At 63.3% G+C, this 57,671-nt stretch carries 49 protein-coding genes and 1 other RNA gene (2 of these 50 only partly in view); 19 read left to right on the top strand and 31 right to left on the bottom strand.

Going from position 1 to position 57,671, the window contains the following annotated elements:
* The 12 genes from HV765_RS10405 to HV765_RS10350 all read right to left on the bottom strand — a co-directional run.
* Positions 1–495, bottom strand: partial view of a sulfate/molybdate ABC transporter ATP-binding protein gene (locus HV765_RS10405; RefSeq protein ID WP_175169679.1) — the 5' end (the start) only. It extends 570 nt beyond the left edge of the window; the window shows 495 of its 1,065 coding nt (coding positions 1–495); the start codon lies at positions 493–495; its stop codon lies off the left edge, out of view.
* A gap of 26 nt (positions 496–521) precedes the next feature.
* On the bottom strand, positions 522–1,424 hold the full coding sequence (gene cysW / locus HV765_RS10400) for a sulfate ABC transporter permease subunit CysW (protein ID WP_054423696.1): 903 nt from the start codon (positions 1,422–1,424) through the stop codon (positions 522–524).
* On the bottom strand, positions 1,421–2,311 hold the full coding sequence (gene cysT, locus HV765_RS10395) for a sulfate ABC transporter permease subunit CysT (RefSeq protein ID WP_054423698.1): 891 nt from the start codon (positions 2,309–2,311) through the stop codon (positions 1,421–1,423). The genes cysW and cysT overlap by 4 nt, the downstream gene beginning before the upstream one ends.
* Before the next feature lie 24 nt (positions 2,312–2,335).
* Positions 2,336–3,364 (bottom strand): sulfate ABC transporter substrate-binding protein, encoded by a 1,029-nt coding sequence (locus HV765_RS10390; protein WP_054423699.1) that lies wholly within the window; start codon positions 3,362–3,364, stop codon positions 2,336–2,338.
* Between the two features lie 213 nt (positions 3,365–3,577).
* Positions 3,578–4,219 (bottom strand): peroxiredoxin, encoded by a 642-nt coding sequence (locus HV765_RS10385; protein WP_054423700.1) that lies wholly within the window; start codon positions 4,217–4,219, stop codon positions 3,578–3,580.
* A gap of 92 nt (positions 4,220–4,311) precedes the next feature.
* On the bottom strand, positions 4,312–6,138 hold the full coding sequence (locus tag HV765_RS10380; protein WP_175169678.1) for an acyl-CoA dehydrogenase: 1,827 nt from the start codon (positions 6,136–6,138) through the stop codon (positions 4,312–4,314).
* A 72-nt stretch (positions 6,139–6,210) separates the two neighbouring features.
* Complete coding sequence (gene aspT, locus HV765_RS10375) at positions 6,211–7,911, bottom strand: aspartate-alanine antiporter (RefSeq protein WP_054423702.1); 1,701 nt, start codon at positions 7,909–7,911, stop codon at positions 6,211–6,213.
* Between the two features lie 33 nt (positions 7,912–7,944).
* Positions 7,945–9,768 (bottom strand): bifunctional aspartate transaminase/aspartate 4-decarboxylase, encoded by a 1,824-nt coding sequence (locus tag HV765_RS10370; RefSeq protein ID WP_054423704.1) that lies wholly within the window; start codon positions 9,766–9,768, stop codon positions 7,945–7,947.
* Between the two features lie 112 nt (positions 9,769–9,880).
* On the bottom strand, positions 9,881–11,572 hold the full coding sequence (gene aspT, locus HV765_RS10365; RefSeq protein WP_054423706.1) for an aspartate-alanine antiporter: 1,692 nt from the start codon (positions 11,570–11,572) through the stop codon (positions 9,881–9,883).
* Between the two features lie 194 nt (positions 11,573–11,766).
* On the bottom strand, positions 11,767–12,696 hold the full coding sequence (locus HV765_RS10360; protein WP_175169677.1) for an electron transfer flavoprotein subunit alpha/FixB family protein: 930 nt from the start codon (positions 12,694–12,696) through the stop codon (positions 11,767–11,769).
* A 2-nt stretch (positions 12,697–12,698) separates the two neighbouring features.
* A complete protein-coding gene (locus tag HV765_RS10355) occupies positions 12,699–13,448 on the bottom strand; it encodes an electron transfer flavoprotein subunit beta/FixA family protein (protein ID WP_054423710.1) in 750 nt (249 codons plus the stop codon).
* A gap of 70 nt (positions 13,449–13,518) precedes the next feature.
* Complete coding sequence (locus tag HV765_RS10350; RefSeq protein ID WP_175169676.1) at positions 13,519–14,442, bottom strand: histone deacetylase family protein; 924 nt, start codon at positions 14,440–14,442, stop codon at positions 13,519–13,521.
* 10 nt (positions 14,443–14,452) lie between these two features.
* On the opposite strand from HV765_RS10350, the gene mltB reads away from it, so the two are divergent.
* Complete coding sequence (gene mltB, locus HV765_RS10345; protein ID WP_054423712.1) at positions 14,453–15,607, top strand: lytic murein transglycosylase B; 1,155 nt, start codon at positions 14,453–14,455, stop codon at positions 15,605–15,607.
* 105 nt (positions 15,608–15,712) lie between these two features.
* Here the strand turns inward: mltB and HV765_RS10340 are convergent, their stop codons facing one another.
* Positions 15,713–16,762, bottom strand: a complete 1,050-nt coding sequence (locus HV765_RS10340) for a cyclase family protein (protein ID WP_175169675.1) — start codon at positions 16,760–16,762, stop codon at positions 15,713–15,715.
* Between the two features lie 66 nt (positions 16,763–16,828).
* On the opposite strand from HV765_RS10340, the gene HV765_RS10335 reads away from it, so the two are divergent.
* Both HV765_RS10335 and HV765_RS10330 read left to right on the top strand, forming a co-directional pair.
* On the top strand, positions 16,829–17,605 hold the full coding sequence (locus tag HV765_RS10335; protein ID WP_175169674.1) for an IclR family transcriptional regulator: 777 nt from the start codon (positions 16,829–16,831) through the stop codon (positions 17,603–17,605).
* Positions 17,602–18,582, top strand: a complete 981-nt coding sequence (locus tag HV765_RS10330) for a Bug family tripartite tricarboxylate transporter substrate binding protein (protein ID WP_175169673.1) — start codon at positions 17,602–17,604, stop codon at positions 18,580–18,582. The genes HV765_RS10335 and HV765_RS10330 overlap by 4 nt, the downstream gene beginning before the upstream one ends.
* A gap of 129 nt (positions 18,583–18,711) precedes the next feature.
* On the opposite strand, the gene cysM is transcribed toward HV765_RS10330, so the two are convergent.
* From cysM to gyrA, 15 genes are all read right to left on the bottom strand, one after another.
* Positions 18,712–19,620 carry a cysteine synthase CysM gene (gene cysM / locus HV765_RS10325; RefSeq protein WP_054424663.1) on the bottom strand — a complete coding sequence of 303 codons (909 nt, stop codon included), beginning with the start codon at positions 19,618–19,620 and terminating at the stop codon, positions 18,712–18,714.
* 93 nt (positions 19,621–19,713) lie between these two features.
* Complete coding sequence (locus HV765_RS10320) at positions 19,714–20,274, bottom strand: ComEA family DNA-binding protein (RefSeq protein ID WP_175169672.1); 561 nt, start codon at positions 20,272–20,274, stop codon at positions 19,714–19,716.
* A gap of 218 nt (positions 20,275–20,492) precedes the next feature.
* A complete protein-coding gene (rfaD, locus tag HV765_RS10315) occupies positions 20,493–21,482 on the bottom strand; it encodes an ADP-glyceromanno-heptose 6-epimerase (RefSeq protein WP_054423726.1) in 990 nt (329 codons plus the stop codon).
* Positions 21,479–22,420, bottom strand: a complete 942-nt coding sequence (rfaE1, locus tag HV765_RS10310) for a D-glycero-beta-D-manno-heptose-7-phosphate kinase (RefSeq protein ID WP_175169671.1) — start codon at positions 22,418–22,420, stop codon at positions 21,479–21,481. The genes rfaD and rfaE1 overlap by 4 nt, the downstream gene beginning before the upstream one ends.
* A complete protein-coding gene (lapB, locus tag HV765_RS10305; protein WP_054423732.1) occupies positions 22,417–23,631 on the bottom strand; it encodes a lipopolysaccharide assembly protein LapB in 1,215 nt (404 codons plus the stop codon). The genes rfaE1 and lapB overlap by 4 nt, the downstream gene beginning before the upstream one ends.
* Before the next feature lie 60 nt (positions 23,632–23,691).
* The gene (locus HV765_RS10300) at positions 23,692–24,006 is read right to left on the bottom strand and encodes a LapA family protein (protein ID WP_050447861.1); all 315 of its coding nucleotides are present in this window, start codon (positions 24,004–24,006) and stop codon (positions 23,692–23,694) included.
* Between the two features lie 180 nt (positions 24,007–24,186).
* Complete coding sequence (locus HV765_RS10295) at positions 24,187–24,546, bottom strand: integration host factor subunit beta (protein WP_054423734.1); 360 nt, start codon at positions 24,544–24,546, stop codon at positions 24,187–24,189.
* 3 nt (positions 24,547–24,549) lie between these two features.
* On the bottom strand, positions 24,550–26,262 hold the full coding sequence (gene rpsA, locus HV765_RS10290) for a 30S ribosomal protein S1 (RefSeq protein WP_006393619.1): 1,713 nt from the start codon (positions 26,260–26,262) through the stop codon (positions 24,550–24,552).
* Positions 26,263–26,485: 223 nt separating this feature from the next.
* Positions 26,486–27,172, bottom strand: coding sequence for a (d)CMP kinase (cmk, locus tag HV765_RS10285; RefSeq protein WP_054423736.1), 687 nt, complete (start codon positions 27,170–27,172; stop codon positions 26,486–26,488).
* Positions 27,173–27,184: 12 nt separating this feature from the next.
* Complete coding sequence (aroA, locus tag HV765_RS10280; RefSeq protein ID WP_175169670.1) at positions 27,185–28,507, bottom strand: 3-phosphoshikimate 1-carboxyvinyltransferase; 1,323 nt, start codon at positions 28,505–28,507, stop codon at positions 27,185–27,187.
* 5 nt (positions 28,508–28,512) lie between these two features.
* Complete coding sequence (locus tag HV765_RS10275) at positions 28,513–29,415, bottom strand: prephenate dehydrogenase (protein ID WP_175169669.1); 903 nt, start codon at positions 29,413–29,415, stop codon at positions 28,513–28,515.
* Positions 29,412–30,533, bottom strand: a complete 1,122-nt coding sequence (gene hisC / locus HV765_RS10270; RefSeq protein WP_175169668.1) for a histidinol-phosphate transaminase — start codon at positions 30,531–30,533, stop codon at positions 29,412–29,414. Before hisC ends, HV765_RS10275 begins: the two co-directional genes overlap by 4 nt.
* 11 nt (positions 30,534–30,544) lie before the next feature.
* Positions 30,545–31,630 carry a prephenate dehydratase gene (gene pheA, locus HV765_RS10265; RefSeq protein WP_054423743.1) on the bottom strand — a complete coding sequence of 362 codons (1,086 nt, stop codon included), beginning with the start codon at positions 31,628–31,630 and terminating at the stop codon, positions 30,545–30,547.
* Complete coding sequence (gene serC, locus HV765_RS10260) at positions 31,623–32,753, bottom strand: 3-phosphoserine/phosphohydroxythreonine transaminase (RefSeq protein WP_167390130.1); 1,131 nt, start codon at positions 32,751–32,753, stop codon at positions 31,623–31,625. The genes pheA and serC overlap by 8 nt, the downstream gene beginning before the upstream one ends.
* Entirely contained in the window at positions 32,753–35,422 is a 2,670-nt protein-coding gene (gene gyrA, locus HV765_RS10255; RefSeq protein ID WP_054423747.1) for a DNA gyrase subunit A, read from the bottom strand. Before gyrA ends, serC begins: the two co-directional genes overlap by 1 nt.
* Before the next feature lie 413 nt (positions 35,423–35,835).
* Between gyrA and ompA the strand changes: the two genes are divergently transcribed.
* The 16 genes from ompA to HV765_RS10175 all read left to right on the top strand — a co-directional run bounded on the left by ompA (position 35,836) and on the right by HV765_RS10175 (position 55,647).
* Positions 35,836–36,417, top strand: coding sequence for an outer membrane protein OmpA (ompA, locus tag HV765_RS10250; RefSeq protein WP_006218200.1), 582 nt, complete (start codon positions 35,836–35,838; stop codon positions 36,415–36,417).
* Between the two features lie 152 nt (positions 36,418–36,569).
* A complete protein-coding gene (gene ubiG, locus HV765_RS10245; protein WP_054423749.1) occupies positions 36,570–37,298 on the top strand; it encodes a bifunctional 2-polyprenyl-6-hydroxyphenol methylase/3-demethylubiquinol 3-O-methyltransferase UbiG in 729 nt (242 codons plus the stop codon).
* Entirely contained in the window at positions 37,295–37,969 is a 675-nt protein-coding gene (locus HV765_RS10240) for an HAD-IA family hydrolase (RefSeq protein WP_054423750.1), read from the top strand. The genes ubiG and HV765_RS10240 overlap by 4 nt, the downstream gene beginning before the upstream one ends.
* Before the next feature lie 351 nt (positions 37,970–38,320).
* Positions 38,321–39,499, top strand: coding sequence for an MFS transporter (locus tag HV765_RS10235; protein ID WP_054423753.1), 1,179 nt, complete (start codon positions 38,321–38,323; stop codon positions 39,497–39,499).
* 92 nt (positions 39,500–39,591) lie between these two features.
* Positions 39,592–39,981, top strand: a transfer-messenger RNA (tmRNA) gene (gene ssrA / locus HV765_RS10230).
* A 422-nt stretch (positions 39,982–40,403) separates the two neighbouring features.
* A complete protein-coding gene (gene wecB / locus HV765_RS10225; protein WP_054423754.1) occupies positions 40,404–41,564 on the top strand; it encodes a non-hydrolyzing UDP-N-acetylglucosamine 2-epimerase in 1,161 nt (386 codons plus the stop codon).
* Between the two features lie 34 nt (positions 41,565–41,598).
* Positions 41,599–43,815: a cellulose biosynthesis cyclic di-GMP-binding regulatory protein BcsB gene (locus HV765_RS10220; protein ID WP_175169667.1), complete on the top strand. Its 2,217-nt coding sequence runs from the start codon at positions 41,599–41,601 to the stop codon at positions 43,813–43,815.
* Between the two features lie 12 nt (positions 43,816–43,827).
* Complete coding sequence (locus tag HV765_RS10215; RefSeq protein WP_175169666.1) at positions 43,828–45,525, top strand: glycosyl transferase family protein; 1,698 nt, start codon at positions 43,828–43,830, stop codon at positions 45,523–45,525.
* Positions 45,522–48,341: an NfrA family protein gene (locus tag HV765_RS10210; protein ID WP_175169665.1), complete on the top strand. Its 2,820-nt coding sequence runs from the start codon at positions 45,522–45,524 to the stop codon at positions 48,339–48,341. Before HV765_RS10215 ends, HV765_RS10210 begins: the two co-directional genes overlap by 4 nt.
* Before the next feature lie 31 nt (positions 48,342–48,372).
* Entirely contained in the window at positions 48,373–49,365 is a 993-nt protein-coding gene (locus tag HV765_RS10205; protein WP_175169664.1) for an alginate O-acetyltransferase AlgX-related protein, read from the top strand.
* Positions 49,366–49,369: 4 nt separating this feature from the next.
* Entirely contained in the window at positions 49,370–50,467 is a 1,098-nt protein-coding gene (locus tag HV765_RS10200) for an alginate O-acetyltransferase AlgX-related protein (protein ID WP_254600525.1), read from the top strand.
* Between the two features lie 9 nt (positions 50,468–50,476).
* On the top strand, positions 50,477–52,057 hold the full coding sequence (locus HV765_RS10195; RefSeq protein WP_175169663.1) for an MBOAT family O-acyltransferase: 1,581 nt from the start codon (positions 50,477–50,479) through the stop codon (positions 52,055–52,057).
* Between the two features lie 25 nt (positions 52,058–52,082).
* Positions 52,083–52,322, top strand: coding sequence for an acyl carrier protein (locus HV765_RS10190; RefSeq protein WP_054423768.1), 240 nt, complete (start codon positions 52,083–52,085; stop codon positions 52,320–52,322).
* A gap of 31 nt (positions 52,323–52,353) precedes the next feature.
* Positions 52,354–53,832 carry an AMP-binding protein gene (locus HV765_RS10185; protein ID WP_175169662.1) on the top strand — a complete coding sequence of 493 codons (1,479 nt, stop codon included), beginning with the start codon at positions 52,354–52,356 and terminating at the stop codon, positions 53,830–53,832.
* Positions 53,833–53,835: 3 nt separating this feature from the next.
* Positions 53,836–54,507 carry an alginate O-acetyltransferase AlgF gene (locus HV765_RS10180; protein WP_054423772.1) on the top strand — a complete coding sequence of 224 codons (672 nt, stop codon included), beginning with the start codon at positions 53,836–53,838 and terminating at the stop codon, positions 54,505–54,507.
* Between the two features lie 9 nt (positions 54,508–54,516).
* The gene (locus HV765_RS10175; protein ID WP_175169661.1) at positions 54,517–55,647 is read left to right on the top strand and encodes an acyl-CoA dehydrogenase family protein; all 1,131 of its coding nucleotides are present in this window, start codon (positions 54,517–54,519) and stop codon (positions 55,645–55,647) included.
* Between the two features lie 15 nt (positions 55,648–55,662).
* Here the strand turns inward: HV765_RS10175 and HV765_RS10170 are convergent, their stop codons facing one another.
* From HV765_RS10170 to HV765_RS10160, 3 genes are all read right to left on the bottom strand, one after another.
* Positions 55,663–56,586 carry a DUF4434 domain-containing protein gene (locus tag HV765_RS10170; RefSeq protein WP_254600524.1) on the bottom strand — a complete coding sequence of 308 codons (924 nt, stop codon included), beginning with the start codon at positions 56,584–56,586 and terminating at the stop codon, positions 55,663–55,665.
* An 86-nt stretch (positions 56,587–56,672) separates the two neighbouring features.
* Positions 56,673–57,086: a YidB family protein gene (locus HV765_RS10165; protein ID WP_054423777.1), complete on the bottom strand. Its 414-nt coding sequence runs from the start codon at positions 57,084–57,086 to the stop codon at positions 56,673–56,675.
* A gap of 112 nt (positions 57,087–57,198) precedes the next feature.
* Positions 57,199–57,671, bottom strand: the end of a protein-coding gene (locus HV765_RS10160) for a lytic murein transglycosylase (RefSeq protein WP_175169660.1). Its footprint extends 754 nt past the window's final position; the window shows 473 of its 1,227 coding nt (coding positions 755–1,227); its start codon lies beyond the right edge, outside the window — the gene reads right to left on this strand; it ends in the stop codon at positions 57,199–57,201.

Here is a 57,671-nt window from a genome sequence, read left to right as displayed (position 1 = left end):
GCCGAACGGTTCGTCCAGCAACAGCACGCGCGGCTCAACGGCCAGCGCGCGGGCCAACGCAATGCGTTGACGCTGCCCGCCCGACAGTTGCGCCGGGTAGCGGTCGGCCAGCCAGTCCAATTGCACCAGCGTCAACAGCTCATGCACCTTGCGCTTGATCTGGTCTTCCGGCGGCCGCTGCGAACGATGCTTCACACGCAGGCCGAAGGCCACGTTTTCAAACACCGTCATGTGCTTGAACAGCGCATAGTGCTGGAACACGAAACCCACCTGACGCTGGCGCACGTCCACTGCGGTTGCATCTTCGCCCGCGAACAGCACGCTGCCGGAATCCGGCGCTTCAAGACCCGCGATGATGCGCAGCAGCGTCGTCTTGCCACAGCCCGATGGCCCCAGCAGCGCCACGAGTTCACCGGTTTCGATGTGCAGCGATACGTCATTCAGCGCCCGAAACTGGCCGAACTGCTTGGATAGATTACGAACTTCGATACTCATGCTTGTCTCCGTCTGAACCGGGCGCGTCAGGCGACGGCCGGTTTGAGGGTTGCCGCCGGTTGGCCGGGGTATTCGACCGGCAGGTCGGCCGCCCGCAGGAAGCGCGCGTTGCGCCACTCGACTACGTTCTTCGCCACCAGCGTCACCAGCGCCAGCAAGGCCAGCAGCGATGCCACGGCAAACGCCGCGGAGTACTGGTATTCGTTGTAGAGAATCTCGACGTGCAGCGTCATCGTGTTGGTCAGCCCCCGGACTTGCCCGGACACCACCGACACCGCGCCGAATTCGCCCATGGCGCGCGCGTTGCACAGAATGGCGCCGTACAGCAGGCCCCACTTGATGTTCGGCAGCGTCACGCGCCAGAAGATCTGCCAGCCGCTGGCGCCGAGTGTCAGCGCCGCCTGCTCTTCTTCGCTGCCCTGCGCCTGCATCAGCGGAATCAATTCGCGCGCCACAAACGGGAAGGTGACAAAGAGCGTCGCCAGGATGATGCCCGGCACGGCGTAGACGATCTTGATGTCGTGGTCCTGCAACCAGCCGCCCAGCCAGCCTTGCGTGCCGAACAGCAAAATGAACACCAGCCCGGCCACCACGGGCGACACCGAGAACGGCAGGTCAATCAACGTGATCAGGAACTGCTTGCCGCGAAACTGGAACTTGGTAATGGCCCAGGCCGCCGCCACGCCGAACACCAGGTTCACCGGCAGCGCAATCGCAGCCACCAACAACGTGAGCTTGATGGCGGACCACGCGTCCGGTTCGACGATGGCGTCCAGATACAACTGCCAGCCTTTCTTGAACGCCTCGGCGAAAACAGCGGCCAGCGGCACCAGCAGAAACAGCGTCAAAAACGCCAGCGCGATGAACAGCAGAATGCCGCGCACCCAGCGCGGCTCGGTCAGATGGGCGGGACGATCCGATGCGCTCATGCGAGCCTCCCCAGGTTGCGGCGCGCCTGCCAGCCTTGCAGCAGGTTGATGACCAGCAGCAGCACGAACGACAACACCAGCATCACGGTGGCGATGGCGGCAGCGCCGGCGTAGTCGAACTGTTCAAGCTTGGAAATGATCAGCAGCGGCGTGATCTCGGACACCATGGGCATGTTGCCGGCGATGAACACCACCGAGCCGTACTCGCCCACCGCGCGCGCAAACGCCAGCGCAAAACCCGTCATCAGTGCAGGCGTGATGGTGGGCAGCAAGACGCGGCGGATGGTCTGCCAGCGGCTCGCGCCCAGGCTGGCCGCGGCCTCTTCGATTTCGCGTTCCACGTCTTCCAGCACCGGCTGCACGGTGCGCACCACGAACGGCACGCCGATGAAGATCAGCGCAATCACGATGCCCAGCGGCGTGAACGCGACCTTCAGGCCAAACCATTCAGACAGCGGCCCGCCCAACCAGCCCTTTTGGGAATACAGCGCGGTCAGCGCAATGCCCGCCACCGCCGTCGGCAGTGCGAACGGCAAGTCCACCAGCGCGTCCAGAATCTTCTTGCCGGGAAAGCGATAGCGCACCAGCACCCAGGCGACAACCGTGCCGAACACCAGATTCACCAGCGCCGCAATCAGCGATGCGCCGAACGTCAGCTGATAAGACGCCATCACCCGAGGCGCCGTCACGGCGTCCCAAAACCCTTGCCAGCCCAGTTCCGCGCTCTTGATGGGCAAGGCTGCCAGGGGGATCAACACGAGCACGCTCAGATACAGCACCGCGTAACCCATGGAAATGCCGAATCCGGGCAGCACACCCGGGCTATTGCGCCGAACGGCAAAAGGCGCTTGCGCGCCGTTTGCCGTCGGGTTCGAGGCAGTCGTCATGGCCGTCGTCCGATCGTCGTCTGATTATTTCTTTTGCGGCAGGTAGATCTGGTCGAAGGTGCCGCCATCACTGAAGTGATCTTTCTGCGCCTTGCGCCAGCCGCCGAAGATCTTGTCGTCGATGGTGACGAGCTTGACCTTGGGGAACTTGCTTTCGTACTTGGCGGCGACCGTCTTGTCGATGGGCCGGTAATAGTTCTTCGCAATGATTTCCTGCGCGGCGGGTGTGTACAGGAATTCCAGATAGGCCTGCGCGGCGGCGCGGGTGCCCTTCTTGTCGACGATCTTGTCGACGATGGCCACCGGCGGTTCGGCCAGGATGGACAGCGACGGCACCACGATGTCGAACTTGTCCGGACCCAGCTCTTCCAACGCCAGGAAGGCTTCGTTTTCCCATGCCAGCAATACGTCGCCCACACCGCGTTCGACGAAGGTGGTGGTGGCGCCGCGTGCGCCCGTATCCAGCACCGGCACATGCTTGAGCAGGTCGCCGACATACGCGCGGGCTTTCTCTTCGCTGCCGCCGTTCTTCTCCAGCGCGTAGGCCCAGGCGGCCAGATAGTTCCAGCGCGCGCCGCCCGAGGTCTTCGGGTTCGGGGTGATGACTTGCACGCCGTCTTTCACCAGATCGTCCCAGTCCTTGATGGCCTTGGGGTTGCCCTTGCGTACCAGGAACACGATGGTGGACGTATAGGGCGAGCTGTTTTGCGGCAAACGGGTCTGCCAGTTCTCGGGCACCAGGCCGCGGTCGGCGATGGCGTCGATGTCATAAGCCAGCGCCAGTGTCACCACGTCGGCTTCCAGCCCGTCGATGACCGAGCGCGCCTGGCGGCCGGAACCGCCGTGGGATTGGCGGATCGTCAGGTCGACGTTGGCCTTTTCCTTGTACTGCTTGATGAAGGCGTCATCGATGGCGCGATAGAGCTCGCGCGTCGGGTCGTAGGACACGTTCAGCAAGGTCTGTTTTTGCTGCGCGTGAGCCGGGGCGATCGCCGCCAGCGAAACTGTCACCGCCGCCAACGCGGCCAACCAACCGGCTTTCCTGAAAGACATCCCTTGCTCCCTGTATTTGGCAATGTGGAAGCAAGTGTGCTGGCAGGACATTCTGAACGGAACGAATCATTTTTTGATTGCTCATCGCCTCCAGGCATATAGGACAAGTCTTACGCATAAAAAAAACCACCGCGTTTCCCTATGAGAAAGGCGGTGGTTCGGGCGGCTGAACGCCGCGTTCGGATGGGGAGGTCTACCCCCCAAATTCCGAATTTACTTATTCGGTTGCGGCGTAATGCGCAAGTACGGGCGCACGGCCTTGTAACCCTTGGGGAACTTCTGCTTGATCACGGCTTCGTCTTGCAGGGACGGAACGATGATCACATCGTCGCCATCTTCCCAGTTGACCGGCGTGGCCACGCTGTGGCTGTCGGTCAGTTGCAGCGAATCAATCACGCGCAGGATCTCGTTGAAGTTACGGCCCGTGCTGGCCGGATACGTGATGATCAGGCGCACCTTCTTGTTGGGATCGATGATGAACACCGAACGCACCGTCAGGGTGGCGTTGGCATTCGGGTGGATCATGTCGTAGAGCTCGGAAACCTTGCGGTCCTTGTCGGCCAGGATCGGGAAATTGACCTTGGTCGATTGCGTGTCGTTGATGTCTTCGATCCACTTCGAGTGGGAATCGGTGCCGTCCACCGACAAGGCCAGCACCTTCACGTTGCGCTTGGCGAACTCGTCAGCCAGCTTGGCCGTGTAGCCCAATTCGGTCGTGCACACCGGCGTGAAATCGGCCGGGTGCGAAAACAGCACGCCCCAACTATTGCCCAGATACTCGTGGAAGCGGATGGGGCCGGCCGAGGATTCCTGCTCGAAATCGGGGGCGGTATCGCCCAGACGTAGATGACTCATGGTGTCTCCTATGCAATGCAGTTGAGAGGGGCTCGTGTGAAACGATTCTTCCATCAAACCTTCGGTGGAGGAAATACGCAAGCCATATAACCTTATGCAATATCTGAAGCCGCTCCGCAAGCGTCTGCGATGACGCCAGCGCGCACCGCCGCGGACAGCGCCAATGCGCGCGGCAGGATGTGCGCGGCATAGAACAATCCGGTTGCGATCTTTGACGAATGGAACGGGTCGGTGGACCCCGCGGCAATGTGCTTGCGGCAGCCCAGCACGGCACGCGCCATCTGCCAGCCGCCATGCACCACGCCCGCCAGCATCAGGTACGGCACGCTGCTGGAATAAACGGCCCGGACGTTGGCGGCCGACTGCTCAAGAATAAAGCCCACGCCGGCTTCATAGGCCTGAATGGCGCTGTCCAGGTTGTCGCGCAGCAGGCGCAGCGCATCGCGCTCGTTCGCCGCCGCCCGGGTCGATTCCGCTTCCACCGCACGCAGCGTTTCGCGCATCGCCGCGATGGCCGCGTAGGCGGTGGCGCCGCCGTCACGCTGCGTCTTGCGGCCGACCAGATCATTGGCCTGAATGGCGGTGGTGCCTTCGTAGATGGGAAGAATGCGCGCGTCGCGGTAAAACTGAGCCGCGCCCGTTTCCTCGATGAAGCCCATGCCGCCGTGCACCTGAATGCCCAGCGAGGCCACTTCCACGGCCATTTCGGTGGAATAGCCCTTCACCACCGGCACCATGTATTCGTAAAACGCGCGGTTGCGCGAACGCTGTTCCGGGTCAGGATGGTGCGTGCCCTTGTCGTGCGCCGCGGCCGTCACGTAGGACACCGCGCGCGCCGCTTCCGTCAGCGCCTTCATCGTCAAGAGCATGCGCTGCACATCCGGGTGATGCACGATGGCCACCGGCCCTGGCGACCCTTCCACCGCGCGGCCCTGCACGCGTTCGCGCGCATAGGCAAGCGCATGCTGATACGCGCGTTCAGACACGCCTATGCCCTGCTGGCCCACCGAGTAGCGCGCCGCGTTCATCATGATGAACATATATTCCAGGCCGCGGTTCAGCTCGCCCACCTGATAGCCCACCGCGCCTTCGCCGACATCGCCCTTGCCCGAGCCGTACAGCAGCTCGGCCGTCGGGCTGCCATGAATGCCCAGCTTGTGTTCCAGCGATGCGCACCACACGTCGTTGCGCTTGCCCAGGCTGCCATCGGCATTGACCAGGAACTTCGGCACGATAAAGAGCGAGATGCCCTTCACACCCGCCGGCGCATCCGGCGTGCGCGCCAACACCAGGTGGATGATGTTCTCAGCCAGGTCGTGTTCGCCGAACGTGATGAAGATCTTCTGCCCGAACAGGCGGAACGTGCCGTCGTCCTGGCGCACCGCGCGCGTGGCGACCTGGGCCAGATCCGACCCGGCCTGCGGCTCGGTCAGGTTCATGGTGCCCGTCCATTTGCCGGCGATCAGGTTCGGCACATATTGCTTGCGCTGCGCCTCCGACCCCACCGTCAGCACGGCTTCGATCACGCCGTCCGTCAGCATCGGGCACAAGGAAAACGCCAGACTGGCCGCCTGGATATTTTCGCCCGGCGCTGCCGCCACCAGCTTCGGCAGCCCTTGCCCTCCCCACATCTGCGGGTGCTGCAAGCCCTGCCAGCCGCCTGCCGCATAGTCCTTGAACCCTTGGGCGTAGCCGGGCGTGGTCGTGACCTGCCCATCTTTCCAGACGGGCGGCTGCGTATCGCCTGGCACGTTAAGGGGCGCCACGGCCTGCTCAACGAAGCGGCCGTTCTCGTCCAGGATGGCGTCCACCAGGTCGGGGGTAACCTCTTCAAACCCGGGCAGTTTCAGGATGGCGTCCAGGCCGGCAAGCTCTTTCAGCGCGAAGCGGAAATCCTGTAGCGGGGTGACATAGGGCATTGCGTCTCCGTGGGCAAATGACAGCGAGGCGCCGGGCGCCTCGTGTCTACTGCGATTCTTGATGTGTGCGGTTTAACTCAGATGGTACGCCAATGACACAATGATCGGCCCCAGCACCGGCAGCAACACGTTGGCGATCGCGTAAGTAACGGTGTACCCCAACAGCGGCACGGAGCTGCCGCTGGCATTCAAGATGGCGCTGATTGCGGGTGTGCTGACGTGCTGGCCGGCAATGGCGCCCACCAGCAGGGGCCCTTCAATCTTCAGGATCTTGTGGCCCACCCATAGCGACAGGCAGGCAGGCCCCAGTGACACCAGCAAGCCAATCAACGGCAGCACGGCGCCGTGCTCGCGAATCAGCGACACCGCCTCCGGCCCCGCCGACAACCCCACGCAGGCCACAAATACGGCCAGCCCCAAGTCTTTCAGCAGCTGCACGGCGTGGCCGGGGATATGACCCAATGAAGGCCGCTTGGCGTTGATCCAACCGCAGACCAGGCCACTGACCAGCGCCCCGCCGCCACTGCCCAGGGACACCGGAATGCCCCACATGCGCGCGCTCAGGCTGCCGATCATCAGCCCGGCAAGAATGCCGAAGGCCAGAAACACCAGGTCCGTAATACCGCTGCGGCGCAGTTCGTTACCCAGCGCCGCACCGGCTTCCGACAATTCAGGCTCGGTACCCACCAGCGTGACCAGATCGCCATACTGCACGACGGTGGCCGGCGTCAGCGGCAACACATGGCCGGAACGCATGATGGATTGCACGAAGACGCCGCGCGCCCGGCGCGCGCCGGGCCGCTTGGACAGTTCGGCCACCGTGTGTCCGTTAATGGCCTTCTTGTTAACGATTACCGCCAGCTCGCTCAGCTGAAGGTCATCCACATGGCCTTCAGGCAGCTGGATCTCGGGGCCGACGACCGACCCCGCGCGCAGCGCGAATCGGCGCAAGCCCAGCACCACGACGATATCGCCCGTCTTCAGCGTGTCTTCGGGCGTGGCGTCCACCACTTCGCCATTGCGCAGAATACGGCTGATCACCGTGCGTCCGCCCAATTGCGCTTCAACGTCGCCCACGTGCATGCCGTCGGCGTCCTTGACCACATGGGCGCGCCCGACCAGGCGCGGCAAGGTGGGGAGGTTGGCTTCTTCGCTGTCGCCCGAGGCCACGCCCAGCTTCTCTTCCAACGCTTTGGACGCTTCGCGCAGGTTGATGCGCAACAGCGCGGGCGCGACCTGGCTGGTGAAGAAGACGATGCTGATCAGGCCCACCAGGTACGTCAGCGTGTAGGCCGTGGCGATGTTGGCCTCCATGCGCTGCACTTCGGCGTCGGCCAGCCCCAGATGCTTGAGCGCTTCGGCCGCCGTACCCACCACCGCCGATTCCGTCGCCGCCCCCGCCGCAAGACCCGCTGCCGTGCCGGCATCCAGGCCAAACAACGGCACCGCGGCCAGCACGATGGTCAGCACCAGCAGCGCCTCGATAATCGGCAACGCGATGTAGCGCAGGCTGGAACGGTTCAGGTTGGCGAAAAATTGCGGGCCGCCGGAGTAGCCCATGGCGAAGATGAACAGGGCGAACGCAACCTCTTTCAAGTCGCCGCGCATCTGGCAGCCCGTCTGGCCGATCAGCAGGGCGACGATGAGTGTTCCGCACACCCCGCCCAGCTGAATCGGCCCGACCTTGAGCTTGCCGATCAGGTATCCCAAACCCACCGTCACGAACAACACAGCGATGGGGACGCTATTGAAAAACCCGATTGAGCACGTCATGAGGTCATGTCGCCCTGTGGTTGCCTGCGTCTGCTAGCGTGCGGTCGCCTTCTTGGCCGACTTGGCGGCGGTATCCGCCTTCTTCACTGCCTTTTTCACCGCCGTCTTGGCTACCTTCTTCGCCGCCGTCTTGGCGGCCTTCTTGGCGGCGCCGGCCTTGAGCGTCTGACCCTTGCCTGCCGTCGGGCCCGAACGCACCAGCTCGGACGCCTTCCAGGCTTCGACGTACTCGGTCGCGCACTCGACCATGTACTTGCCGATCTTGGCGTAGTCACCGTCGTCCAGGTTCGCCAGCGAGATACGGATCGACCACGGCGGGCCGCCAAAACCGCCGCCATCCATCAGCACCACGCCTGACTTCTCGGCCAGACGGAACAGGAAGTCCACCGGTTCGTAGTTGCTCGTCATGTACTTGCAGAAGGCGTCGCCATACATGACCTTGGCCCAGACCATGAAGTCCAGTTCCACGTAATACCAGCCGCGCATCGGATCTTCGGGCGGCAGCGGAATGCCCAGCCCGCTCCACAGCGAATCGCGGCGGGCGCGCACGATCTGCATGGTCAGATGCTTGTAGGCGTCCTTCAGGTCCAGCAGGTGGGACAGCGCAAAAAAGCCCATCTGCACCTGCTGCGGCAGAGACAGGCCCGCCGTATGGTTCAGCGCCACGTTGCGGCTGTCGGCCACCATGCGGTCGATGAACTTGAGCTTCTCGGGTTCCATCGTCATGGCGCCGTAGCGCTTGTTCAGACGCTGTTTCCAGGACGCCGGCAATTCAGCGATGCGGCGGTCCATCGTGTTCTTCTCGTGCGTGGCAATAACGCCCAGGCGCCAGCCCGTGCACCCGAAGTTCTTCGAGAAGGAATACACGCAGATGGTGTTGTGCGGCACTTCGGCCATCAGCGAACGGAAGTTCGGCACGAAGGTGCCGTACACGTCATCGGTCACCAGCACCAAGTCAGGATTCTTGCGGATCAGGCGCACGATCTGCTTCATCTCGACCGGGCTGAACGCCACTGACGGCGGGTTGCTGGGGTTCACCGTCACGGCCAGCTTGATCTTCGGATTCTCAAGCTTGGCGATTTCGGACGCCGGATAGTGCCAATCGTGCGTGCCGTCGGCGCGCATGCTGTTGGCATTGATGGCCACAATCTTGAACTGGAAGCGCTCAAGGTGGGCAATTTCGATATAGGGCGTAAACGTCGGCAGGAACAGCGCGATGGTGTCGCCCTGCTTCAGCAGGCCGTTCTGCATCAGCGAGTCAAAGATGTAGCACATGGCGGCGGTGCCGCCTTCAACCGGGAACAGATCGAACTTGCCCTTGGGCGGGCGGCCGTCGCACATTTCCTTGATCAGGTAGTCGTGCACGATCTGTTCGATATGCACCAGCGCGCGCGGCGGCACAGGGTAGTTGTCGCCGATGATGCTGTCGGTCAGTTCATGAATCCATTCATCGGGGTCGAAGTTCTTGATCTTCACGCCGTACTCAAGCACCCCGACCAGAAAGTCGTAGCCGTCTTCACCCTTGTGCTTGGACAGGAATTTGCGCAGGCGGTCCGCGCAGCCCTTCTTGCCCGGCATGCCCGCCAGAATGGCGTCATCGCGCACGCGGCGGGCTTCCTTCATGGCGAACTGGCCCAACAGGAAGAAGGCGTCGCGCGGCTCGGTGGCGATCCAGTTCGGATTGCCGCGGCCAGCGTTCAACATGGTCAAGGCAGCCGTGTGCTGATTGTCCTTGGCCAGCGTAATCAGATAATCCTTCAGCTCAAAGGGAGACAACTGCTCAAGGTCGCGCTGGCGCGAACGGGTGGTTTTCAAGGCCGAGGCCAGGCTGACGGTAAGAGGCGCGGTGGAAGCCATTTTTCAGTACTCCTGTTTGCGTTGTGATTAGCGCTTGCCGGGGTAGTGCGAGCGAGCGTGCCCGCCGCCCCGGTGTGCTGCCCGCAAGCCACGAGGCTTGCGGGGCGTCCCACTAAGTCATGAGCATGACGATGACAATGCCCCAGATAATGAGCAGGGTATTGCCGATCGCATAAGGCACCGTGTAGCCCAGGGCGGGCACCTGGCTTTTCGCCGTTTCGGTGATTTGGCCGATCGCAGCCGTGGTCGTGCGAGCGCCTGCGCAGACGCCCAGCACGATGGCCGGATGGAATTTGAAGACATAGCGGGCGATGAACACGCCCAGAATCATTGGCACACTGGTGGCGATGATGCCGGCCACAAAAAGCTTGGCTCCCAATTGCTGGAAACCCTGGACAAAGCCTGGCCCGGATGTAATGCCGACCACGGCCACAAAGGCTGTCAGCCCGACTGAGGTCAGGAACCAGTGCACGGGCTCCGGCACGCGGCCGAAGGTTGGATGCACAGAACGCAGATAGCCGAAAATCAGGCCGGAAATCAGCGCGCCGCCAGACGTCGACAAGGTGATGGGAATACCACTGACCGTCAGCACCAGCGAGCCGAACAGGCCGCCCAGCAAGATGCCGAAACCCACGAACACCATGTCGGTCTGCTCGGTGGCGCGGTCCACATACCCCAGCCTGCCCACCACGCGTTCAACGTCACGCTTGGCGCCCAGGATGAACAGGCGATCGCCGCGGTCCAGCTTCAAGCCCCAATTGACGGGCATCTCATGGCCGCCACGCACCACCTTGCGCAGGAACACGCCGCGGCCCAGTTGGCGCACGGTCTCGTTTTCCGCGAGTTCCTTGAGCGTCTTGCCGGCCACATTCTTGTTGGTCAGCACCACTTCAACGATCTCGGCGGGCAGGTTGATCACGTCGCGGTCTTCAACCTCGTTGCCGATAATGCCGCCGGCCTGCAAGACCAGCGCGTCATGGCGCCCGGTCACGCCCAGCACATCGCCGGCCTGGAGCACGGTGGTGGAGTCGTTATCGATGATTTGATCGCCGCGCCGAATACGTTCGACGAACACACGCGCATCGACGAACTTCGCTTCCAGTTCGCCAACCGTCTTGCCGATGAGTTCGGCGTGATCCAGCTTGTAGGCGCGCGCGGTGAACTTGCGGTAGCCGGACAGCTCCATGGAGTCGCTGCTGCCGGACATCTTGGCTTCGTATTCCTTGCACTCTTTGACGATGTCCACGCCCATCAGCTTCGGGCCCAGCGAGGCCAGCAGCCACGCGCTGCCCACGGTGCCGAAGATGTAGCAGACCGCGTAGGCGACCGGGATGCTGTCGATCCACTGCTTCTTGGTTGCGGCATCGACGCTCAGGCCGTTGATCGTGTCCGTGGCCACGCCCATCACTGCGGAAATCGTTTGCGCGCCGGCCAGCAGCCCCGCACCGGTGCCGGCATCAAAGCCAAAGCCCACGGCGGTTGCCCACGTGACCAACAAGCAGATAACGCAAATGATGACCGCGAAGATAACCTGGGGAAGGCCATCGCTTTTCATGCCGCGGAAGAATTGTGGTCCGACGCCGTAGCCTAGACCGAAGAGGAAAAGCAGGAAGAACACCTGCTTGAGAATGGGGGCGATCGTGATGTCTAGTTGTCCGACCAGCACACCGACCAGCAAAGTACCTGTTACCGCGCCTAAATTAAAACCAAAAAGCTTTTTGGCTCCGATCCAATACCCTAAACCGAGGGTCAGAAAGATCGCTAATTCAGGGTACTTCCGCAATGTGTCAAAGAACCAATCCATCCCGAATCTCCTTCGTTCTGTACAGGCCGAGCACGTGCGCGAACAATCCCGATGCGCGCGGAACACATTATCAGAATCTTTCAGAAATTCAAAAGAAATACGACAGACGAATTAGACCGTCGCAAAATATCGGAGACGAAAAAAAGCCCGTGGACGTTAATCCACGGGCTCTTCAAACACCTTGAACAGGCGGCTTACAGCGCGCCAGTCAGTTCGGGCACAACCTGGAACAGATCGCCCACCAAGCCATAATCGGCCACGCCGAAAATCGGGGCTTCGGGATCTTTGTTGATGGCCACAATGACCTTCGAATCCTTCATGCCGGCCAAGTGCTGGATGGCGCCCGAGATACCCACGGCCACGTACAGCTGCGGCGCAACAATCTTGCCCGTCTGGCCCACTTGCCAGTCGTTCGGCGCGTAGCCGGCGTCGACCGCAGCGCGCGAAGCGCCCAGCGCCGCGCCCAGCTTGTCAGCCAGCGGGTCCAGGATCTTGAAGTTTTCGGCGCTGCCCAGACCGCGGCCGCCCGACACCACCACGCGCGCACCGGCCAGTTCAGGACGGTCGCTCTTGGCGACTTCGCGGCTCACGAACGTGGACTTGCCCGAATCGGCAACGGCAGCGATTTCTTCCACCGCAGCCGAACCGCCTTGCGCCGCAACGGCGTCAAAGCCCGTCGTGCGCACGGTGATGACCTTCACGGCGTCGGCCGATTGCACGGTGGCAATGGCGTTACCCGCATAGATCGGGCGCTGGAACGTGTCGGCGGATTCCACGCCGATGATGTCCGAAATCTGCGCCACGTCGAGCTTGGCCGCAACGCGCGGCGCCACGTTCTTGCCCGAGGCGGTAGCCGGGAACAGGATGTGGCTGTAGTTCGATGCCACGGCCAGCACTTGGGCGGCGACGTTCTCAGCCAGGCCGTCGGCCAGTTGCGGCGCGTCGGCCAAGAGGACCTTGGCGACACCGGCGGCAGCGGCGGCCTGATCGGCCACGGCGCGCGCGTTGGCGCCAGCGACCAGCACGTGCACATCGCCTCCGATCTTGGCGGCGGCGGCGACGGCGTTCAGGGTTGCGCCCTTCAACTGGGCGTTATCGTGTTCAGCAATAACCAGCGTCGTCATGTTCAGACCACCTTCGCTTCGTTCTTGAGTTTGTCCACCAGGGCAGCAACGTCAGCCACCTTGATGCCAGCCTTGCGGGCGGGCGGCTCGCTGACCTTCAGCGTCTTCAGGCGCGGCGCGGCATCAACACCCAGTTCTTCGGGCGTGACGGTGTCCAACTGCTTCTTCTTGGCCTTCATGATGTTCGGCAGCGTGACGTAACGCGGCTCGTTCAGGCGCAAGTCGGTGGTGACGATAGCCGGCAGCGTGAGCGTCAGCGTTTCCAGGCCGCCATCCACTTCGCGCGTGACCGTGACCTTGCCGTCGGCGAGTTCAACCTTGCTGGCGAACGTGGCTTGCGGCCAGTCCAGCAGCGCGGCCAGCATCTGGCCGGTTTGGTTGGCATCGTCGTCGATGGCTTGCTTGCCCAGGATGACCAGTTGCGGCTGCTCTTTGTCGACCAGCGCCTTCAACAGCTTGGCGACAGCCAGCGGCTGCAGTTCGGCATCGGTCTGGACCAGCACGCCGCGATCGGCGCCAATGGCCATGGCGGTGCGCAGCGTCTCCTGGCATTGCGCAACGCCGCAAGAAACCGCCACGACTTCAGCGACGGCACCCTTCTCTTTCAACCGGGTCGCTTCTTCGACGGCGATTTCGTCAAAGGGGTTCATGGACATCTTCACATTGGCGATATCCACGCCAGTCTGATCCGACTTGACGCGCACCTTGACGTTGTAGTCAACGACGCGCTTGACAGGTACCAACACCTTCATCCCGCAGCCTCCAAATGGAAATAATTACCCGGCATGCGCCGGGATCGCATTGCACAATTTTTTCCTGATTCTACAGCTTAGCCAGCGCTCGTATATGCGCAACCACGCTGCGACCCAGGGCAGATAAGTTGTAACCACCTTCCAGCGTACTAACGATCCGCCCCTGACAGTGGCGTTCGGCCACATCGACGAGCTGTTCCGTTATCCACGCATAGTCGGCTTCCACCAGGCCCATCTGGCCCATGTCGTCCTCGCGGTGCGCGTCAAAGCCTGCTGACACAAGGATCAGTTCCGGCCGGTGCGCGTCGAGCTTCGGCAGCCAGGTGTCGGTGACGATCGTCCTGACGGCGGCCCCGCCCGTATAGGCGGCCACCGGCACGTTGATCATGTTGTCGGCCGGGTGCTCGGCGCCGCTGTTGGGAAAGAAGGGATGCTGGAAGAAGCTGCACATCAGCACGCGCTCATCGCCCGCGAAGACGTCTTCGGTGCCGTTGCCGTGGTGCACATCGAAGTCAACGACGGCCACGCGCGACAGGCCGTGAAACTCCAGCGCATGGCGCGCCGCAATGGCCACGTTGTTCAAGAAGCAGAACCCCATCGCCTGGGAACGGCAGGCGTGGTGCCCGGGCGGACGCACCGCGCAGAATGCCGTGCGGGCCTCGCCGCCCATCACCGCATCCACCGCCGCCACGCCCGCGCCGGCGGCATACAGCGCGGCTTCATAGGTGTGGGGATTCATCAGGGTGTCCGGATCTATCGGGTAATACCCTTGGTCCGGCGTATGTTCTCGCAAACTGTCCAGATACTGGACGGTGTGCACGCGCAGCACGTCATGGCGCGACGCCTGAGGCGCCTGCCGGTCGTCCAGATAGGGCATCAAGCCGCTGGCTAATAGCTGGTCGGAAATGGCGTCCAGCCTCTGTGGGCTTTCGGGATGCCAACTGCCCATTTCATGCAAGCGGCATGCGGGGTGGGTAAGATACATGGTCTCCATAAGGAAGATTATGTTCATCTGTCGGCGATTACTGCAACTCGGAGCGCTTTCCGCCCTGTTGGCGGGCTGCTCCACCACCGCTCCCACTGCCCCGAATTCCCTTGCCACCCAACCGGTGGCCGCCTCTGGCAACACTGCTATCCGCATCGGACCTAGTACGCCGACACCAGGCTCCGAACTGCCGGACGACGCGCCCGCCACGCTGACCGCCACCGGCGCCTTGCGGCCGGAAGTGCGTGCGTTCGTGGAAGAACTGGCCGCCGAACGCAACCTGCCGCTGAACCCCATGGTGAAGGCGCTGGAAAGTTCGCGCTACAACGCCACGGTGTCGCGCCTGATTGCGCCCGCCCCGCCGGGCAAGAAGATCTGGCGCAGCTGGCTGACGTACCGCTCGCGCTTTGTCGAGCCCAAGCGCATCGGCTGGGGCGTGGAGTTCTATAACGAAAACCGCGACCTGCTCAATCAGGCCGCGCAGCGCTTTGGCGTACCCGCGCCCATCATTGCGTCGATCATCGGCGTCGAAACGCTGTATGGCCGCAACATGGGCAACTTCCGGGTGCTGGACGCGCTGGCCACCCTGGCCTTTGACTACCCCGATCCCAACAAGCCCGAACGCGCCACGATGTTCCGCGGCCAGTTGGGCGACTTCCTGACGCTGGTCATGAAAGACAAGCTGGAACTGGAAACGCGCGGCTCGTACGCCGGCGCCATCGGCATGCCGCAATTCATGCCGACCAGCATCATGCATTACGCGGTGGACGGCGACGACAACGGCCATATCGACCTGACGAACAACACGCAGGACGCCATCATGTCGGTGGGCAGCTTCCTGGCCCAGCATGGCTGGCAACGCGGTCTGCCAGTGTTCGCACCCGTGGTGCTGCCGGCTGATCCGACAGCGCTTGTCGACGGCGGCCTGGAACCCAAGCAAAGCTGGAGCACCCTGTCAGCCGCAGGCGCTCGCCTGCAACCGGGCGCGTCGGCCACGGGTTGGGGAGGCCAGCCGCTGGGCGTGGTCGACTTGGTGGAAGAGGCCCGGGGCACCGCCCAGTACCGCGTAGGCACGCCCAACTTTTTCGCGCTGACGAAATACAACCGCAGCTACTTCTACGCCACGTCGGTCGCTGATCTGGCCGCTGAGATTGAAGCCCGCGTGAACCGCTGATCTTCTTGTCAGAAAAAAGCGGCGCCTGGGCGTGAGTCCAGGCGCCGCTTTTTCATGCGTACCGCCGAATGCCTCAGGCCGCCTCGCCCAAGTTTGCCGACGGCCTCACACCGTGGCCACCGGCGTGACGGGCGAGCCCACCGCGCCCGGCAGGTTCAGAGGCGGGGCTGTCAGCAAAAACCGGCTGCGTCCATTGGTTTGCAACCATCGCGCAAGCTGGCCCAAATACCACATCTCGCCAATCGGCATGCCCAGCTTGAAGATGCAATGATGATGCAGCGGCAACGCGGCGCAGCAGGCGTTGGGCTTTTGCGTGGGGTAGATCTCCAGCGCATGGTTGTCGGATGCCATCGCCGCCACTTTCGAATCCGAAATCCATTGCAGCAGCTTCTCATCGCTGCCATCCAGGCCCGCGCAGATCTCGTGCAGCGTATGCGCATCCGGCTCGCGGTTCTTCTCCAGCAAGGCGTCGCCGAACTCGGTGTGGAACAGCACGATATCGCCCCGCTCGATCTCGATCCGATCGCTTTCCAGAATACGCATCAGATCGTCATAGCCGACGGATTTCTGTGCCCGGCCATAGTGCTTGGCCAAGTCGACCATCACGCCGCGGCTTTGCAAGCAGGATTCAGCCAGCTGCGTGATGTCCAGCTTCTTGGCATTTGACGCCACGCCCTGCCCCAGATCGGTCTTGGCAAAACCGTTGTCTACGTCGTAGTCCACCGGGCCGACCACGTGATCATTGGGCCGGTAGCCGTTGTAGTAGACGCGTTCAGGCAGGCCGTCGCCATTCGCATCGAACAACGCGCCTACGTGCGCCAGGGAATCCCACTGCGTCGAGTACTGCAGACTCATTTCGACAATATCGTCGCTCAGCACGTCCACGCAGCCCGGACGCAGGCGCCCCAGCGGGAAATTCATGTACTGGTCGCCGTCCCGTTCCGTGGGACGCAGCTTGGGCGGAAGACGCCTGACATTCACACCATTGCCGCCGGGATAGTCCAGCGGCAGCGACAGGCAGAAGCTCAGGCCCTGGCGGACTTCGCCTATGCCCATCAGCACGTTCTCGGGAGTGATGTAATTCAGGCAACCGCGCTGATCGTCAGGCCCAAAGTCTCCCCAGTTCGATCCTTCGGGACGGTTCTTCCATCTCATGCGTCGCAACTCCTTGGCGTTGAAAGCGGATTGACATAAATTTATCACGTATAGGATACTAACATCATGGATGTGAAAACAGCTGCTCGAGTTCTGGATGTACTGAACCTCTTTGCCGAGGAGCAGAAGCCATTGCTGTACAGCGAAATCGCCGCCCAGATGCAGATCCCGCTGTCCAGTTGCCATGGCTTGCTCAAAACCATGGTGGCCCGCGGCTATCTCTATGAAATCGGCAAGAAGCACGGCTATTACCCGACCCAAAAGCTGATCCACGTCGCCACGCTGATTTGCCGCAGCGACCCCTTGAATGCGGTCATCGAACCCGTGCTGGAACGAGTCCGCGACCTGACCGGGGAAACCGCCCTGCTGGCCAAGCTGGCAGACGACAAGGTCGTCTACCTGATCGTGGCTGAATCCAAGCAGACGATCCGCTTCTCCCACCAGCCCGGCGGATTCAAAGCGGTGCACGCCACCAGCTCAGGCAAGGCGCTGTTGTCCGTACTGCCGCCGGAAGAACGCCAAAAATGGTTCAAGGCCTATAGCGGATTCACTGCGTTCACGGACAGCACTATCACCGCCCGCGATGCCTTTGATCGCGACCTGCAGGCAGGAGTCGCGCGGGGCTGGCAGCGTTCGGTCGGTGAAAACGTCGAAGACGTGATGTCCGTATCGCTCGGGTTCCGGGCCTATGAACAACCCTTTGCCATTGTGGTGGCCGGCCCCCTGGGCCGCATGCTCAAAAACGAAGCCACCACTGGAAAACAACTGGAAGAGGTCAAGGCGCTGCTGCATGCGGCCCTGCCCTCCGCCAACCTCACCTTTGTTGGAGAAGACCGTAGATGAACAAACGCAGCTTTCTTGCCGCGGCATGCACGATGATCACCACCGCCGGACTCCCCTTGGCCGGCGCGCAAGCGCAAGGCACCTATCCGGACAAACCGATACGCGTCATCATGCCGTGGGCGGCTGGCGGCCCGACCGATGTGGTGGGCCGTGTGGTCGCAGTGCAAATGGGGGAAATTCTGGGCCAGCCGCTGGTCATTGAAACCCGCGCAGGCGCCAGTGGCACAATCGGCGCGGCACAGGTCGCCCGGGCCCCCGCTGACGGCTACACGCTGCTGATGAATCCGTCCGTTCAGGGTATCTACCCCGCCCAGTTCAAGAACCTGAGTTTTGACCCGATCAAGGACTTCAGGATGGTAGGCGTGTTGGGCACGGTGCCGATGGTGGCTGTCGTCCCGCCCACCTCCAAGTTCAAGACCTTTGCCGACCTGATCCAGCACGCCCGCGCGCAGCCGGGCACACTGACCTTCGCCTCCCCCGGGGTCGCCACGCTGCCGCACTTGGCCGGTGAACTGATCAATACGTCCACCAAGGCCTCCATCTCGCACGTTGGATACCGCGGCAGCAGCCCGGCCCTGACCGATGTCGCAGGCGGCCATGTCGATCTGATGTACGCCCCGCTGGCGCCTGCGCTTCCGCTGATCCAGAGCGGCAAGGTCGTTCCGCTCGCCGTCACCACCAAAACGCGGCTGGCCGATCTTCCCAACGTGCCCACCATCGCCGAAACCGTGCTGCCCGACTTCGATATCGTCACGTGGTACGGCATGTGGGTGCCCAAGGATACGCCCGAGCCCATCATCGCCAAGCTCAACAAAGCCATGGTCGAGGCGTCGAAATCATCGAAGGTCGTCGAAGCCCTGAAATCGCAGGGCACGCTGCCCAGCACGATGGGCTACCAGGAAGCGGAAGCCTTCAATATTGCGGAAAGCGCACGCTGGATCAAGGTCATGAAAGACGCGAATATTCAGCCTGAATAACGCAGGACTGCCACGCGGCGCTTACGGCCGCATGGCAGTCCCGCAATGGAAACAGCCCGGCCAGGAAAGGCTATTCCTGGGCCGGGCTGTTTGCTTCGGCAGCCCGTCAGGCTGCCGAAAAACCAGATATCAGTTGAACACGCCGGTGGACAGATAGCGGTCGCCGCGGTCGCACACGATGAAGACGATGGTGGCGTCATTGACGCGTTCCGCCACGCGCAGCGCAGCGACCAGCGCGCCAGCGGACGAGATACCGCCAAAGATGCCCTCTTCCGCGGCCAGCCGGCGCGCCATGACTTCGGCTTCCGATTGCTCGATGGATTCATACGCATCGACGCGGCTGCGGTCGAAGATCTTCGGCAGATAGGCCTCGGGCCATTTACGGATGCCCGGAATCTGCGAGCCTTCTGCGGGTTGTGCGCCCACCACCTGCACCGCCGGATTGCGCGACTTCAGGTAAGTCGACACGCCCATGATCGTGCCCGTCGTACCCATCGCGCTGACGAAATGCGTGATGCGCCCATCGGTCTGGGTCCAGAGTTCAGGCCCCGTGGTTTCGACGTGCGCGCGCGGGTTGTCGGGGTTGGCGAATTGATCCAGCACCACGCCCCGGCCGTCTGCCTGCATTTCAGTGGCCAAGTCGCGCGCGTACTCCATGCCGCCCTTGTCGGCCGGCGTCAGGATCAATTCCGCGCCATAGGCCGCCATGGCCGCCCGGCGTTCCACCGACAGGTTGTCCGGCATGATCAAAATCATGCGGTAGCCCTTCATCGCAGCCGCCATGGCCAGGGCAATGCCCGTATTGCCGCTGGTGGCTTCAATGAGGGTATCGCCCGGCTTGATGTCGCCGCGCGCTTCCGCGTGATTGATCATCGACAAGGCCGGGCGGTCTTTCACGGAACCGGCGGGATTATTGCCTTCCAGCTTGGCCAGGATGACGTTGCCACGCGCGGCGCCCGCGGCACCCGGAATGCGCTGCAATCGGACCAGCGGCGTGTTGCCGACGGTCTGCTCGATAGTGGGATAGGTAGTAGTCATGCGGTCGATCATAACTCCGCCCGGCGGCAGACGCGGCGAAAAGCCGCGCTCCCGCCAGGGGTTCCCGAGTGAATTTCCGAGTGGCTGGGAAGCTCAGGGCCGCACGGCGGCCGCAGAGCCGGACGCACCGGCTGGAACGCCAGCAGACTTGCCGGCGGCTCTGGACCCAGACTTGGCCGCAGCCCCGACGCCAGCCCCCGTCGCCGGCTTGGCTTCACCCGGTTTGGCGACTTCCGTCGCGCTGCCCGCGGCCCCCTTGCCCACCGCGGATGACGGCTCCCCGTCGCCCACCTGCAAGCCTGCCGCTTGCAAGGCCTGCGCCTTTTTCTGACCGATACCGCGCACCCGTTCGGCCAGGTCTTCAAACGATTCGAACTTGCCGCCCCGGTCGCGCTCGGCAATGATGACTTCGGCCGTGCGCGGGCCGATGCCGCGAATCGTCTCCAATTGCTGGGCGTTGGCCTGATTGACGTCCAGCGCGTGGGCCTGGGGCGCGACAAAGCCTAGCCCGACCGTGACCAACAGTGCCCCCATTGCACGCCGCAACGCATGCCGGCCACCCTTTGCACGCATGGCCGCCATCGGCGAACGAAGCGCGTGGGTTGACGAGCACGGCAGCAATCCGGTGGGGGTGGTCTCGATAAATGAATTCATGGGTGTCTCCTGAATGGATCTGTGCACAACGATTGTTGCGCCACCCCTGGATGATGGCCGCCCGCCCCGCGCTTGGGCCGCGCAGTGAACGGATTGATCCACCTCGGCAACTACGCAGACGAAAAAAAGCCACCAAATCGGTGGCTTCTTTTTTCACGACATGCGCCGCGCGAATTGCAGCACTGATGCAGCACTTATTGCAGCGCTCAATCAAGCATTTATCGACGCGCGCGCCAGTACCGCACGTACTCGGCCACGCCCGTCTGCACATCCCGCATCGGGGCGTAAAAGCCCGCCGTGCGCAACTGCGTCACATCGGCTTGCGTATAGCTTTGATAGCGCCCCTTCAGATCGTCCGGGAACGGGATGTAGCGGATGAGATCCAGCTCCACCAATTGCGCGAGCGTCAATTCGGCTTCGCCACGTTCCGCGCGCAAGGTGTTCACCACGGCCGCCGCCACGTCATTGAACGGTTGGGCGCGCCCCGTGCCGCAGTTGAAGATGCCCGACTGTTCCGGGTGATCCAGGAAGTGCAGGTTGACCGCCACCACGTCTTCCACCGAGATGAAATCGCGGCTCTGCCCGCCGTCCACGTAACCGTCCCAGCCCGCAAACAGGCGCACATGGCCGTGTTCCAGGAACTGGTTCATGTTGTGGAACGCCACCGAAGCCATGCGACCCTTGTGTTGCTCGTGCGGGCCGTAGACGTTGAAATAGCGCAGGCCCACAACCTGCGCGGTCAGGCTGTTCATGCGTTTGCGCAGGACCTGGTCGAACAGCAGCTTGGAGTAGCCGTAGACGTTCAACGGGCCTTCGTTGGCAGGATCTTCGACATAGATCGACGAGCCGCCATAGACGGCGGCGGACGACGCATACAGGAACGGAATGCGGCGCTCCTGACAGAACTCGAACAACTCCAGCGTGACGCGGTAGTTGTTGTCCATCATGTAGCGGCCGTTACGCTCGGTCGTGTCCGAACACGCGCCCTGGTGCAGCACGGCGCGCACGGCGGGCAGGCTGCCGTCAACGACGCGGCGGCGGAAGTCGTCCTTGTCCATGTACTCGGCGATCTGGCAATCGACCAGATTGACGAACTTGTCGCCCTCGGTCAGATCGTCCACCGCGATGATGTCCGTGATGCCGCGGCGGTTCAGCCCGCGCACCAGATTGCTGCCAATGAAGCCTGCGGCTCCGGTTACGACGATCATGAGGGTTCTCCTGCCAATTCCGCGGCGGTGACGACGGACGTGCCCAGCTTGCCCACGGCAATGCCGCCGGCCTTGTTGGCCCAGCCCATCGCCTCGGCCCACGGCAAGCCGATGGCGCGCGAGACGGCCAGCGTGGCCAGCACGGTGTCGCCCGCGCCGGACACATCGAACACCTCGTGCGCTTGCGCATCGATGTGGTCACGTCCGGTATCGGTAAACAAAGTCATGCCCTGCTCGGAACGCGTCACAAGCAAGGCTTCCAGGTCCAGGTCAGCGCGCAGGCGCTGCGCGCGATCGGTCAGTTCAGCTTCGGAATTCCAGCGGCCCACCGCCTGCTGCATTTCCGAACGGTTCGGGGTGACAAGCGTTGCGCCACGATAGCGCGCGTAGTCATCGCCCTTGGGGTCCACCAGCACCGGGATGCCTGCATGACGCGCCATGGCCACCAGCGACTCGACGCGGGTCAGCACGCCCTTGGCGTAGTCGGACAGCACAACGATGTCGTGGTTGGCCAGATGACGCGCCAGCGCGGCGTCAACACTGTCGAGTGCGGCCTGCTCCGGATGCTGTTCAAAGTCCACGCGCAGCAGCTGCTGCTGGCGGCCCAGCACGCGCATCTTCAGCGTGGTGTGCAAGGATGGGTCGGCGATCAGGTCAGCCTGGATGCCGGCTTCAGCGGACAAACGGCGGATGCTGTCGCCCGCCTCGTCCGCGCCCAGCACGCCCACAAGCGTCACGTGGCCGCCCAAGGCCGCCACGTTGCGCGCCACGTTGGCGGCGCCGCCCAGGCGGTCTTCGCGGCGCGCCACACGCACCACCGGCACCGGCGCTTCCGGAGAAATGCGTTCGACTTCACCGAACCAGTAGCGGTCCAGCATGATGTCGCCGACCACGAGAACGCGGCTATGCGAAATGGCTTCGGCGGGGAAAGGCTTCATTCAAGTTCTTCCAGACGGCGCGGCGCATAGGTTTCCCAGGCGTTGCAGCCGGGACATTGCCAGTAAAAACGACGCGCTTGAAAACCGCAACTACGGCACGCATAGCGGTCCAGCCGTTGCGTATGCTTGTGGATCAGACTGCGCAACAGCGTCAGATCGGCGCCAGGCACCGGCCCTTGCTCGGCGCCCGCATCCGGGTTGGCCAGCTCGGCTTCCAGCAAGCGATCCAGGCCCAGCAGGGACGGATGACTGCGCAGCGCACCCCGCGCAAACGCCCAAGCCACGACCGAGCCCTGTTGCACGCGCAGCTCGCGGAACACGACGTTGAAGAGATCCAGCGACGCATGGCGCTGATACTGCTTTTGCAGGAAGTCCAACCCCGCTTCCACCTGATTCGCGGCGCGGTAATTGGCCAGCAACTGCTCGGCGACGAGCCCCGCAAATTCGGGGGCGTCGGTCATGACCGACTCCAGGTACAGCCGTTCGCGCTTGGGATCTTGCTCCATCAACGCCAGGCGGGCGCGCAGCATGGCAGTGCGCACCATCGCGCCCTTGCCCGCGGCCGGGTCGGTCGTGGACAAGGCGTGATCAGCGGCGTCCAGCGCCTTGTGCGCGGCGTCCACATCCGCCGGCTTGGCGGACAGCGCCGTCTGCGCCTGTTCGCAGTAGTAGTGCACGATCTGCGGCACCGGCTCATCAACCAAACCTTGCAAGGTTTTGACGGCTTCAATGGCGCGCGGCCAGTCGTGTTCGGATTCAAAAATCCGGATCAGCGAACGCAAGGCGGGCAGCGCATAGCGCGTGTCCTTCAATTGCTCGAACCCGCTTTCGGCGCGGTCGAGCATGCCAGCCTTGAGGAAGTCTTGCGCCAATTCATGCTGCGCGTGCTCACGTTCGGCAGCCGGCAGGTCGGAGCGGCTAAGCAGGCTTTGATGCACGCGGATGGCGCGTTCCATCTCGCCACGGCGGCGGAACAGGCTGCCCAGCGCAAAGTGCAGCTCGGTCGTTTCCGGGTCCAGTTTGGCGACTTCGACAAAGGCGTCAATTGCGCGGTCGGGTTCCTCGTTGAGCAGGAAGTTCAGGCCCCGGAAATACGAGTCAGGCAGGCTGCGGGTTTCCCGAAGCATTTGCCGGATATCGAAGCGCGCGGCCAACCAGCCCAGCGCGAACAACACCGGCACGAAAATCAACCACCAAGGTTCAAAATCCACGTTTCGGGCTCTTGCGGTAATTCAGTGCGAAATTGACGGCGTGCAAGGATCGGCGCGCCATTACAGCGGCGACATCGGCGCAACGGCTTCGGGCGGCACGACAGGCGTGGTGCCATTCACCGCAGCCTGCACGCGGTCCAGCTCGCGGCGCAAGCGAATGGCTTCGCGGCGGCGGCGCATGGCGGCGGGCACGGTCAGCAGCAGGCCAAACAAGGCGCCCGCCACAAACACCACCAGCATCACGACGATCAACGGCACGTCTTGCACGACGTAGTCCGCGTAGAACTTCACGGCAACCGGATCGGTGTTCTTCAAGGCGAACATCAATACCGCAATAAACACGAGCAATCGCAGGGCCCAGACTAGATAGCGCATGACGCATGCTCCAAAGAATTCAAGACTGTCAATTGTAAGCGACGTCTTAAAGGTCCCAAGAAAAAAAATCCCCGCATCACGGCTGCACGGCGGCGGCCGGAAAAAACAAAGCCCCTTGATTTCTCAAGGGGCCTGTTCTCGGTCCGATCTGCCCGTAGGCAGCCTTTACTAGCCGATACGTCAATGCATGGCGTGCAAACCTGCCATGGACGCCATCGGTTCACTCGATCCAGAAGATTGAGCGTCCTCGTCATTGCCGCCGACCAGGTCTACCCGTTCGCGCAATTCCTTGCCCGCCTTGAAGTGCGGCACCTGTTTACCAGGCACCAGCACTTGTTCGCCGGATTTCGGATTGCGACCGATGCGGGGAGACCGCTGCGACAACGAGAAGCTTCCAAAACCGCGGATCTCGATGCGCTGACCCGAGGCCAGGGCCTGGGTCATTGCATCCAGAACGGTCTTGACCGCGTAATCGGTGTCGCGGGCGGCCAGCTGAGGATAGCGGGCCGCCAAGGCGGCGATCAGCTCCGACTTGGTCACGAATTAACCGTCGTTGCGCTGTTGGTCCAGCTTGGCCTTCAGCAGCGCGCCGAGGTTGGTGGTGCCGGACGAAGCGCTGGCGTCGGACATGCGCTGGATCGTTTCGGCGGTCTCAGCGTTGTCGCGGGCCTTGATCGACAGTTGGATCGAACGCGTCTTGCGGTCGATGTTGACGATCATGGCTTCGATGTTTTCGCCAGCGTTCAGAACGGTGGTGGCATCTTCAACGCGGCCCGAGGAGATCTCGGAAGCGCGCAGGTAGCCTTCAACGTCCACGGACAGCGTAACAACAGCGCCCTTGGCTTCGACGGACTTGATGGTGCCCGGAACAACCGCGCCCTTGTCAAACGTGGCGACGAAGTTGTTGAAGGGGTCGCCTTCCAGCTGCTTGATGCCCAGCGAGATGCGTTCCTTGTCGGTATCGATGCCCAGAACCACGGCTTCGATCTCGTCGCCCTTCTTGAAGTTGCGCACGGCTTCTTCGCCCGTTTCCGTCCACGACAGGTCGGACAGGTGAACCAGGCCGTCGATGCCGCCAGGCAGACCCACGAACACGCCGAAGTCGGTGATCGACTTGATGGCGCCGCGGACCTTGTCGCCGCGCTTGAAGTTCGTAGCGAACTCTTCCCACGGGTTTTGACGGCACTGCTTCATGCCCAGCGAGATACGACGACGGTCTTCGTCGATTTCCAGGACCATGACTTCGACTTCTTCGCCCAGGGTAACAACCTTGCGCGGGTCGACGTTCTTGTTGGTCCAGTCCATTTCGGAGACGTGAACCAGGCCTTCGATGCCGGCTTCGACTTCGACGAAGGCGCCGTAGTCGGTCAGGTTCGTGACCTTACCGAACAGGCGGGTGCCTTGCGGGTAGCGGCGAGCCAGGCCCACCCACGGATCTTCGCCCAGCTGCTTGACGCCCAGCGAGACGCGGCTCTTTTCCTGGTCGAACTTGAGGACCTTGGCTTCGACTTCTTGACCCACTTGCAGGACTTCGGACGGGTGACGCACACGACGCCATGCCATGTCGGTGATGTGGAGCAGGCCATCGATGCCGCCCAGGTCAACGAACGCGCCGTAGTCGGTGATGTTCTTGACCACGCCCTTGACCACAGCACCTTCGTGCAGGGTTTCGAGCAGCTTTTGACGCTCTTCGCCCATGCTGGCTTCCAGCACTTGGCGACGCGACAGCACAACGTTGTTGCGCTTGCGGTCGAGCTTGATGACCTTGAATTCGAGGGTCTTGCCTTCGTACGGGGTGGTGTCCTTGACCGGACGCAGATCCACCAGCGAACCCGGCAGGAACGCGCGGATGCCGTTGGTCATGACGGTCAGGCCGCCCTTCACCTTGCCGGTGATGGTGCCGGTAACCAGTTCGCCGTTTTCCAGGGCCTTTTCCAGCTGCAGCCAGGCCGACAGGCGCTTGGCGCGGTCACGCGACAGGATGGTGTCGCCGTAGCCGTTTTCCAGGGAATCGATGGCCACCGAGACGAAATCGCCGGGTTGCACTTCGAGCTCGCCCTGGTCGTTCAGGAACTCTTCCAGGGGGATCAGCGCTTCGGACTTCAGGCCGGCGTTGACGACGACGAAATTATGGTCGACGCGCACGACTTCGGCGCTGATGACCTCGCCGGACTTCATGTCCTGGCTCTTGAGGCTTTGTGCGAAAAGGTCGGCGAAACTTTCGCCGCCGGTGGCGGTAGTGGAAACGGAAGACATGGGGTTGAAATCCATTGGGCCGAAATGGCCGTTAAGAACACACCGCAGCGGATTGCCCGCCACAGTGGAGTCAAAATACCTGTTTGCCGGTTCGCCCCTGCGGGGTGGCCCGTGGGGGGTTGCGCCTGGCTAGAACAGGGCCTAATAAAATTTTCTGGCTGTCTGCGCTATCGCCTTTCAGCTATCGCCTTTCAGCTACTGCTTTTCAGCCATAGCGGTTGGACTATTTTTGCGCTTGTTGCCAGAAATCCAGTATTGCCTGCACTGTTTCTGCAATCGTCAAATTGGACGAATCCAGCACATGTGCGTCTGCTGCGGGAGCAAGCGGCGCCGTGGCGCGCTGGGTGTCGCGGGCATCTCGCTCGCGCATATCTCGCAGAAGGTCGTCTAGATTAGCAGAAATTCCCTTTTCGATCAACTGCTTACGCCGCCTCTCCGCCCGGGCGACCACGTCGGCAACCAGGAACACCTTCAGGGACGCATCGGGAAAGACCACCGTGCCCATATCCCGGCCATCCGCCACCAGCCCGGGAGGCAGGCGGAAAGCGCGTTGACGTTCGAGCAGCGCTTGGCGCACACCCGGAAAAGCCGCCACCCGGGAGGCGAAATTACCCACTTCCTCGCGGCGGATGTCGTGGCCGACGTCGGCGCCTTCCAGGTAGACGTGGGGACCGTCAAAGCGCACATCCAGCGTCTCGGCCACGCGGGCCACGCCCGGCTCGTCGTCCGCGGCCACGCCCTGCTTGATGGCGGCCAGCGCCGTCAGGCGGTACAACGCGCCGCTGTCCAGCACGTCCCAGCCCAGCGCCTTGGCGACGCGATGCGCCACGGTGCCCTTGCCCGACGCGGTGGGCCCGTCAATCGTGATGACCGCAGCCACGGGAGAATCAATCGAAGAAGTCAAAGTCATGTAGGTTTTTCGCTAGGCCGATACCAGGCTCGCGTAGACATCAAAGTAACCCGGGAACGTCTTGCTGACGCAGCCAGGGTCCAGAATTCTGACCGCCGCCGGGCCGAAGGCCGCCAGCGAAAAGCACATCGCCATGCGGTGGTCGTCCCAGGTGCCAATGTGCGCATCGCGCCAGGCGTCCTGCGCCGGGGGGATGACGCGCAGCCAATCCGGCCCCGATTCCACCTGCGCGCCCAACTTTTCAAGCTCGGTCTGCATGGCGTGGATGCGGTCGGTTTCCTTCACGCGCCAACTGCCGATGTTGCGCAGGCGGCACGGGCCGTCGGCATACAGGGCCAGCGCGGCGGCCGTCATGGCAGCATCGGGGATCAGATTGAAATCGGTATCAAAGGCCTTCAGTCGCGCGCCGTCGGCCACGCGCACGCCCGACACTTCGATCCAGTCGGGGCCATACGTGACCGTGGCGCCCATCTGCGCCAGGGTGTCGGCAAACGCAACGTCGCCCTGGATGCTGTCCGCGCCCACGCCCGTCACGCGCAACGGGCCGCCGCCAATGGCGCCCAGCGCCAGAAAGTAGGAGGCCGTCGACGCATCGCCTTCCACCGCGATCTGACCCGGGCTGCGATAACCCGCGCCGCCTTCAATCACGAAACGGCTCCATCCATCACGCTGCACCTGCACGCCAAAGCGCGCCATCAGGTTCAGCGTGATTTCGATGTAGGGCTTGGAGATCAGCTCGCCCACCACTTCGATCGTGACGGGCTTGCCGCTGCGGCCCGCCTGCAAGGGCGCGGCCAGCAACAATGCCGTCAGGAACTGGCTGGACACGGAACCCTGCACGCGCGTGACAGCGTCCTCGGCGATGTCGCCGCGGCCGATGTGCAGCGGCGGATAGCCCGGCTGGCCCAAGTAATCAATGCGGGCGCCCAGTGCATTCAAAGCATCCGCCAGATCACCAATGGGGCGTTCATGCATGCGCGGCACGCCCGACAAGCGGTAGTCGCCACCCATCAAGGCTAGCGCGGCCGTCAGCGGACGAATCGCGGTGCCGGCGTTCCCCATGAAGAGGTCCGCGCTTTCCACAGGAAAACGCCGCACGCCCTCGACGGTGACGCGGCCGGCGTCCAGGTCAGACACCTGCACGCCCAATTGGCGCAAGGCGCCCAGCATGACGCGGGTATCGTCAGAATCCAGCAGGCCGGTGATGACCGTCGTGCCCTCGGCAATGGCCGACAGCAGCAGCACACGGTTGGAAATGCTTTTGGAACCGGGCAAGGCCATCACGCCCTGCGCTTGCCGCACGCGCGGCAGATCCAGATAAGCCATAGCGTTCATGTCAGCTACTCCTTGCGCCAATGACGGCGCGCCTGGGCTGCCGTGTCCAGCAGGGCCAGCAAAGCGGCGTCATCGCCATCGGCAATGGCGCGTTCAGCGCGATCCAGCACGGCGCGCACATCGGCAAGCTCGGCCAGCATCGCGTCACGATTAGACAGAAAAATGTCGCGCCACATCTCCGGCGACCCCGCCGCGATGCGCGTGAAATCACGAAAGCCGCTGCCGGCCAGCGCCAGCCGGGTCGGGGCATCAGCGGCGGTCGCCACCTGCTCCATGTACACCGACGACAACAAGTGCGGCAGATGGCTGACCGAGGCCAGCACGCGGTCGTGCGCATCGGCATCCATGTCGATCACACTGGCGCCGCAGGCTTGCCACGCGCGGCGCACCAGGTCGATGGAAGCGGCGGTGTTCTCGGCAAGCGGCGTCAGAATGACGGTGCGCTGGCCGTACAGATCAGCATCGGCGGCATCCGGCCCCGTGCGTTCGGCGCCCGCAATGGGGTGGCCCGGCACGAAGCGCCCGATGTGTTCGCCCAGCGCGTCGCGCGCGGCTTCGACAACCTCGGCCTTGGTGCTGCCTGCATCGGTCAATACCGTGCCTGCGCCCAAGTGCGGCAGCATCCGCGCCAGCACGTTCTTCAAGCCGCCAACCGGCGTGGACAGCAGCACCAGGTCCGCCCGAGCGGCTGAGTCTTCCGCGCTGACCGCTTCATCAATCAGCCCCAGCTCAATGGCGCGCGCAAGCGATGACGCATTGCGCCCCACGCCTAACACGCGGCCAACCTGGCCTGCCCGGCGCAACGCCGCAGCAAATGAACCGCCGATCAGGCCCACACCCACCACGGCCAATACAGGAATCAGGGGGCCAGCGGCCCCCTGATTCGTAGAAGGTAACGCGTCGTTCATGCGGACAAAATGGCGGTCAAGGCGTCAATGAAGCGGGCGTTTTCTTCCGGCAAGCCGATCGACACACGCAGCCATTCCGGCAGGCCATCGCCCGCCACCGGGCGCACGATCACGCCACGCTTGAGCAATTCCAGATTGATGCGGGGCGCGTCGCCCACATGCACCAGCACGAAGTTGCCGTAGCTGGGCACGTAGCGCAGCTTCAGCTGGTCGAACGCCGCGCAAAGCTGCGCCTTGCCCGATTTGTTCGAGGCATAGGCCTCTTCCAGATAGGCCGCATCGCCCAACGCAGCAATCGCCGCGGCCTGCGCCAGCGTGTTGACGTTGAACGGCTGGCGCACACGATTCAGCAGGTCGGTCAGCGGAGGCTGCGCCACCGAGAAGCCCACCCGCAAGCCCGCCAGACCATAGGCCTTGGAGAACGTGCGCGAGATGATCAGGTTCGGGAACCGACGCGCCAGCGCGGTGCTGTCGAAGCGGTGTTCCGGGTCCAGGTATTCGTTATAGGCCTCGTCCAGCACCACCGTCACGCGGTCGCCATGGGCAGCTTGCACGCGTTCCAGGAAGGACGCGACCTTGTCGCCCGGCACGAAGGTGCCCGTCGGGTTATTGGGGTTGGCGATGAACAGCAGGCGCGTGTCGTCGGCAATGGCGTCAAACATTGCATCCAGATCATGGCCATAGTCTTGCGCCGGCACCACGATGTGGCGCGCGCCGCGCGCTTGCGTGGCCAGGCGGTAGACGGCGAACGAATGCTGCGCATACACCGCCGACGAACCCGGCTCCAGCAGCGCCAGCGCCGCGATTTCCAGAATGTCGTTGGACCCGTTGCCCAGCGTGATCCAGTTCATTGGCACGCCATAACGCTCGGCCAGCGCCGCCTTCAGGTCAAAGCCATTGGGATCGGGATAGCGGGCCAGCGACTCGGCGGCGGCCAACATGGCGGCACGCGCCGACTTCGGCATGCCCAGCGGGTTTTCGTTCGACGCCAGCTTGACGATGCCCGCCGGGTCCAGCCCGAACTCACGGGCCAGTTCTTCAATGGGCTTGCCCGCCTGATAAGGCGCGATGGCGCTGACGTGCGCGGGAGCAACGAGGGGCTTGGATGCGGTGGTCATGGTGTGGAGGCTCACGGCGCCGGGTAGGAACCCAGCACTTTCAGATAGGCAACCTGCGCCTGCAGGGTAGCAAGAGCGCGCTCGACGTTCGGATCATTACGATGACCCAGGACATCAACGTAAAAGTAATATTCCCACTGGCCGGTGCGCGCCGGGCGCGACTCAAAGCGCGTCATCGACACGCCGTTTGCCGCCAGCGGCGCCAGCATTTCGTAGACCGCGCCCGCACGGTTCGGCACCGCCAGGATCAGGCTGGTCTTGTCCTTGCCACTGACCAGCGGCTGGATATTGCCGATGGCCAAAAAGCGCGTGCGGTTGTGCGGATCGTCCTGGATGCCGGCCGCGACGACCTGCAAATTCCAGGCAGGCGCCGCCACTTCGCCGGCGATTGCCGCGATGGTGGGATCGCCCGCGGCGGCGCGGGCCGCTTCGGAATTGCTGGACGCAGCAACGCGGTCCACATCGGGATAGTTGCGCGTCAGCCAGCCCTGGCACTGCGCCAGCGCTTGCGGATGCGCGGAGATGGTTTTGATGCCGTCCATGCTGCCCGACTGCGACATCAGGCAATGGCGGATCACCAGCGAGCGCTCGCCCAGAATCGTCAGCGGTGTGTTCAGCAGCAAGTCCAGGCTGCGGTTGACGGCGCCTTCGGTGGAATTTTCCACCGGCACCATGCCCACATCGGCCTGGCCGCCTTCGACGGCACGAAAGACTTCATCAAACGACGCACACGGCAGCTTTTGCACGGCGTGGCCGAAATGCTCCAGCGCGGCTTGCTCGGAAAACGAGCCTTGCGGACCCAGATACGCCACGGTCATGCCGCGCTCCAGGCCACGGCAAGCCGAGATGATCTCGGTCCATACCGACGCCACGCCCGCATTCGGGAACGGGCCGGGGTTGATCTGCTGCAAGCGGCGGATGACTTCGGCTTCTCGCTCGGGGCGCAGCACCGGGCCGTCCGCTTGCGCGGCATGCTTGGCCTCGCCCACTTCCAACGCGGCGCGTGCGCGCTGCGAGAGCAGGTCGAGGATCTGCGCGTCCAACGCATCAATGCGTTCACGCAAGGGACGCAGCTTGCGCTGCAGATCTTCATCCATAGCGGCGCTCGAATTCCTTCAGGTACTCGACCAGCGCCGACACCCCGGCAAGGGGAACGGCGTTGTAGATGGAGGCACGCATGCCGCCCACGCTCTTGTGGCCCTTCAGTTGCGTCAAACCCGCCGCATCGGCACCTTGCAGGAAGGCGTCATTCAGCGATTCATCGCGCAACACGAACGGCACGTTCATGCGCGAACGCACGGGAGCGTGAATGGGATTGCGATAGAAATTGGTGCTGTCCAGATAGCCGTACAGCAGGTCGGCCTTGGCCTTGTTGGCGGCTTCCATGCCCGCCACGCCGCCATTGGCCTTGACCCACTTGAACACCAGGCCCGCGACGTAGATCGCGAAGGTCGGCGGCGTGTTGTAGCGCGAATGATCCGCGGCCACATTGGCGTAATCGAAGGCGGACGGGCAGATCGGCAAGGCGTGGCCGATCAGGTCGCGGCGGGCGATGACCATGGTCACGCCTGCCGGGCCCGCGTTCTTCTGCGCGCCGGCATACATCATGCCGCAGCGCGTCACGTCCATCGGACGCGACAGGAAATGCGAAGACGCATCGACGACCAACGGCACGTCGGGTGCGCCCAGCGCGGCGGTGTCGGGCCAGTCCATGAACTCGACGCCGCCGATGGTTTCATTGCTGCACAAGTGCAGGTAGGCCGATTCCTTGCGCACATTCCAGGTATCGACCGGCGGCACCCAGGTCAGCGGCGCCTGCTCGCGGCCATCCAGCTGGATGGCTTGCTCGCTGCTTGCCGCGACATGGGTGCTGCCATAGCGCCCGGCTTCCTTGTACGACCGCTTGGACCAATGGCCCGTCACGACGAAGTCGGCAGCCGGCGTGCTGCGGCGTCCCATGAGATTCATGGGAACGATGGCGTTCTCCCCGGAACCTCCGCCTTGCATGAACATGACCGCGTAATCCGCAGGCAAGCCCAGCAGCTCGCGCAGGTCGGATTCGGCTTCGTCGCAGATCTGCACGAAGTGCTTGCCGCGATGAGACATTTCCATCACCGACATGCCACTGCCATGCCAATCCAGCATCTCAGCTGCTGCTTGCTGCAATACCACCTCGGGCAAGGCCGAGGGGCCTGCCGAGAAGTTCCAGGGGCGGGCCATTATTGCTCCGTAGGTTCCGTCGAATCCGTCGAGTCTGCTGCACCGTTGCTGTCGTCGCCGCCGTCAGCCTGGACGTCTTCGTCCAGTTCGCCGTCGTCGTCAGCATCGCTTTCCACGACACGGCGCACACCGGACAGCGTGCTGCCGTCATCCACGTTGATCAGCGTGACGCCTTGCGTGGCGCGGCCCATTTCGCGGATTTCCGCGACACGGGTACGCACCAGCACGCCGCCAGTGGTGATCAGCATGATTTCGTCGGTCGGGTTAACGAGCACCGCGCCCACCACCTTGCCGTTACGCGAGCTGGTCTGGATGGCGATCATGCCCTTCGTGCCACGGCCGTGGCGCGTGTATTCGCCAATCGGGGTGCGCTTGCCGTAGCCGTTTTCGGTGGCGGTCAGCACGGTCTGCGTTTCGTCGCCGGCAACCAGCAGCGCGATGACGGTCTGCGTTTCTTCCAGCATCATGCCGCGCACGCCGCGGGCATTGCGGCCCATCGGACGCACGTCGTTTTCGTCGAAGCGCACGGCCTTGCCGGAGTCCGAGAACAGCATGACGTCGTGCTTGCCGTCGGTGAGGTCGGCGCCGATCAGGTAGTCGCCATCGTCAAGGTCAACGGCGATGATGCCGGCCTTGCGCGGGTTGGAGAAGTCGGACAGCGGGGTCTTCTTGACCGTGCCGCGCGACGTCGCCATGAAGACGTAGTGATCTTCGCTGAATTCCTTGACCGGCAACACCACCGTGACCTTCTCGCCGTCAGCCAGCGGGAACATGTTGACGATGGGCTTGCCGCGCGAGTTGCGCGTGCCTTGAGGCACTTCCCAGACCTTCAGCCAGTACACGCGGCCGCGGTTCGAGAAGCACAGCAGGTAATCGTGCGTATTGGCGATGAACAGCTGGTCGATCCAGTCGTTTTCCTTCATCGCCGTGGCTTGCTTGCCGCGTCCGCCGCGCTTTTGCGAGCGGTACTCGGACAGCGGCTGGCTCTTGATGTAGCCGCCATGCGACAAGGTCACGACCATGTCGGTCGGCGTGATCAGATCTTCGGTGTCGAGCTCGGTCGCGTTCATCTCGATTTCCGAGCGGCGCGTGTCCTTCGTGCCGGTCGAGAATTCGGCCTTGATGGCTTGCAGCTCGTCGCTGATGATCGTCGTGATGCGCTCGGGGCGGGCCAGGATGTCGAGCAAGTCGGCGATGGTGGACATGATGTCCTTGTATTCGCCAACGATCTTGTCCTGCTCAAGCCCGGTCAGGCGTTGCAGGCGCATGTTCAGGATTTCCTGAGCCTGCGTGTCGCTCAGACGGTACAGGCCGTCGCCTTGAAGACCGAACTCAACGCCCAGATCGTCCGGGCGGAATGCTGCGCGGCCGCCCGGGGTGTCGCCGTCGGCGCGCGACAGCATGTCGCGAACCAGGGACGAATCCCACGACTTCGCCATCAATTCCTGGCGGGCGACGGGAGGCGTCGGCGCGGCCTTGATGATCGCGATGAAATCGTCGATGTTGGCCAGTGCAACGGCCAGGCCTTCCAGCACATGGCCGCGTTCGCGGGCCTTGCGCAGCTGGAACACCGTGCGGCGCGTGACCACTTCGCGGCGATGCTGCAGGAAGTAGTCGATCATCTGCTTCAGGTTGAGCAGGCGGGGCTGGCCGTCGACCAGCGCCACCAGGTTCATCCCGAAGGTGTCTTGCAGCTGCGTGTTCTTGTACAGGTTGTTCAGAACAACCTCGGGAACCTCGCCGCGCTTGAGCTCGATGACCAGGCGCATGCCGTCCTTGTCGGACTCGTCACGAATATCGGAGATGCCTTCGATCTTCTTGTCGTTGACGAGTTCGGCAATGCGTTCCTGCAGCGTCTTCTTGTTGACCTGGTAGGGAATCGCGTCGATGACGATGGCTTGGCGGTTGCCCTTTTCCATGTCTTCGAAGTGGGTCTTGGCGCGCATGATGACGCGGCCGCGACCGGTGCGATAGCCTTCGCGCACGCCGGACATGCCGTAGATGATGCCGCCCGTGGGGAAGTCCGGCGCCGGGATGAGCTCGATCAGCTCGTCAACCGTGCAGGCCGGATTGCGCAGGCAGTACAGGCAGCCGTCGACCACTTCCTGAAGGTTGTGGGGCGGAATGTTGGTGGCCATGCCCACCGCGATACCCGAGCTGCCGTTGACCAGCAGGTTGGGCAGCCGCGACGGCAACAGCAGCGGTTCTTGTTCGCTGCCGTCGTAGTTGGGGCCGAAGTCCACCGTCTCCTGGTCGATATCGGCCAGCAGCTCGTGCGCAATCTTGGCCAGACGGATTTCGGTGTAACGCATCGCCGCGGCGTTATCGCCGTCGATCGAGCCGAAGTTACCCTGACCGTCAACCAACATGTAGCGCATTGAGAAATCTTGCGCCATGCGGACGATGGTGTCATAGACGGACTGGTCGCCGTGGGGGTGGTACTTACCGATGACGTCCCCGACGATACGCGCCGACTTCTTGTAGGCGCGATTCCAATCGTTGTTCAGCTCATGCATCGCGTAGAGCACGCGCCGGTGGACGGGTTTGAGCCCGTCCCGCACATCCGGTAGCGCCCGCCCAACGATCACGCTCATCGCGTAATCGAGGTAACTGCGGCGCATCTCTTCTTCCAGCGAAACCGGAAGCGTCTCCTTGGCAAAGGAATCCATATATATAACGACAGAATCGTGTAAGGAGGAACCCGGGCCGGGTAAACAGGAAATTCTATCATTCGATTCCATTCCAGGCCGGCAGGGTCGTGGCAAGCTGCCTGGAAGGCGCTTGCCGCGGTCGCCGATCAGGCCAACGACCCGCCCGCGCGACCGCGCCCGGCGGCCCTGTTGTCAAAAACCAACAGGGAAAACCGATGGAGTGCCGAAAACGTCGTATCCAGCGTTAATGCGCCTCTCCAGGGAAGCCAAAGGCCCCCAAATGCCTTAAGATTGTTTCCAGCACGCAGGAAACCCAGTAGCTATTCCTTTGAACCAGCTCTTGGCGTTGCTATACTGGCCCCGTTTTCCTGATATGCGGCGGGGGTTCGCTGCGAGTCACTTATCCAGCTTCAAGCTCAACGAGGAGAAACATGAACAAACCCTCCAAATTCGCTCTGGCGCTCGCCTTCGCCGCCGTCACGGCCTCTGGTGTAGCTTCCGCGCAAACCGTGGACAACTGGCGCAACCCGTTCGGTAACGTTTGGAAAAACGGTACGAACGAACTGTGCTGGCGCGATGCTTTCTGGACCCCTGCCACCGGTATCCCCGGTTGCGACGGTGTCCCGGTTGCACAACAGAAGGCGAAGCCGGCCCCGATGGCGGCAAAGGTCGTGTTCAATGCTGACACGTTCTTCGACTTCGACAAGTCGACCCTGAAGCCCGAAGGCCGTCAATTGCTGGACCAAGTCGCCCAGCAAGCTCGCGGTATCGAGCTGGAAACCATCATTGCTGTTGGCCACACCGACTCGATCGGCACGGAAGCCTACAACCAGAAGTTGTCCGAGCGCCGCGCCGCTTCGGTCAAGACCTACCTGGTCAGCAAGGGCATCGACCCGAACCGTATCTACACGGAAGGCAAGGGTGAGCTGAACCCGATCGCTTCCAACAAGACGAAAGAGGGCCGTGCCCAAAACCGTCGCGTTGAAATCGAAATCGTGGGTAGCCGCAAGTAATTGCCGGACTAGCTACAATAAGGGGCCTCGCATAGCGAGGCCCTTTTTTTCGTCCGTCATGCACCAATGCGGTGCCATGGCGCGTAGCCGCCCCGCCCTCGCGCGGACGGGCCCCTCTATATATATAGCGTCGCCTTTCGCTGGACCTTCCCATGACCACGCAAATTCACGACTCCGATCGCCCTGCCGTCAACGCCGATCAGGCAGAACTCGACAAGTTCAGCGCCCTGGCCAGCCGCTGGTGGGACCCCGAGAGCGAGTTCAAGCCCCTGCATGCGATCAATCCGCTGCGCCTGGAATGGATTCAGGAATGCGCGGGCAGCCTCGCCGGCAAAAAGGTGCTGGATGTGGGCTGCGGTGGCGGCATCCTGTCCGAGGCGATGGCGCGCGGCGGCGCAGACGTGACCGGCATCGATCTGGCCGACAAATCCCTGAAAGTGGCGCGCCTGCATGGCCTGGAATCGGGCGTGAAGGTCGAATACCGCAAGGTGCCCGTCGAAGAACTGGCTACGGAGCAGCCCGGCCAGTATGACGTGGTCACGTGCATGGAAATGCTGGAACACGTGCCCGACCCGGCCTCGATCGTGCGCGCGTGCTCAACGCTGGTGAAACCGGGCGGCTGGGTGTTCTTTTCGACACTGAACCGCAACGCCAAGTCGTTTTTGTTCGCCATCGTGGGCGCCGAATACGTGCTGCGCTTGCTGCCGCGCGGCACGCATAGCTACGACCAGTTCATCAAACCCAGCGAACTGTCCGCTGCGGCCCGCGCCGCCAGCCTGGAGCCCATCAGCATGCGCGGCATGGAATACAACCCCATTACCCAGATCTACACCTTGTCGTCCGACACGTCGGTTAACTACCTGATGGCTACCCGCAAATGAGCGCCCTGATTCTGTTCGACTTCGACGGCACCCTGGCCGACACCGCCCCCGACCTGGCCGCCGCCGCCAACCAGCAGCGCACGCGCCGCGGCCTGGAACCCATGGCCTACGAAGCGCTGCGCCCCGTGGCCTCGCAAGGCGCGCGCGGTCTGCTGCGCGTGGCGCTGGATTTGAAACCCGGCGACCCGGATTACGAGCCGACGCGCCTGCAGTTCCTGGAAGACTACGCCGCGAATTCGACCGTACACAGCAAACTATTCCCGGGTATCGAATCGCTGCTGGCAGACATCCGCCGCCGCGGCCTGTCGTGGGGCATCGTCACCAATAAGGTCACGTACCTGACCTTGCCGATCGTTGAATTCCTGGACCTGACGCGCGACAGCGCCGTGCTGGTCTGCGGCGACACCACCGCCCACGCCAAGCCGCACCCGCTGCCGCTGCAGCACGCTGCGCGTGAAGCCGGTTTCGCCACCGACCGCTGCGTCTATGTGGGTGACGATCTGCGCGACATCCAGGCCGCGCACGCAGCAGGTATGCCGGCTGTGGCCGCTGCCTACGGTTACGTGGGTGAAGACGACAACATCACGGCGTGGGAAGCGGAAACCTGCGCCTACACGCCCGAAGAACTCTGGGCCGCCATCGAGCCGCTGTTGCCTGCCGACGTGCGCTGATCGCCCAAAGCCGGGGGGCCTTGTCTGGCCCCGCCCGCTTTCTGACACCGGTTCGCGCATATTGGTTGCCCTGGGCGAACAATCTATCCGGACTCGGCCCCTTTATCCGGATTCCGAACTCCCCTAAAGTGTGAACCATGCATGGCATTCGGGCGCTTACCGATTGCCATTCCGGCTGACGCCGGTGTTGCGCAAGCCCGCTTTCGCAACGACATCCCTCCCCGCCGACGGCTTACTCCCGACGTGCACCGTGCTCTGGCCCTACCGCGCCGCGCACCTTTGACCTTTTAGTCCGCCTACAACGCCCTGCCCCCGCGCGACGCCATCCTGCATCGCGCCAGAGGAATGCCTATGCTTTTGCCCATCCTGCTACTTTCTGCCGCCGGTTTCACCATTCTGACCACCGAATTTCTGATCGTCGGGCTGCTGCCCGGTCTCGCCCGTGACCTGGACGTCACCGTATCGCAGGCAGGATTGCTGGTATCACTGTTCGCGTTCACCGTCGCGGCGACCGGCCCCCTGCTGACGGCCTTGATGGCCAACATGGAACGCAAGCGCCTGTTCATCGGCGTGCTGGCGCTGTTTGGCGTGTCCAACGCCGTGGCGGCCATGGCGCCGAACATCTGGGTCATGGCGGCGGCCCGTTTCGTGCCCGCGCTGGCGCTGCCGGTGTTCTGGTCGCTGGCCAGCGCCACGGCCGTGGAACTGGTGGGCCCGGCCCGTGCTGGCCGTGCGATTTCCATGGTCGCGTTCGGCATCGTCGCCGCCACCGTGTTCGGCATTCCCATTGGCGTGCTGATCTCGGACGCATTCGGTTGGCGCGCCGCGTTCTGGGTGCTGTCGGGCGTTGCCTTCGCCAAGGCGCTGTTGCTGCTGCTTGCCTTCCCCAGCACGCGCATTCGCGCCGACAGCGTCAAATTGGTCACGCAGCTGCGCATTCTGCGCAACCCGATCGTGCTGGGCCACGTGATGCTGTCGCTACTGGTGTTCACCGGCATGTTCACGGCCTATACGTATCTGGCCGACATGCTCGAACGCCTGGCCGGGTTCAATGGACAGATCGTCGGCTGGACGATGATGGCGTTTGGCGGCGTGGGGCTCATCGGCAATACGTTGGGCGGGCGCATGGTCGACCGCAGCCCGCTGGGCGCCACCGCGTTGTTTTCATCCATGATGGCGGCCGGTCTGGCCTTCGTGGCGCCCGTGATGCAATCGCACGGCCTGCTGGCAATCGCGCTGGGCATCTGGGGCATCGCGCAGGCGGCGTTGTTCATCGTGTGCCATGTGCGCCTGATGAAGGCGGCGCCGGAAGCGCCCGCCTTTGCCGCGTCCTTGAACATTTCGGGCGCCAACATCGGCATTGGCCTGGGCGCCGTGGTGGGTGGCAACGTCATCGACCACTACGGGCTGGCGTCGCTGGGTTGGGCCGCCTCCGTCATCGTGGCGATTTCGGTGGGATTGGCCCTTGTGCTGATGGCCGCGTCACGCCCCCGCGCGCCAGCCAAGACAGCCTGCGCCAACGCCGCCTGAACCCCTGCGCGTGCGCGCCGCGCCACGCCATGACGGGTGGCGCGCGGAAATGCAGCAGGCTATGACGTTTACCAGTACAATAGAAAGTTCTTGGGGCCGATCCGGATTCGACGTGGGTCGCGAAACAACTCAGGGCATGCCGAGCACCAGTTCGCTCGTTAAACCACTGGAAACACTACAAACGCCAACGACGAGCGTTTCGCTCTCGCCGCTTAAGCGGTGAGCCGCTGCACTGATCTGTCCTTGGGTCAGGTGGAGGAAGGCAACTTCCTAGGGGGGTAACCCTCGAACCACAGCAGCGACATTCACAAGGAATCGGTCTGCGCTGGGGTCACACGGCTCAGATTTAAATTACGTGAATCGCTTTGGTCCGGCCTGTCGGTTGGCTAAGTCCAAAGTTAAAACTAAATAAATCGACTACGCATGTAGAACTGATTGCAGAGGGCTTGCGGACGGGGGTTCAATTCCCCCCGGCTCCACCAAATTCCGCTTTATTGCACAGTGCTTTAGCAAATGGCCAACTCTTCGGAGTTGGCCATTTTTTTGTGCGCGGCAAATGAAATATTCCAACCAAATGCCATGCAGAAGCTTTGCAATCCTTGACGCAGCTAGCCCCGAACAAGGCGCTTAATCGCGTTATCTTCTAAGCCCTTATTGCCCGACCACGACATTTGCCCACGCAACTGTCGGTAACACCGAGGCATCAAGAACGGAAATTCAAAACGATTCGCCATCAAGCCTGACCCTATTTTGTCTATGAGGCATTTCTTGCCTCCTCGCAATACGTGACTGAAAGTGCCGTTGATCTTGCCCAGATCCGAAATAATCCGTCACATATTACGAATACTTTCAAGACATAATCAAACAAGGAAAAGCCGCCGGCGTCTGTGAGGTCACTCTTGCGATGAAAGTCCTTTCCATTTTCGGCACCCGCCCCGAGGCCATCAAAATGGCGCCGTTGGTGACCGCGCTTCAGCAGGAGCCGCAAATCCAGAGCGTGGTTTGCGTGACGGGGCAGCACCGGGAAATGCTGGACCAGGTGTTGGCGCTGTTTGATCTGCGCGCCCAGCATGACCTGGACATCATGGTTCCCAATCAAACATTGAACGGACTGTACGCGCGGCTGATCAGCCGGGTGGACAGCGTGCTTGAGGCCGAACAGCCTGACTGCGTGCTGGTGCACGGAGATACGAGCACCGCGTCCGCCTGCGCGTTGGCCTCATTCCACCGCCGTGTGCGCATTGGCCACGTCGAAGCCGGCTTGCGCACGGGCAATCTGGCGATGCCCTTTCCCGAAGAAATGAACCGGCGCGTCGTGGACGCGGTGGGCGACTGGCTGTTCGCCCCCACGGCGGAGTCACGCGCCAATCTGATGCGCGAAAACCTGGCGGGCCGGATCACCATTACCGGCAACACCGTGATCGACGCGCTGGCGATGACTTGCGCCAAGCTTGAGCCGCAAGGCGCGCTGGCGCAGCAGCTCGAAGCCCGATACCACTGGATCGACCCGTCGCGGCGCCTGCTGCTGGTCACGGGCCATCGGCGCGAGAGCTTTGGCGATGGCTTCAAGCACATCTGCGCCGCGCTGGCTGAACTCGCGCAACGCGAAGACCTGCAAATCGTTTATCCCGTGCATTTGAATCCGCAGGTGCGCAATGTGGTGATGACGGAACTGGCCGGCTTGTCGAACGTGCATCTGATTGATCCCCTGGATTACCTGGATTTCGTCTGGTTCATGCAGCGCGCCTATCTCATCCTGACCGACTCGGGCGGGGTGCAGGAAGAAGCGCCGTACCTGGGCAAGCCCGTGCTGGTGATGCGCGACGTCACCGAGCGCCCCGAGGCCGTGCAAGCCGGAACGGTGGCGTTGGTCGGCACCGACACGCGGCGCATCGTCACCGAAGTGACCCGCTTGCTGGACAACCCTGACCTTCATTCGTCGTTCTCACGACGCATCAATCCTTACGGCGACGGCCGCGCCAGCCAGCGCATCGTGGACGCGCTGTGCGGCCGCGCCGTGTCGGAGTTTGATCCTTACGGATCAGCTGCCGCCCCATCCGCCTGACGCCCCCTGCGACGTAATTCTGCCCGGAGCCCCCATGCCCCACCCTGCCCTGCCCAACCCCGTTGCCCGTACCTTATGCCGTGCCTTGATGGCCGCCGGCCTGCTGTTTCCGTTGACGGCGATGGCCAGCCCCGCTGGAGACGCGTTGCGCCGCCTGCAAAGCGACGATTGGGTGACGCGCAACACCACGCTGCAAGATCTGGGTATCAGTGAACCGGTCGTGCTTAGCAATAGCGACGCCCGGCAAGACTTCTACTTGCCCGTGCCGCGTGGCGTGCCCATTTCGGACGCCACCGTGAACTTTGACGCCAAGTACACCAAGGGCGAGCCGGGGCGGACCAGCATGGTGCTGTGGCTGGACGGCGTGCCGCAATCGGCCCAGCGCATTGCCGACGGCGACGGCACCGTTACGCGTAATCTGGCCGTTGAGCGCCGCAGCCGCGAGTCGGGCTTCCTGCGCCTGGGGGTGGACTGGCAATCGGAAATCGCGTTGCGCCACTGCGAAAGCAATCGCGCCACGGCAAACGCCCTGACCATTTCGCCCCAAACCCGGCTGAGCTACCGCTACGGCGCCTCGGCCATCGGCAACCTGGACGACGCGTGGGGCACGCTGCCGGGCAAGCCCGTGCTGATGGTCGCCAGCAACAAACTGGACCAGCAGGCTTTCGATAGCGCATGGCGCATCGGCGTGGCCATGGAGCGCACGGGCAAGCGCGTGTCGGTGCGTGCATTCCCGTCCGTGGGAGACGAGGTCGATACGCGCGGTCTGCAAACGCCGGCGGGCCTGGAGCAGGTCTCCGCATTTGCAGCCTTGGCGAATCAAGAGAAGCACAAGCTCGCCAGCCCCGCCGAGATCGGTGCGCTGCTGGTGTTGGGCGCCCCCGCCGTCAGTGGCGACGTGGTGATCGCCGACGCCTCGCTGCGCGCCCGCTACAACGAAGCGCTGGACGCCTTGCAGGCGCAGCTGGCGTCCGACGCCGATGCCGCCGACGCGTTCAAGGCATGGCGCCAGCAGCGCATGCCGCTGGCCGGCGCAGACCTGCCGTCCAAAGACATTCGGCTGCTGGCCCTGGGCCGGCAGGCCGTCATCGCTATCGCCGCCGATGCCGGCGCGCAAGGCGCGGGCGCCTTCGACACGGCCTGGCGCCGCATCCTGGTCACGCGCCAAGTCAACGTGAAGACCGCCACGCCGCCGCAGACTTTCGCTGATGGCGGCCTGCGCCTGACGGCGCTGGGCGGTTCCGCCGACAGCTTCGATGTGGTCGCGCGTGGCGACTGGAACACGACGTTCCCGCTGGCGGCCGTGTCCGCCGACGGCCGCATGCCCGGCGAGCTGGTGCTGGACCTGGCCGCCGCGCCCGGCGCATCGTCGACCCGGCCTGTGGCGTCGGTGTTCTGGAACGGCATTTTGTTGTCGGCCAAGCAATTGGACGCGGACGGCAAGCCCGAACGGTTGACGGCGCGCGTGCCTGGCTATGCGCTGGGTGTCACCAACGCCGTGCGCGTGACGTTCCAGCGCCAGCCGGTCTCCGTGGACTGCAACGAGATTCCCCAAGGCTACCCGGTCAACGTATTGCCGACGAGCTACGTGAAGCCCGAGCGCGCCGAACCCGACGGCACTTTCGTCGGCCTCTTGCCGCTGCTGGCAGGCTCGCCGCAACTGATCATCCCCGACAGCTATCTGGCCGACGCGCCCGACAACATCAAGCGCGTGATCGGCATCGCGTCCGCCAGCGGCATGTCGGTGACGCGCGCGGAATTGTCGGTGGCGCCGGCAGGCCAAGCCGTCAAACCGACCCGCCCGTTCCTGGCGATGGAAGTGGCCGTCGACGGGGCCAAGCCCATGGTCCAGGTCACCGACCGCAAGCAACTGAAGGTGGACGGCAAGGCCGCAACCTGGCTCGACATCTCTGGCCTGGATCACCTGAGCACCGCTGAAGTCGTCCGCGGCAGCGGGCAAGACGGCTTGTTGTGGCACACGCTGGGCCAGCATCCGGGCATGCTGGATGCGCCCTTCGTGCTGAACCGCGGCAATGTTGCCATCATCGGCGCAACGGGGCCGGTGGCGTGGATCGACAGCGCCAACCCCGACGCCAGCCACCCGCCCGGCGCAGGCGAAAGCGCCTTCTTTGAATGGCGCCGTTATATCTCGTGGAGCGTGCCGGCCATCAGCATCAGCATGCTGGTGCTGATCCTGATCCTGATCGTCGCCTTGCGGGTGAACCGCAGGAAGAACAAGGACAACAAGTAAACCGGAAGCGCCATGTCTTCGCTTTACTGGCCCTACTTCATCGCGGATTACTACCGCGGGCTGGAAGTCGTGACCGCCGTCGTGGGCGTGATCATCCTGCTCTCAAGCCTGGATGATCTGTTCATCGACGGCTGGTTCTGGCTGCGCGAGCTGAAGCGTTCCCTGACGGTCAAGCGCCGTTACGCGCCGCTTACCGCCGAGCAACTGCGCCAAAAGCCGGAGCAGCCGCTGGCCATCATGGTGCCCGCATGGTTGGAGTACGACGTGATCTCGTCGATGCTTGAAACCATGGTGTCGACGCTGGAATACAAGAACTACATGATCTTCGTGGGCACGTATCAGAACGACCAGCGCACGATTGACGAAGTGGAGCGGATGCGGCGCCGCTATCGCCAACTGGTGCGTGTGGAAGTGCCGCATGACGGGCCGACGTGCAAGGCGGATTGCCTGAACTGGATCGTGCAGGCCATCTTTGCGCAAAACGAAAAGCAGCCCGAGCCGTTTGCCGGCGTCATCCTGCATGACAGCGAAGACGTGCTGCACCCGCTGGAACTCAAGTACTACAACTACCTGCTGCCGCGTATCGACTTCATCCAGCTGCCGGTGACGTCGCTGGAGCGCCATTGGTATGAGCTGGTGGCGGGCACCTACATGGATGAATTCGCCGAGTGGCACACGAAAGACCTAGTGGTGCGCGAAAGCCTGTCCAGGATGGTGCCATCGGCGGGCGTGGGCACATGCTTTTCGCGCCATGCATTGGAATCGCTGGCCGCCGAAACCAATAACCAGCCCTTCAACACCGATACGCTGACGGAAGACTACGACATCGGCGCGCGCCTGGCCCAGCGCGGCATGAAGCAGATCTTCGGCAAGTTCCGCGTGGAATACGTCACGCGCCGGGACTCCTGGTTTGGTCTCGGGCCTGAAAAAATATCGACCATCCGCATGCCGCTGGGCGTGCGTGAGTATTTTCCCAACACCTTCCGCACGGCCTATCGCCAGAAGGCGCGCTGGACCTTGGGTATTGGCTTGCAAGGTTGGCAGCAAGTGGGCTGGACGGGATCATTTGCCACCAAGTACCTGCTGTTTCGGGATCGCAAGGGGCTGGTCACGTCGTTCATCGCCATCCTTGCGTACGTGTTGCTGGCCAATTTCTTTCTGTTCTTCCTGGCCGATAAATTCGGCTGGTGGACGGTGTATTACCCGTCGTACTTCAAGCCGGGCGGCTGGCTGGTGACGCTGATGTGGATCAACGCCGTCGCGCTGCTGTTGCGCGTGGTGCAGCGCGCGTACTTCGTCGGCCACATGTATGGGTGGGAACACGCCATGCTGTCGATCCCGCGGATGATCGTGGGCAACTTCATCAACGCGATGGCGGCGGCACGCGCCTGGCGGCTGTTCATCGTGCATCTGATCACCGGCAAGCGTCTGGCCTGGGACAAGACCATGCATGACTTCCCCAGCACCGATCAGCTGTCGCAGCAGCGCAAGCGGCTGGGTGAATTGCTGCTGTCCTGGCAGGCCATCGATCAGGACACGCTGGCGCGGGCGCTTGAGATTCAAGCCCGCGAGAAAAAGCCGTTGGGCAAGATCCTGATGGAACAAGGCTGGCTGGATGAACGCACATTGAACGAAGCCATCGATTTTCAACAAGCGGGTGAAGCCGATGCGCCGCCCTCGCATTCCGAAGACAAACCCGCGACCACATGACTCCGCTGACCCGTACGCTCCTGTTGTCTGCCGCGCTGGCTAGCGTGTGGACCGCCGCGCCCGTGGCCGCGCTAGCGCAAACCCCATCGCAACCCCCAGCACAAACCCACGCGCCCGCCAACGCGGCCAAAGCGGAAGCGCCGCTGGAAGGCGCTGCCTGGCAGTTTGCCGACGAGGGCTACAAGAACTACGACGCAGGCAAATACGAGCTGGCGCAGCAGCAGGCGGAGTCCGCCATCGCGTTGCGGCCCGACGTTGAGCGGTTGCGCCTGCTGCTGATTTACTCGCTGCAAAAACAAGGCAAGCTGAAAGAAGCGGATCAGGCGGCGGCCGACGCCATCAAGAATGGGCTGGACACGCCCGCCTTGCGTCAGGCGCGCGCCAACCTGCGCCCGCAAACCACCGCGCGTCCCGCGGCGCGCGCTGCCGGTGGTGCTGCGGGTAGTGCTGCGGGTAGTGCCGCCACCTCGTCGGCCTACCAACGCGGCTTTCCCATCGCCACCCGCGCGTATGCCGACTACAACCGCGCCGACTACCAGGCGGCAGCGCGTGGCGCGGAACAAGCGTTCCGCATCGACCCCAAGCAAGGCGCGTGGGCCATGCTGTGGCTGGACGCGCTGGAAGCGCAGAACCTGTATGCCGAAGCCGAGGCCGCAGCGGACAAGGCCATTACGCTGGGCGCGCCCAACAAGAACGACCTGACCGCACGGCGCCAGACGATGAAGCGGCGCATGGCGGTGAAGCCGGCTGAAGAAGGCTATCAGGCGCTGATCGCCAACCGGCCGGGCGATGCCGTGCCGCTGGCGCGTCAGGCCGTAGCGTTGGCGCCCGACACCGCCAGCCATCGCTTGCTGCTGATGACGGCGCTGATGCTGGACAACCAGCTGGCCGCCGCCGAAGACGCCGCCACCGACGCCATGAAGCAGGACGACGAGAACACCGTGGCGCTGGTCATGCGCGGCTATCTGCGCCAACGCCAGGGCAAGACCGATCTCGCAAACCAGGACTTCGACGCCGCGCTCAAACAAGATTGGCTGGACGACGACCAGAAGCGCAACATCCGCCTGATTGCCGCCGACGCGTCGTTGGCGGCGGGCGAGAACGCGCGCGCACTCGCACTGGTTCAGCCCTTGGGCGCCAAGGGCGCCAAGGACGAGGCCGCCGACTCACGCATCAAGCGCGCGCGTTCCAAACCTGCCGTACCCGCCACCTTGACGCTGGCGAACTACCCGGCCCCCGTGCAAGATTGCCGCGACACGCCTTACGGCACCTCGTGCGAGCTGCTGCCGTCGGATGCGGCCGGCAGCGGCGGCCCTGCCGCGCTGGCCTATGCGGCCTACGCGCGCGAGGACTATCAAGAAGCCATCACCCAGGCGCGCAAAGCCGTCGAGCAAGACCCCGCCAACAAAGAACTGCAACGCCTGCTGACCACCACCCTGGCGGCAGGCAACCGCCAGCAATTGGCCGAAGCCAACCAACGCATGAGCGACGCGCTGGCGGCGCAACCCGATGACCCCACGCTGTTGATGCAACGCGGCTATCTGCATCAGCGCATGAAGCAGCCCAAGCTGGCGCTGCAAGATTTTCAAGCGGCCCGCGCCACCGGCAAGGCTCCGCCTACGGTCATTCTGGACGAGGGCTATGCGTTGTCTGGCGTCGGCGACAAGCGCGGCGCGGTCGAAAAACTGAAGCAAGCCATCGATGAAGCGGATGCCGGAAAACTGGAACTGACGCCGCAGCAGCGCTTTGACACGCGCAACGGCATCGGGGGCTTGTCGCGCGAATGGGGCGGCTATTTCTCGGCCGGCTATCGCGGCGCGCGGCCCGCGTCGTCGGGGCTGGGCGGCGCTGCGGTCACCGTACCGGGTGACGCCGTGTTCAGCACCGCCGAAATTTTCTGGCGCCCGTCGGATTTCCTGAACTCGTCCACGCAGACCTTCGAGCTGTACGGCCGCTTGTCCAACACGCTGTATGACAAGGGCGGCAAGACGACGAGCCAGACGGTGTCTGATCCTTGCCCAGGGGGAGGCTCGATCAGTGTTAGCGAAACGCCCAACCAGGGCATCGCGGGGATACCCACGACAGTCGGCGCGTTGGGCATGCGATTCACTCCATCTACCGAAGTGGGACTGACATTTGGTTTGGAGCGTCAGTTCAACCTGGGCTCAGCGACGAGGCGCGGCACCTTCAGCCCAGATCCGGCCGATTTGCGATGCGAGCTAAACGGTAAAAATCAGACGGCGAATTATCAAACAACCGCGGACAACGGAGCTTGGCTGGCCTACGTCACCTATGGAATGTATGAAGGCACGACGCTGCGCATCGATCGGCCCAACTGGTTCACGATGGAAGGCTACGTCCAAGCCGGTTATTCCTGGTTTGATGCGCCTGCCAAACTTTGGCTTCACAACAACACGACGGGTGACGACGAGTCGAAATCCAAGGGCAGATTGAAACGCGACCAAGCATTCGGTGCGGGAGAGTTGCGCATTGGTCGCAGCTATCGTGTAGACGCCATCAGCGATCGACTCGTATTTTTTCCGTATGGGGTAATAGGCGCCGACTGGCTTTGGAATAAGAACAGCGTCTCGGGCCTTGCCATCGACGGCACCGATTCCTACAACCTGCTGGGCAACGGCTCATCGTGGTCCATGGGCGCGGGCCCCGGCTTCAACATCCGTTACTGGTTCCGCGAAGACCACTACAACGCGCCCCGGTCGTATCTGGACCTGACCACGCAGTATCGATTCAACATTGGCGGCGGCGCGGCTGACCGGGCCCGGGGCCTGTTCATCAACCTGACTCTGTCGTACTGACGACACGCCAAACCGCAGCGAAAGGAGCTTCATGAAAATCACCTTACCTTTTTCCCGCCGCATGGCGCTTGGGTTTTCCACCGCGCTGCTGGCCGTGGCCGCCCACGCGCAAGAAGGCTCGTCCATCGTGATCCAGGGCAAAGACAACTGGCTCTTTCCGGGCTGGGGCAGCCTGACCCAAGTCGATACGCGCGGCATCGACGCCGCGACGCAACTGGTGCGCGAGACCCGCGATGCGCTGGCGGCCAAGGGCATTCAGCTGGAAGTGCTGGTGCTGCCCGACAAGACCCTTTTCTATCAAGACAAGCTGCCCGATGGAAAGTCGCTGAGCGCGGACGTGAAGAAGCGCTATCAGACCATTCAAGACAAGCTCAAGCAGGCGGGCGTGTCGACGTTTGACGACGAAGCCGTGCTCAAACGGGTGAAGGACGGCGGACAAGACGTGTTCTATCGCACCGACCAGCATTGGACGCAAGCAGCGGCCGACGCCACTGCCGAGGCGCTCGCGCAGCGCATCAAGCAAGATGTGAAGGCACTGGCGGGCAAACCGGGCACTGGCATGCCGCTGGGCAGCGTCGTGAATGAACGCCGCTATGGCGATCTGGCCGAACTGTTCCTGACGCCGGACCAGCGCAAACAAGCGGGCCGCGAAACCTTCACCGTGCGCCGCCAGGCCGACAACCAAAGTCTGCTGGACGATGCGCCCGCCCCCGTCCACGTGACGGGCCACAGCATGGTGCAGCCGTATTTCGGCTTTCCGCAAAAGCTGTCCAACGCGCTGGACCGCCCCGTGTCCGTGAACTGGAAGCCCGGCAACGTTGGCCACTGGATCATGCTGCTGGAATACCTGGAGTCGCCCGCGTTCAAGCAGAACAAGCCGCAGGTGCTGGTCTGGCAGATGTTTGAGCCGACGTATTCGCAAGGGCCTGACGCCAAGGGGCTGTGGGACAACGCGTCCATCATGAGCGCCGACACGTGGCGCAGCCGCATGAAGGCGGCCGTCGGGCAGGCTGCCTCCCAATAACGCCGTGGAACCGTCCGACATCAAGCCTGCCCCGCCCAGCCATAGGCTGCACGCGGCCGTCGTCGCCGTGTTGCTGGCGCTGGGCATGGGCTGGGGCGCCTGGTGCCTCGTCAAAGCCCAGATCAGCCCGGCCGAGGTCGCCCCGCCCGCGTGGGTGGATGGTTCAGCGGGCAGCATCTTGAACAAGGCGCTGCACATGCCCATGCAGACGGAGCTCGACACGTGGAACGCGTCGTTGCGGTATCGTGCGCTGGGCGACTTGGGCGATCAGGTCGCCATGGGTTGCCCGCAGTGGCTGTTCTACCGTGACGGGCTGCGTCCGCCGCCAGGCGTTCATGTCTTCAATGAACGCCTGCGGCTGATGCGGCATTGGGTGGATGAACTGCGTCAGAAGCAGGTGCAGGTGCTGGTGGTGGCGGTGCCGGATAAATCGCGCATCGAAGCCGACCGGCTCTGCGGCCTGCCGGTATCGCTGCCGATGCGCCAGACGCTGGACGCCTGGCAGAACGCGCTGCGCGAGCAAGGCGTGCCTTTCGTGGACTTGCGAGACGCGCTGCAAGCCGCGCCCGCCCCCCGCTTTTTCCGCACCGACGTCCACCTGAACGCGCAAGGGGCACAAGCCGCCGCCACACGCGTGGCCGAAGCCGCCTTGCCCCTGCTGCAAGGCCCCGGCAATCAAGCATTCAAGACCGACCCTCCCGCCCCGCCCGCGCCACGCATGGGCGACTTGATCGTGCTGGCCGGCCTGGAACATGCGCGGCCCGGCTGGCGTCCCGAGCTGGAAGTGGTGTCGGAACAAAAGATCGAACCCGTGCGCGCAGGCGGCCTGCTGGATGAAGCGCCGCCGGTGCAAGTGCTGCTGGCGGGCACCTCGAACGGCCGCCGCAGCCAGTTTGCCGAAAGGCTGGGCATGGGCCTGGGCCGCGAGGTCTGGAACATGAGCCTGGATGGCGGGCAGTTCTCGGGCGCGTTGCAGATTGCCTTGCAGCAGCGTGAGCGATGGCCCAAGAGCCTGAAGCTGCTGATCTGGGAGTTCTCGGAAAACGCCTTGTCCCTGCCGCTGACCGCGGACGAAAAAGCCGTGCTGGCCCGCCTGCCGTAGCGAACCAAGATGCTATTCAATTCCTACCTGTTCCTGCTGATCTTCCTGCCCGTCACGCTGGCCGTGTACTACGCGGTAGGCCCGCTGAACGTGCGCCTGGCTGCGTTGTGGCTGTGCCTGACATCCCTGGTGTTCTATGGCTGGTGGAACCCGCAGTTCGTGGTGCTGCTGGCCGGGTCCATTGCGTTCAACTACCTCATCAGCCAGCTGATCCTGCACAACACGGCGCGGCCGAAATTGCAGGGGATGATCGTCGCGTTCGGCGTGGGCGCCGACCTGGTGCTGTTGTTCCACTACAAGTACTTCGCCACGCTGCTGAACTTCCTGACCGACTTGGGCGTCACCAGCACGACGATGGACGACATCATCCTGCCGCTGGGCATTTCCTTCTTCACGTTCACGCAGATCGGCTACCTGCTCGACTGCAAGGCGGGCGTGGTGAAGGAACGCAGCCTGCTCAGCTATGTGTTGTTCGTGACGTTCTTTCCGCACCTGATCGCCGGCCCGATCCTGCATCACAAAGAAATGATGCCGCAGTTCGCGCAGCCGGAAAACTACCGCTTCAAGGCCGAAAACCTGTCGGTGGGCGCGATGCTGTTCGTCATCGGCCTGGCCAAGAAAGTGCTGTTGGCCGACGGCATCGCGCCCTATGCCGACGCGGGTTTCGCCGCACCGGGCGAACTGATGTTCTGGGGCTCGTGGGGCGCCAGCGTCTGCTACGCCTTGCAGTTGTATTTTGATTTCTCGGGCTATTCGGACATGGCGCTGGGCCTGGCCAAAATGTTTGGCATCCGCTTCCCGCTGAATTTCAATTCGCCCTACAAAGCCAGCAGCATCATCGACTTCTGGGCGCGCTGGCACATCACACTGACGCGCTACATCACGGCATATCTGTACTACCCGGTGGCGATGGCGGTGTCGAAATGGCGCACAGACCGCAACCTGCCCGTGGGCTCCGCAGGCATCCGCACCCCCGGCGGATTCGCCAGCAGCATCGTGGTGCCTACGCTGTTCACGATGACGCTGGCCGGCGTGTGGCACGGTGCGGGCTTTCAGTTCATTGTGTTCGGCCTGCTGCACGCCATGTACCTGTCGGTGAACCACGCGTGGCGCATTTTCGTGGTGGGCCGCAAGCCGGCCGCGGCGCGCCAGGTGGGCGTGATCAAACGCGCAGCCTGCATTCTGCTGACGTTCGTGGCCGTGCTGGTGGCGCAGGCGTTTTTCCGCGCGCATGGCGTGGGCGACGCGATGCTGCTGATGCAGGGCATGGTGGGCGCACGTGGCATGGAATCACTGGACCTATCCACGCATGTGGCGGGCCTGGCCTGGCGCGACGCGTGGCGCGTGATCGTAGGCCATCACATGCAATTGCTGTACACAATTGTGCTGCTGGGCATTGCCTGGTTCACGCCCAATGCGCACCAGATTCTGGGCCGCTATTCGCCCGCGCTGTTCAAGCCGCAGGAAGCGCCGCGCGCGTTCATGCGGTGGCGCCCCAACACAGCGTGGCTTGTCGCCATGCTGGTGCTGCTGTTTCTTTGCCTGGTAAACCTGCACAAAGAAACCCGTTTCCTCTATTTCCAATTCTGACCGCCGCGCGGTCCCGGAGCATGCAATGGACATCAAGACCATCGAAACCAAGGTTGCCGACATGATCGAAGGCATCATCCTGACCAAGGTCGACCCCGACACCCTGCTGATCGATTCCGGTCTGGTGGATTCGCTGGCCGCCGTCGACTTGGCGCTGGCCGTCGAACGTGAATTCGGCTGCAAGATTCCGCCGACTGAAATCGACGTGCATCTGGAATCGGTGCACACGCTTGCCGCCTTCATCGCGGAGAACGGCCGCGCCTGAAGGCGCCCACACGCAGTCAGGAGAACGGCCGATGCGTTTCGATTTCAGCACCTACGACTTCACCGACATCACCACAAACGCCGACGCCGTGGCGGTGGTGGACGCGCAAGGCGCCATGACGTGGAGCGAATTGAAAGCCGCTACCAACGCCTGGATACTGGCGGCGGGCCATGCTGGCCTGGCGGGCGGCCACGACGCCGCGCCGCTGGCAATATCCGGCCATAAGGAAGCGGCGTTTCTGGTAGCGATATTGGGATGCTTGCGAATCGGCGTGCCGTTCGTGCCGGTGGACGTGATCAACCCGCCCGAGCGCATTGCGCGCATCGGCCAACTGGTCAACGCCGGGCTGCGCTATGACGCGCAAGCCGACATCTTCCTGCCCGCCAGCGACGCGCCTGCGCCGCTGGCCGAGAAAGACCTGGCCTACGTCATGTTCACATCGGGCAGCACGGGCGATCCAAAAGGCGTGCAGATCGGCCGCGAAAGCATCACGCTGTTTGCCGGCTGGATTCGCGATTGCCTGAACCTGGGCGCGGCGCCCGCGTTCATGGACCAGATGCTGTTCAGTTTCGATTTCTCGCTGTTCAACTGGGTCGGGGCGCTAGCGCTTGGCGGCACCTGCGTGCTGTGCCCGCGCGAGGTCATCGCCGAGCGTGACGCGTTCATCAAGTATCTAGCGGACACGCGCATCAACGTCTGGGCGTCTACGCCGTCGTTCGTGCGCCAACAGTTGTTCAACCCCGATTTCAATCACGTTCACCTGCCCGGCTTGCGCGTCTTCGTCTTCGGCGCCGAATCGCTGACGCCGCCGATGGCGGAAGAATTGTGGCAGCGTTTTCCGGATGTGCGCATCATCAATTCCTACGGGCCGACCGAAGCCACGTGCTCCACGACGTGGGTCGAAATCGACGCTGCCCTGCGCGCCGCCGCGCCGAATCCGTTTCCCATCGGCCACGCCAAACCCTATGCCGACGTGTTCATCGAGAACGGTGAAATCAGCATCGCAGGCGACCACGTCATGCGCGGCTACCTGAACCGCCCCGACCTGAACGCCACCCGCATGTTCACGCGCAATGGCAAACGCGGCTATCGCAGCGGGGATTTGGGCGAGATCGATAATCAAGGCCTGGTCACCTTCCGTGGCCGTATCGACGACCAGATCAAGCTGCACGGCTATCGCATCGAACTCGCCGAAATTGATGCCGCCATCGCCACACTGCCCGGCGTGCGCGCAGGCGCCACCGTTGCGCTGCGCCGCCCCGACGGCGCCATTGTGCGGCTGATCGGCTTTGTTGAACCGGCGGCTTCCGGCCCTGACGGCGTGCAGCCGCTGCCGCCAGACCTGCACGAGTGGAAAGCCGTGCTGGGCCGGCGTCTGCCGCCCTACATGATCCCGTCAGAACTCGTCGCCTGCCATCGCTTCCCGACGACCACCACGGACAAGGCAGATCGCAAACAGCTGGCGCGCCTGTACCTGGACGCCCGCCTCAGCAAAAAACCGGAGTCTTGAATCATGTTCATTCCTTCCCGCCTGGCGGTGGCCGTTGCGCTGACTGCACTTGCCGGCAACGCAGCCGCTGAAGGCGCGTTCGCGCAGTTGTATGCCGCCCGGCCGCCTGCCGGCTCGTCATTCGTGCGCATCGTGAACCCTGACGCAACGCCGTTGCGCGTGCAGATCGCCAACGGCCCGGCGCAGGAACCTGGCGCGGCCAAGCCCGCCACCACCTACGCCATCGTCAAAGGCAATCAGCCCTTCACCGTGCAGGTGGATGGCAAGCCCGCCGCCACATTGGAAGTCGCGCCTGACACCTTCAGCACGCTGATTCCCAAGCGCGACGGCGGCACGCTGACGTTCGCCGTTATCGATGACAGCAACGGCGCGCAGGACGCGCTGAAGGCGGAATTGCGCTTCTACAACCTGGCGGCCGATTGCGCGGCTGGGCAATTGAGCGTGAGCCCGTCCGGCCCCGTGCTGTTCCAGGACGTCAAACCCGGCGCCGCCGCCGCCCGCGCCATCAACCCGGTCAGCGCCACTTTGGCCACGGGCTGCGGCGCGGCGGTCTCGCCCCCGCAACCGCTGCCCGCGCTGCAACCCGGCGACCACTACAGCCTGTTCCTGACCGGCACCGCCGCCGCGCCCGTCCTGCGCGGGCAGGTCAGCGCCACGGACCCGTACAGCCGCTAAGGAGGCATCATGCGACGCGTATTCCGGGATGACCACGAACTGTTCCGCGACCAAGTGCGGCGCTTTGTCGCCAGCGAAATCGCGCCCCACTACGCCGAATGGGAAAAGGCCGGCGTCACGCCGCGCGCGCTGTGGAAGCGTGCCGGCGACGAAGGCCTGCTCAACTGCGCCCTGCCCGACCCTTACGGACTGGGCGGTGACTTCGGCCATTCCGCCGTCGTGATCGAGGAGCTGGCGCATGCCAATTTTCTGGGCATCGGCTTTTCAATTCATTCGGACATGGTGTCGCCCTATCTGCTGAACTTTGGCACCGATGCGCAGAAAGACCGCTGGCTGCCCGCCATGACGCGGGGTGACGTCATCGGCGCCATTGCGCTGACCGAACCCGGCGCGGGCAGCGATCTCAAAGCCATCCGCACGCGCGCGCGCCGCGATGGCGACAGCTACGTGCTGAGCGGCCAGAAAACGTTCATTACCAATGGCGTGAACGCCGGCCTGGCGATCGTGTTGGCCAGCACTGACCCTGACCTGGGAGCGCGCGGCTTGTCGTTGTTCTGCGTCGAGGAAAACCTGCCCGGCTACACCAAGGGCACCGCGCTGAACAAAATCGGCCAGCACAGCCAGGACACGTGCGAGCTGTACTTTGATGATGTCCGCGTGCCGGCGGATTGCCTGCTGGGCCAAGAGAACGCCGCCTTCGAATATATGACGCGTGAACTCGCCCGCGAACGGCTGGCAATTGCCTTGCGCGCGGCGGCCTCGGTGGAAGGCATGCTGGATGAAGCCGCGCAGTACACGCGCGACCGCAAGGTCTTCAGCCGCCGCGTCATCGACTACCAGAATACCCGCTTCAAACTGGCCAACGCGCGTGCGCAAACGACGATGCTGCGCGTGTTCCTGGACGATTGCCTGGCGCGGCAAATGGAAGGCGAACTGGACCCCACCACCGCCGCCATCGCCAAACTGAATGCCACCGAGATCCAGGGGCGCGTGCTGGACGACCTGCTGCAAATGTACGGCGGCTATGGGTATATGGCGGAGTACGGCATTGGCCGCGCCTGGGTGGACGCGCGCGCGTTGCGCATCTTTGGCGGCACCAGTGAAGTCATGCTGGAAATTATCGGCCGCAGCTTCAACTGAGCCGGGCGGGCGCGCTTAGACGCGCGCCGCCAGCCAGGCACGCATCAGCGCGCGCGCTTCGGGCGTGTTGTCGATCACCCAAGGTTCCATGGCGAACGCCACGACGCGCTTGGCGCCGTAGCCGCGAGCCACTTCCCACTGCTGCTTCACGCGGTCAAAGTCAGCCGAACGCGCCTTGAAGGTAGACCCATCGGTGCTGCCCGAAGGCAGCTCTTCGAACAGTTCCAGGATCAGGTCGAACGAGGCGCGGCGCGCCAGCAGCATGTCATGCAGCGGCGCCAGCGCCTGATAGTTCGCCAGGCCCGCCACGCCCACGCCATCCTGAATCATCGGATGGATGCGCACGCGATCCAGAATGCCGCTCCACAGCTTCATCAGCGAGCCCTCGGTGGGCAGGCGGCTGTGATAAGTGGAGATGCAAGGCACGCCGCGGCTGGTTGCCTGCGCCGTGCGCGAAAACGCGTCCAGCCACGGGATCAGCTGCGCCTGCCTTTCTTCAGACGCCCAGTTGTATTGCTCAAGTTCGTAGGGCAGATACCAGCCGCGAAACGCGCGGCGCTTGGGCCAGGGCGCGGACTCCATATACGCCACGCCACGGGCGCGCGTCTGCTCCAGATAACCGGTAAACGCCGCCTTGTCCTTGCCGGCCAGCACATCCCACCAGCGCTGGTCATAAGGCAGGCCCACATGCACGCCCAGCCCCTGGCGTTCGGCTTCGTCGAAGATCATGCGCAGCACGGCGTCGGGCGCCATCCAGTCATCCGGAAGGCCGCCTTCCAGGCCCACCCATTGCAGGAAGATCTCGCGGCAGCCCAGCCGGCGATACGCCGACAAGCGCACGCGCCAGTCTTCAGGCTTCAGCTCCAGGTGGCTGCGCCACAGTTGCAGGAACGTGGCGTTCAAGGACAGGGGCGGCGCGCAAGCGGCCAGCGGGGCCAAGGCGCCCAGCGCCAGCGCCTGAAACAGGCGCCGGCGGGTGGGGGATGCAAGCAGACAGCGTGTCAGGAGAAGAACCTGTACTGTCTTTAACCGCGGTTACCGAACAGGCCGCCCAGCGAGGCCAGCAGGTCGGTCGGGTTGAAGGGCTGGCCGGGTTGCACCTCGCCTTGCGGCGTGGCCTTGTCGACCAGTTGCGGCAACAAGGACGACAGCGAACCCAAGACGGAATCCGTGTCCTGGCCGGTTTTGGCGGCCAGTTCATTGACGACGCCGGGGTCCAGCACCGCGCCAAGCTGGTCGGGGCTGACCGGCAGGTTCTGGCCTGTACCGACCCAGGACGCCACGATTTCGCTTAAACCGCCCTTCTGGAAGCTGGCGATCAGGCCGCTTAGCCCACCCGGGTACTTGTTCAATTGTTCGATCAGGGCAGGCAGCAATGACGCGGAGCCCCCTTGCTGACCGCCACCGGCCATCGAGGCCAAGGTATCCAACAGACTCATCATCGTGCTCCTGAAAAATCGGAAAACCAGTATAGGGCGGTGGCTGGCGTAACGCATGTCAGCCCCGTTACCGGGGGCCGGATCTTTGCAAAACTTGTAAATCTGGCGGGGTTCAGCCCGGTGCTTTACTGGCGGCGGACGCTTTCAGTGCCTTCAATGCCTTCTGCCCCGCGCGGCCGTCCGGGGGCAAACCCAGTTCGCGCTGCGCGGCCTGCAAGGCTTGACGCGTCCGGGCGCCGATCATGCCATCGGGTTCGCCGACGTCATAGCCTTTGGCAATCAGCAGCCGTTGCAGCTCGCGCCGCTCCGCCCGCGACAGGCCGGGGTCATCGGTTGGCCAGGCTTGAACTAGCGGCCCACCGCCACGCAGCCGATCCGAAAGATGCGCGATGGCCAGCGCATAGCTTTCCGCGGCGTTGTACGAATACAGCGCATCGAAATTGCGCGTGACCAGGAAGGCGGGGCCGTTGCGTCCAGCGGGCAGCAACAGGCCTGCGGGGGTGTCGCCGCCCGGCAAGGCTTGCCCATCCACGCGCGTCACCCCTTGCTTGGCCCACGACGACATCGGACGCTTGTTCTTGCGCC

It is taken from the genome of Achromobacter kerstersii, from assembly GCF_902859595.1.
Classification (GTDB): Bacteria; Pseudomonadota; Gammaproteobacteria; order Burkholderiales; family Burkholderiaceae_B; genus Achromobacter; species Achromobacter kerstersii.
The sequence above is the reverse complement of the archived record's forward strand: the minus strand, read 5'-3'. Positions and strand labels throughout refer to the sequence as shown.

What these genes read in the sequence shown, in the direction of transcription:
- cysW (WP_054423696.1), bottom strand. Translation starts at nt 1,424, where the DNA reads ATGAGCGCATCGGATCGTCCCGCCCATCTGACCGAGCCGCGCTGGGTG.
- cysT (WP_054423698.1), bottom strand. Translation starts at nt 2,311, where the DNA reads ATGACGACTGCCTCGAACCCGACGGCAAACGGCGCGCAAGCGCCTTTT.
- HV765_RS10390 (WP_054423699.1), bottom strand. Translation starts at nt 3,364, where the DNA reads ATGTCTTTCAGGAAAGCCGGTTGGTTGGCCGCGTTGGCGGCGGTGACA.
- HV765_RS10385 (WP_054423700.1), bottom strand. Translation starts at nt 4,219, where the DNA reads ATGAGTCATCTACGTCTGGGCGATACCGCCCCCGATTTCGAGCAGGAA.
- HV765_RS10380 (WP_175169678.1), bottom strand. Translation starts at nt 6,138, where the DNA reads ATGCCCTATGTCACCCCGCTACAGGATTTCCGCTTCGCGCTGAAAGAG.
- aspT (WP_054423702.1), bottom strand. Translation starts at nt 7,911, where the DNA reads ATGACGTGCTCAATCGGGTTTTTCAATAGCGTCCCCATCGCTGTGTTG.
- HV765_RS10370 (WP_054423704.1), bottom strand. Translation starts at nt 9,768, where the DNA reads ATGGCTTCCACCGCGCCTCTTACCGTCAGCCTGGCCTCGGCCTTGAAA.
- aspT (WP_054423706.1), bottom strand. Translation starts at nt 11,572, where the DNA reads ATGGATTGGTTCTTTGACACATTGCGGAAGTACCCTGAATTAGCGATC.
- HV765_RS10360 (WP_175169677.1), bottom strand. Translation starts at nt 12,696, where the DNA reads ATGACGACGCTGGTTATTGCTGAACACGATAACGCCCAGTTGAAGGGC.
- HV765_RS10355 (WP_054423710.1), bottom strand. Translation starts at nt 13,448, where the DNA reads ATGAAGGTGTTGGTACCTGTCAAGCGCGTCGTTGACTACAACGTCAAG.
- HV765_RS10350 (WP_175169676.1), bottom strand. Translation starts at nt 14,442, where the DNA reads ATGGAGACCATGTATCTTACCCACCCCGCATGCCGCTTGCATGAAATG.
- mltB (WP_054423712.1), top strand. Translation starts at nt 14,453, where the DNA reads ATGTTCATCTGTCGGCGATTACTGCAACTCGGAGCGCTTTCCGCCCTG.
- HV765_RS10340 (WP_175169675.1), bottom strand. Translation starts at nt 16,762, where the DNA reads ATGAGATGGAAGAACCGTCCCGAAGGATCGAACTGGGGAGACTTTGGG.
- HV765_RS10335 (WP_175169674.1), top strand. Translation starts at nt 16,829, where the DNA reads ATGGATGTGAAAACAGCTGCTCGAGTTCTGGATGTACTGAACCTCTTT.
- HV765_RS10330 (WP_175169673.1), top strand. Translation starts at nt 17,602, where the DNA reads ATGAACAAACGCAGCTTTCTTGCCGCGGCATGCACGATGATCACCACC.
- cysM (WP_054424663.1), bottom strand. Translation starts at nt 19,620, where the DNA reads ATGACTACTACCTATCCCACTATCGAGCAGACCGTCGGCAACACGCCG.
- HV765_RS10320 (WP_175169672.1), bottom strand. Translation starts at nt 20,274, where the DNA reads ATGAATTCATTTATCGAGACCACCCCCACCGGATTGCTGCCGTGCTCG.
- rfaD (WP_054423726.1), bottom strand. Translation starts at nt 21,482, where the DNA reads ATGATCGTCGTAACCGGAGCCGCAGGCTTCATTGGCAGCAATCTGGTG.
- rfaE1 (WP_175169671.1), bottom strand. Translation starts at nt 22,420, where the DNA reads ATGAAGCCTTTCCCCGCCGAAGCCATTTCGCATAGCCGCGTTCTCGTG.
- HV765_RS10300 (WP_050447861.1), bottom strand. Translation starts at nt 24,006, where the DNA reads ATGCGCTATCTAGTCTGGGCCCTGCGATTGCTCGTGTTTATTGCGGTA.
- rpsA (WP_006393619.1), bottom strand. Translation starts at nt 26,262, where the DNA reads ATGTCTTCCGTTTCCACTACCGCCACCGGCGGCGAAAGTTTCGCCGAC.
- cmk (WP_054423736.1), bottom strand. Translation starts at nt 27,172, where the DNA reads ATGACTTTGACTTCTTCGATTGATTCTCCCGTGGCTGCGGTCATCACG.
- aroA (WP_175169670.1), bottom strand. Translation starts at nt 28,507, where the DNA reads ATGAACGCTATGGCTTATCTGGATCTGCCGCGCGTGCGGCAAGCGCAG.
- HV765_RS10275 (WP_175169669.1), bottom strand. Translation starts at nt 29,415, where the DNA reads ATGAACGACGCGTTACCTTCTACGAATCAGGGGGCCGCTGGCCCCCTG.
- hisC (WP_175169668.1), bottom strand. Translation starts at nt 30,533, where the DNA reads ATGACCACCGCATCCAAGCCCCTCGTTGCTCCCGCGCACGTCAGCGCC.
- pheA (WP_054423743.1), bottom strand. Translation starts at nt 31,630, where the DNA reads ATGGATGAAGATCTGCAGCGCAAGCTGCGTCCCTTGCGTGAACGCATT.
- serC (WP_167390130.1), bottom strand. Translation starts at nt 32,753, where the DNA reads ATGGCCCGCCCCTGGAACTTCTCGGCAGGCCCCTCGGCCTTGCCCGAG.
- gyrA (WP_054423747.1), bottom strand. Translation starts at nt 35,422, where the DNA reads ATGGATTCCTTTGCCAAGGAGACGCTTCCGGTTTCGCTGGAAGAAGAG.
- ompA (WP_006218200.1), top strand. Translation starts at nt 35,836, where the DNA reads ATGAACAAACCCTCCAAATTCGCTCTGGCGCTCGCCTTCGCCGCCGTC.
- ubiG (WP_054423749.1), top strand. Translation starts at nt 36,570, where the DNA reads ATGACCACGCAAATTCACGACTCCGATCGCCCTGCCGTCAACGCCGAT.
- HV765_RS10240 (WP_054423750.1), top strand. Translation starts at nt 37,295, where the DNA reads ATGAGCGCCCTGATTCTGTTCGACTTCGACGGCACCCTGGCCGACACC.
- HV765_RS10235 (WP_054423753.1), top strand. Translation starts at nt 38,321, where the DNA reads ATGCTTTTGCCCATCCTGCTACTTTCTGCCGCCGGTTTCACCATTCTG.
- wecB (WP_054423754.1), top strand. Translation starts at nt 40,404, where the DNA reads ATGAAAGTCCTTTCCATTTTCGGCACCCGCCCCGAGGCCATCAAAATG.
- HV765_RS10220 (WP_175169667.1), top strand. Translation starts at nt 41,599, where the DNA reads ATGCCCCACCCTGCCCTGCCCAACCCCGTTGCCCGTACCTTATGCCGT.
- HV765_RS10215 (WP_175169666.1), top strand. Translation starts at nt 43,828, where the DNA reads ATGTCTTCGCTTTACTGGCCCTACTTCATCGCGGATTACTACCGCGGG.
- HV765_RS10210 (WP_175169665.1), top strand. Translation starts at nt 45,522, where the DNA reads ATGACTCCGCTGACCCGTACGCTCCTGTTGTCTGCCGCGCTGGCTAGC.
- HV765_RS10205 (WP_175169664.1), top strand. Translation starts at nt 48,373, where the DNA reads ATGAAAATCACCTTACCTTTTTCCCGCCGCATGGCGCTTGGGTTTTCC.
- HV765_RS10195 (WP_175169663.1), top strand. Translation starts at nt 50,477, where the DNA reads ATGCTATTCAATTCCTACCTGTTCCTGCTGATCTTCCTGCCCGTCACG.
- HV765_RS10190 (WP_054423768.1), top strand. Translation starts at nt 52,083, where the DNA reads ATGGACATCAAGACCATCGAAACCAAGGTTGCCGACATGATCGAAGGC.
- HV765_RS10185 (WP_175169662.1), top strand. Translation starts at nt 52,354, where the DNA reads ATGCGTTTCGATTTCAGCACCTACGACTTCACCGACATCACCACAAAC.
- HV765_RS10180 (WP_054423772.1), top strand. Translation starts at nt 53,836, where the DNA reads ATGTTCATTCCTTCCCGCCTGGCGGTGGCCGTTGCGCTGACTGCACTT.
- HV765_RS10175 (WP_175169661.1), top strand. Translation starts at nt 54,517, where the DNA reads ATGCGACGCGTATTCCGGGATGACCACGAACTGTTCCGCGACCAAGTG.
- HV765_RS10165 (WP_054423777.1), bottom strand. Translation starts at nt 57,086, where the DNA reads ATGAGTCTGTTGGATACCTTGGCCTCGATGGCCGGTGGCGGTCAGCAA.